Below are 44,251 nucleotides of genomic sequence, written 5' to 3' on the forward strand. Positions count from 1 at the left end.
GAGACCGCCAAGCGTCACTACGCCCACGTTGACTGCCCGGGTCACGCCGACTACGTCAAGAACATGATCACTGGTGCTGCCCAGATGGACGGCGCCATTCTCGTCGTGTCCTCCGCCGACGGTCCCATGCCCCAGACCCGCGAGCACATCCTCCTGGCCCGTCAGGTTGGCGTGCCCTACATCATNGTCTACATGAACAAGGCCGACATGGTCGACGACGCCGAACTGCTCGAGCTCGTCGAAATGGAAATCCGTGAACTCCTGTCCAAGTACGACTTCCCCGGCGACGACACCCCCATCATCATCGGTTCCGCCCTGAAAGCCCTCGAAGGCGACCAGAGCGACATCGGCGAGCCCAGCATCATGAAGCTGGCCGACGCCCTCGACAACTACATCCCCGAGCCCGAGCGCGCCATTGACAAGCCCTTCCTGATGCCGGTTGAAGACGTCTTCTCCATCTCTGGTCGCGGCACCGTCGTCACCGGTCGTGTCGAGCGCGGCGTCATCAAGGTTGGCGAAGAAATCGAAATCGTCGGCATCGTCCCCACCGCCAAGACCACCTGCACCGGTGTTGAGATGTTCCGCAAGCTGCTTGACCAGGGTCAGGCGGGCGACAACGTCGGCGTCCTGCTGCGCGGCACCAAGCGTGAAGAAGTCCAGCGCGGCCAGGTCCTGGCCAAGCCCGGCTCCATCAAGCCGCACACCAAGTTCTCTGCCGAGATCTACGTGCTGTCGAAAGACGAAGGGGGTCGTCACACCCCGTTCTTCAACGGCTACCGTCCGCAGTTTTATTTCCGCACCACCGACGTCACGGGCAGCATTGAACTGCCGGCAGGCACCGAGATGGTGATGCCTGGCGACAACGTCAGCATCAAAGTCTCGTTGATTCAGCCGATCGCCATGGACGAAGGTCTGCGTTTCGCCATCCGCGAAGGCGGTCGTACCGTCGGTGCGGGTGTCGTGGCTAAGATCGAAGAGTAAGGCTCAATAATGCAAAACCAGAAAATCCGCATCCGCCTGAAGGCGTTTGACTACAAACTGATCGACCAGTCCGCGCTCGAAATCGTGGAGACGGCCAAGCGTACCGGCGCCGTGGTCAAGGGCCCGGTCCCGTTGCCGACATCGATCGAGCGTTTTGATGTGTTGCGTTCCCCGCACGTCAACAAGACGTCGCGCGACCAGTTCGAGATCCGCACCCATCGCCGTCTGATGGACATCATGGATCCGACCGACAAGACGGTCGATGCCCTGATGAAACTGGATCTGCCGGCTGGCGTCGACGTCGAAATCAAGTTGTAAAAAGCGGGCGGCTTGGGTATACTGCCGCCCCTTCAGTTGTACCAATAGTCGCCGGTCAATTGTAATCGGCACCTAAAACCCTTGTCCGTGGCTTCGGCTGCCGGCTTGAGATAGGAAATACAAAGATGAGTATCGGGCTCGTTGGCCGCAAGGTCGGCATGACCCGCATTTTTACCGAGAACGGTGCGTCCGTTCCGGTGACGGTGCTGGAAATGTCAAACAATCGTGTGACGCAAGTGCGCACGCCAGAAAACGACGGTTATTCTGCTGTGCAGGTTGCCTATGGCAGCCGCCGCAATAGCCGTGTCAATAAATCGGAAGCCGGACATTACGCCAAGGCGGGCGTGGACGCGGGCGAGTTGCTGCGCGAGTTTCGCGTGCCTGCAGATGTTGCAGCCCAGTACCAGGCTGGCGCTGCGGTTTCTGTGGCGGTGCTGCAGGCGGGGCAGAAGGTGGATGTTACCGGTGTGACGCAGGGCAAGGGCTTTGCGGGCACCATCAAGCGCCATAACTTCAAGTCGCAGCGGGCTACGCACGGCAACTCGCGTTCGCACAATGTGCCGGGCTCCATCGGTATGGCGCAGGATCCGGGTCGCGTGTTCCCGGGCAAACGCATGTCCGGCCATATGGGTGCAGTGACCTGCACCAAGCAGAACCTTGAGGTTGTGCGCGTCGATGCGGAGCGTGGGCTGGTGCTGTTGAAGGGCGCCGTTCCGGGTTCCAAGGGTGGACATGTCGTGGTGCGCCCGGCAGTGAAAGGGGGTGCCTAATGGATTTGACCGTCATTAATGACCAGGGTCAGCAGGTGACCAGTGTCACCGCTTCCGACGAAACCTTTGGTCGCGACTACAACGAGGCGCTGGTGCATCAGGTGGTGACCGCATTCCAGGCCAATGCGCGCAGCGGAAACCGCGCGCAGCAGACGCGTGCCGAAGTGACGGCCTCCACGCACAAGCCGTGGCGTCAAAAGGGTACCGGTCGTGCGCGTTCCGGCCGTACCTCGAGCCCAATCTGGCGCGGCGGCGGTGTGACTTTCCCGAACAAGCCGAACGAGAACTTCTCCCACAAGGTGAACCGCAAGATGTACCGTGCAGGCCTTGCGACCATCCTGTCGCAGCTTGCGCGCGATGGCAAGCTCAAGGTCGTCGAGAGCTTGGGGATCGATTCGCCCAAGACCAAGTTGCTTGCCAACAAGCTCAAGTCGATGGGCTATGGCAAGGTCATGATCATTGCGGACAGCGTGGACGACAATCTGTGGTTGTCTTCGCGCAATCTGCCGAACGTCTACGTGGTCGAGCCGCATCAGGCTGACCCGTGGAGTCTGGTCAAATTTGGCAACGTGCTGATCACCAAGGCGGCGGTCAAGCAGTTTGAGGAGATGGTGTGATGAATGCGATCAGTCAGGAGCGCTTGCTCAAAGTCATTCTCGCGCCAGTGATCTCCGAAAAGAGCACGCGCGTGGCCGACAAGCTGAACCAGGTTGTTTTTCGTGTGTTGCCCGACGCGACCAAGCAGGAAATTGGCGCAGCGGTTGCCAGTCTGTTCAAGGTTGAAGTGACGGGTGTGCAGGTACTGAACGTCAAGGGCAAGGTCAAACGCTCCGGTCGTGTCACGGGTCGCCGTGACAACTGGAAGAAAGCGTATGTCACCCTGAAGCCGGGTCAGGACATCGACTTCGCGTCCGGCCAGTAAGGGAGAAAAACATGGCACTGATTAAAGTCAAACCCACCTCTGCCGGCCGCCGCGCGGTCGTCAAGGTCGTTACGCCCGGCCTACACAAAGGCAAGCCGGTCGCAGCCCTGCTCGAGCCGAAAAAGCGCGGATCGGGCCGCAACAATAACGGCCATATTACGGTTCGTCACAAGGGTGGCGGTCACAAGCAGCATTACCGCGTGGTCGATTTTCGTCGCAACAAGGACGGTATTCCCGCGAAGGTCGAGCGTCTGGAATATGACCCCAACCGTTCCGCCCATCTGGCCCTGTTGTGTTATGCCGATGGCGAGCGCCGTTACATCATCGCGCCCCGCGGCATTGCGGTGGGCGCACAGCTGTTGAACGGCGCTGAAGCACCGATCAAGGCCGGCAATTGTCTGCCGCTGCGCAGCATTCCAGTTGGTAGCACGGTTCACTGCGTCGAGATGATGCCGGGCAAGGGCGCGCAGATTGCGCGCTCGGCCGGTACCTCGGTCCAGCTGCTGGCACGGGAAGGCAGTTATGCCCAGTTGCGTCTGCGTTCGGGTGAAATCCGCAAGGTGCACGTTGATTGCCGTGCCACGCTGGGCGAGGCGGGCAACGAAGAGCACAGCCTGCGTTCGATCGGCAAAGCCGGTGCGATGCGTTGGCGCGGCGTGCGTCCGACGGTTCGCGGCGTCGTGATGAACCCGGTCGATCACCCGCACGGTGGTGGTGAAGGTCGTACTGCGGCGGGTCGGCATCCGGTCAGTCCGTGGGGTACCCCGACCAAGGGTTATCGCACCCGCAGCAACAAGCGCACCTCCAACATGATCGTCCGCCGCCGTCACGCGCGCTGATTGAGGTAGAAAGATATGGCACGTTCAATTAAAAAAGGCCCGTTCGTTGACGGGCACCTGCTGAAAAAGATCGAAACCGTGCGCGGCTCGAACGACAAGCGCCCGATCAAAACCTGGTCGCGTCGTTCCACCGTGCTGCCCGATTTCATCGGGCTGACGATTGCTGTGCATAACGGCCGTCAGCATGTGCCGGTGTTTGTGACCGAAAACATGGTCGGCCACAAGCTGGGCGAGTTCTCCCTGACGCGTACCTTCAAGGGCCACGTTGCGGACAAGAAGGCGAAGAAATAAGGAGCGCATGATGGAAGTTTCTGCAGTTTTGCGTGGTACCCGCCTGTCCGCACAGAAAGGCCGTCTGGTTGCTGACCAGATCCGCGGCCTCCGCGTGGAGAAGGCGTTGAACATTCTGGCCTTCAGCCCGAAAAAAGGCGCCGGCATCATCAAGAAAGTGCTCGAGTCGGCGATCGCCAATGCCGAGCACAACGAAGGTGCCGACATCGACACCCTGAAAGTCAAGACGATCTATGTCGACCAGGGTTCTGTGCTGAAGCGCTTTACTGCCCGCGCCAAAGGCCGTGGCAACCGTATTAGCAAACCGACCTGTCACATCACTGTGACGGTTGGCGATTAAGGAAGCGCCATGGGACAAAAAATACATCCGATCGGGTTCCGCCTTGGTGTTCAGCGTATCTGGACGGCCAAGTGGTACGGCTCCAACCGCAATTTCTCCAGCACGCTGCTGGAGGACATCAAGGTTCGTGACTATCTGAAAAAGAAGCTTGCCCATGCGTCGGTCTCCAAGGTGCTGATCGAGCGTCCAGCGAAGAACGCACGCATCACGATTTTCAGCGGCCGCCCCGGTGTGGTGATCGGCAAGAAAGGTGAAGACATCGAAGTGCTGCGCGGCGAACTGGCGCGCCTGATGTCAGTGCCGGTGCATGTCAATATCGAAGAAGTGCGCAAGCCGGAAACCGATGCGCAGATCATCGCCGACGGCATTGCCCAGCAGCTTGAAAAGCGCGTGATGTTCCGCCGCGCCATGAAGCGCGCCATGCAGAACGCCATGCGTCTGGGTGCCCAGGGCATCAAGATCATGAGCTCGGGCCGCCTGAACGGTGCCGAGATCGCGCGTACCGAGTGGTATCGCGAAGGCCGCGTACCGCTGCATACCTTGCGCGCCGAAATCGATTATGGTTTTGCCGAAGCGAAAACGACCTACGGCATCATCGGTATCAAAGTGTGGGTCTACAAGGGCGATGCGCTGAATCGCGGCGAACAGCCTGTGGCCGCAGAACAGGAAAAGCGCGGCAAGAAATCAGGAGTGAAACATGCTGCAGCCAGCTAGAAGAAAATACCGCAAGGAACAGAAGGGCCGTAACACTGGCCTCGCAACGCGCGGTGCCGATGTGAGTTTTGGTGATTTCGGTCTGAAAGCAGTCGGCCGCGGTCGTTTGACTGCGCGTCAGATCGAAGCTGCGCGTCGTGCGATGACCCGTCACATCAAGCGTGGCGGCCGTATCTGGATCCGTATTTTCCCGGACAAGCCGATTTCGCGTAAACCTGCCGAAGTGCGGATGGGTAATGGTAAGGGTGCGCCGGAATACTACGTCGCCGAAATCCAACCGGGCAAAGTGTTGTACGAGATGGATGGTGTGAACGAGACGTTGGCACGCGAGGCGTTCCGCCTGGCAGCGGCCAAGCTGCCGATCGCGACCACCTTCGTAACCCGCATGATCGGGAGCTGAGTGATGAATACGAAAGAAATGCGCGGCAAGAATGCCGCGGAGTTGAAGCAGGAACTGGAATCGCTGTTGCGTGCCCACTTTGCATTGCGTATGCAGGTGGCGACCCAGCAGTCGAGCAAGACTGCTGATCTGGGCAAGCTGCGCCGCGATATTGCCCGGGTCAAGACCATTATGCGCGAGAAGGCGGGTCAAGCATGACTGAAGTCAAGAAGATGGTGCGCACGCTGACTGGGCGTGTGGTGAGCGACAAGATGAACAAGACGGTCACGGTTCTGGTTGAGCGTCGGGTCAAGCATCCGGTCATCGGCAAGGTGATCCGTTTGTCGAAAAAGTATCACGCCCACGATGAAAACAACGAGTTTCACGAGGGCGACATGGTGCAGATCGAAGAATCGCGTAAATTGTCGCGTACCAAGGCCTGGACCGTCAGCAAGTTGATCGAGCGCGCCCGCGTTTAAGGCTTGCGTGAGGCAATCAAACCCGGTATAGTGTCGGGTTTTCCGGTTGGTGAGCCGGTTTTGAATCCGGTTCGCTGACTCAAGCAATCCCGCCATGGGCGGGAGTTCTCCCGAACGGGTTCCAAAACTGGCCACCGCTGTGGTGGATAAAGTTGGAGGCAATTAAATGATTCAGATGCAGTCCGTATTGGACGTGGCAGACAACACCGGTGCACGCTCGGTTATGTGTATCAAGGTGCTGGGCGGCAGCCACCGTCGTTATGCAGGTGTGGGCGACATCATCAAGGTCAGCATCAAGGATGCTGCGCCGCGTGGCCGCGTGAAAAAGGGCGACATCTACAATGCTGTGGTGGTTCGTACCGCCAAGGGCGTGCGTCGCCCGGATGGCTCGCTGGTGCGCTTTGACGGCAACGCTGCGGTGTTGTTGAACAATAAATTAGAGCCGATCGGCACCCGTATCTTCGGGCCGGTTACCCGTGAGTTGCGTACCGAGAAGTTCATGAAGATCGTCTCGCTTGCGCCCGAGGTTCTGTGAGAGGGAATCATGGCACGTATTCGTAAAAGCGATCAGGTGGTCGTCCTGGCCGGAAAAGACAAGGGCAAGCGCGGCGTCGTCCTGCGTGTGCTGGATGACGGTCATGTGGTGGTTGAGGGTGTGAATCGGGTGAAGAAACATCAGAAGCCCAATCCCATGCGCAACATCCAGGGCGGGATCGTCGAGAAAGAGATGCCGATTCAGGCTTCGAATGTCGCATTGTTCAATGCTGGCACGCAGAAGGCGGATCGCGTGGGTTACAAGATGCTGGAGGACGGCCGCAAGGTGCGGGTATACAAGTCCAATGGCGAAATGGTTGACGCTCAGGGGTGATCATGGCGCGTTTTCAAGAATTGTATCGTGAGACGGTGGTGCCCAAGCTGGTCGAGCAGTTTGGTTATAAATCCATCATGGAAGTGCCGCGTATCCAGAAGATCACCCTGAACATGGGGGTTGGCGAGGCGGTGGCTGACAAGAAGGTGATGGACCACGCAGTGGCTGACATGCAGAAGATCGCGGGTCAGAAGCCGGTTGTCACTAAGTCCAAGAAGTCGATTGCCGGCTTCAAGATCCGTGAGAACTATCCGGTCGGCTGCATGGTGACCCTGCGCCGCGCCCAGATGTACGAATTTCTGGACCGTCTGGTCACGGTGGCCATGCCGCGTATCCGCGACTTTCGTGGCATTTCGGGCAAGTCCTTCGATGGCCGTGGCAACTACAACATGGGTGTCAAGGAACAGATCATTTTTCCCGAGATCGAGTACGACAAGATCGATGCGTTGCGTGGCATGAACATCACGATCACCACCACCGCCAAGACTGATGATGAAGCGCGAGCCCTGCTTGCCGCCTTCAGTTTCCCGTTCAAGAATTGAGGTAGGCATGGCCAAGTTATCCTTGATTAATCGCGAAGAAAAGCGCGCGCGCATGGTGAAGAAATATGCTGCCAAGCGTGCCGAGCTCAAAGCCGTCATCGCCAATGTGGCGACCAGCGACGAAGATCGCATGGCGGCATACAAGACGTTGCAGGAACTGCCGCGTAATTCCAGCCCTGTGAGACAGCGTAACCGCTGCCAATTGACGGGCCGTCCGCGTGGTGTGTTCAGCAAGTTTGGCCTGGCACGCGGGAAGCTGCGTGAGTATGCGATGCGGGGCGAGATCCCGGGCATCGTCAAGGCTAGCTGGTAAGGGGTAGACGATATGAGTATGAGTGATCCCATCGCGGACATGCTGACCCGCATCCGTAATGCGCAGGCGGTTGAAAAAGCGGCTGTCACGATGCCCTCCTCCAAGGTCAAAGTGGCGATAGCCAAGGTGCTGAAGGACGAAGGCTATATCGAGGATTTCGCTGTGCGTGGCGAGGCCGGTAAGCCTGAACTCGAGTTGCAACTGAAATATTACGCGGGCCGTCCGGTCATCGAACGCATCGAGCGCGTCAGCAAGCCCGGTTTGCGCATCTATAAAGGCGCCGAAGACCTGCCGCGCGTCATGAACGGCTTGGGCGTGGCAATTGTCTCGACCTCAAGCGGTGTGATGACCGACCGCCATGCGCGCGCCAAAGGCGTGGGTGGCGAAGTTCTGTGCGTGGTTGCGTAAAGGGGAGCGGATATGTCACGTGTAGCCAATAATCCTATTACGTTGCCGAAGGGTGTCGAAGTCACCTTGGGTGGCGCCATCTCCGTCAAGGGCCCGCTGGGCAGCATGAGTCGTGCAATGTCGTCCGATGTGACGGTTGCGCTCAATGAGGGTGTGCTGACCTTTGCACCTATCGGTGCAAGCATTCAGGCGAACGCCATGGCGGGGACCCTGCGTGCGCTGGTCAACAACATGGTGCAAGGTGTTTCCAAGGGGTTCGAGAAGAAGCTGACGCTGGTTGGGGTCGGTTATCGTGCTCAGGCTCAGGGTGATGCGCTCAATTTGACGCTTGGTTTCTCGCATCCGGTCGTGCACAAGATGCCGGCTGGCATCAAGGTTGAGACCCCGACGCAGACCGAGATCGTGATCAAGGGCATTGATCGCCAGGCTGTTGGGCAGGTGGCCGCCGACGTGCGCGCATACCGTCCGCCGGAGCCCTACAAGGGCAAGGGCGTTCGCTATAGCGACGAAGTGGTCATCAAGAAAGAGACCAAGAAGAAGTAAGGCTTAAGGACAGATAATGAACACCAAGCAATCACGGATTCGCAGAGCGCGCAAAACCCGCGCCAAAATCGCGGCCGTCAAGGCGATTCGCCTGGCAATTCACCGCACCAACAGTCACATCTACGCCCAGATCATTTCGGCGGATGGCGGAACGGTCATGACCAGCGTGTCCTCGAACGACAAGGAACTGCGCGGCCAGCTGGCCAATGGCGGGAATGTGGCCGCGGCTGCGGCTGTGGGCAAGCGTCTGGCCGAAAAAGCCAAGGGCTTGGGCATTGAAAAAGTGGCTTTCGACCGAGCCGGCTTCAAGTTTCATGGGCGTGTGAAAGCCCTGGCTGAAGCGGCCCGCGAAGGCGGTTTGGCATTTTAACGAGGCAGAATCAAGATGGCCCGTACAGCACCTACGAGTAACGAAGAGCGCGGCGACGGCTTGCGCGAAAAGATGATTTCGGTCAACCGCGTCACCAAAGTGGTGAAGGGCGGCCGGATCATGGGTTTTGCCGCATTGACCGTGGTTGGCGATGGCGATGGCGGCATCGGCATGGGCAAGGGCAAGTCCCGCGAAGTGCCCGTGGCCGTGCAGAAGGCCATGGAAGAAGCGCGTCGCAAGCTGGTCAAGATCAGCCTGAAGAACGGAACTTTCCATCACACCGTGGTGGGCCAGCATGGCGCGTCGCGCGTGCTGATCCAGCCGGCATCCGAAGGTACGGGCATCATCGCCGGGGGTGCGATGCGTGCAGTGTTCGAAGTCATGGGCGTGCAGAACGTGCTGGCCAAGTGCCTCGGTTCGACCAATCCCTATAACGTCGTGCGTGCCACGATCGACGGCCTGATGAAGATGTCCACGCCGTCCGAGATCGCAGCCAAGCGCGGCAAGTCTGTCGAAGACATTGCGGGGTAAGTCATGAGCGAGCAGAAGAAAATCAAGGTGACGCTGATCAAGAGCCTGATTGGCACCAAGGCGCCGCACCGCGCCTGTGTGCGAGGTCTGGGCCTGCGTCGGATGAACCATACCGTTGAAGTGCTGGATACGCCGGAAAACCGTGGGATGATTACCAAGGTTGCCTATCTGGTGAAGTGCGAGGCTTAAATGGAACTGAATAACATTAAACCGGCAGACGGTGCCAAGAAAGACAAGCGCCGCGTGGGTCGTGGCATTGGATCGGGCTTGGGCAAGACCGCGGGTCGTGGCCATAAAGGACAGAAATCCCGTGCAGGCGGTTTCCACAAGGTTGGCTTTGAAGGCGGTCAGATGCCGATGCATCGCCGTTTGCCGAAGCGCGGCTTCGTCTCGCTGACCAAGGCGGATACGGCTCGCGTACGCTTGTATGAACTGGCTGCAGTGGGCGTGGATGAGATTGATTTGCTGGTACTGAAGCAGGCGGGTATCGTCAGCGCCAGCGCCAAATCCGCCCGGATTTATCTGGCCGGCGAAATTGGCAAGGCGATCAAGCTGAACGGTATCGCGGTGACCAAAGGTGCGCGTGCTGCGATCGAAGCAGCCGGCGGCAGCGTCGCCGAATAAGTCAGCGAGGACTCCGCTTTGGCCACGCCCAAAACCGGCTTGAACAAATACGGCGACCTCAAGCGTCGCTTGCTGTTTCTGCTTGGCGCCCTGATCGTTTACCGGATAGGCACCTTTATCCCGGTGCCGGGCATCGATCCGCTCGTGCTCGACCAGGTGTTCAAGTCGCAACAGGGCGGCATCCTGGGCATGTTCAACATGTTCTCGGGCGGTGCCTTGTCGCGTTTCAGCGTATTCGCGCTAGGGATCATGCCGTATATTTCGGCGTCGATTATCGTGCAAATGATGACCAGCGTGTCGCCTCAACTGGAGGCCCTGAAAAAAGAGGGTGAGGCCGGCCGTCGCAAGATTACCCAGTACACCCGCTACGGAACCTTGTTCCTGGCAGTGTTTCAGGCCTTGGGGATTGCCATTGCGCTGGAATCGCAAGCAGGCCTCGTGCTGGATCCGGGCTTGGCATTTCGCGCGATCACCGTAGTCACGCTGACCGCTGGCACGATGTTCCTGATGTGGCTGGGCGAACAGGTGACCGAACGAGGCCTGGGCAACGGCATCTCGATCATCATTTTTGCAGGGATCGCCGCGGGTTTGCCGCACGCGATCGGCGGTACGCTGGAGCTGACGCGCACGGGTGCGTATTCGATCCCGCTCGTGCTGATGCTGTTTGTTGCCGTATTGCTGGTGACCGCGCTGGTTGTCTTTGTCGAGCGTGGCCAACGCAAGATTCTGGTCAACTATGCCAAACGCCAGGTTGGAAAAATGGTGGTGGGTGGCCAGAGCTCGCACTTGCCGCTGAAGCTGAATATGGCCGGAGTGATCCCGCCGATTTTTGCCTCCAGCATCATTCTGTTCCCGGCCACGCTGGCGGGATGGTTCGGGAGCGGTGAGAGCATGAGTTGGCTGAAGGACATCGGGGCAACCCTGTCGCCCGGCCAGCCGGTATACGTGCTGTTGTATGCAATCGCGATCATATTCTTCTGTTTTTTCTACACGGCCCTTGTGTTCAATTCCAAGGAAACCGCAGATAACCTGAAGAAGAGTGGCGCGTTTGTGCCGGGTATCCGCCCGGGTGAGCAGACAGCACGTTATATCGACAAGATACTGACCCGGCTGACGCTGGTGGGTGCGATTTACATCACCTTGGTGTGTTTGCTGCCCGAGTTTCTGATTTTGAAATGGAATGTTCCGTTCCACTTTGGCGGAACGTCCCTGCTGATTATTGTGGTGGTGACCATGGATTTCATGGCGCAGGTTCAGGCATATGTGATGTCGCACCAGTATGAAGGCTTACTTAAGAAGGCCAATTTCAAGAACAGCTTGGCGGGGCGCTGATGTCTAAGGAAGATGTCATTCAGATGCAGGGTGAAGTGATCGAGAACCTGCCGAACGCCACCTTTCGAGTCAAGCTGGAAAACGGTCATGTGTTGTTGGGTCATATCTCCGGGAAAATGCGCATGCATTACATCCGCATTCTTCCGGGCGACAAGGTGACGGTGGAATTGACGCCGTACGATTTGACCAAGGGCCGGATTGTTTTCCGGGCCAAATGATTTTTAGCCGGCAGTCTCTGCCGGTGGATGAATGGAGAAAACCATGAGAGTGCAGGCTTCAGTCAAGAAAATGTGCCGTAAATGCAAGGTTGTGCGCCGCAAAGGCGTTGTGCGCGTGATCTGTGACGATCCGCGCCACAAGCAGCGCCAGGGCTAAACTGGCGAGTTTGTATTCGAGTCAACCCAAAGATTGGTTGACGTGTTATAATTTTTTGTTTTGCGTTCGGAGCTCTGCGAATGGCTCGTATTGCTGGGGTTAATATCCCGAATCATCAACACGCGGTTATTGCGTTGACCGCCATTTACGGCATCGGTCGGACCACGTCCGGCAAGATTTGCGACGCGACGGGTGTTGCCCGTACGTCCAAAATCAAGGACCTGTCCGAAGCCGAAATGGAGCGCTTGCGTGAGGGCGTGGCCAAGTTCACGGTCGAGGGCGATCTGCGCCGTGAAATTACCATGAACATCAAGCGATTGATGGATCTTGGCTGCTACCGCGGCTTCCGTCATCGCAAGGGCCTGCCGGTTCGCGGTCAGCGCACCCGTACCAATGCACGTACCCGCAAGGGCCCGCGCAAGGCCATCAAAAAGTAAAGGTTAATCATGGCTACTAAAACAGCAGCGCGTGTACGCAAAAAGGTCAAGAAGAATGTCGCGGAAGGTATTGCGCATATTCACGCCTCGTTCAACAACACCATCGTGACCATCACCGACCGCCAGGGCAATGCCTTGTCGTGGGCGACGGCTGGCGGTGCGGGCTTCAAGGGGTCGCGCAAATCGACACCGTTCGCGGCGCAGGTTGCGGCCGAGAATGCCGGCAAGATGGCACAGGAATATGGCGTCAAGAACCTGGAAGTGCGGATCAAGGGCCCCGGCCCTGGTCGCGAGTCCACCGTGCGTGCGTTGAATGCGCTGGGTTTCAAGATCGTCGCGATCTCGGACGTGACCCCGATTCCGCATAACGGTTGCCGTCCCTCCAAAAAGCGTCGTATCTAATTTCCAGGGAAAATCATGGCTCGTAATCTTGATCCCAAATGCCGTCAGTGCCGTCGTGAGGGCGAAAAGCTCTTTCTGAAAGGCGAGAAGTGCTTTACCGACAAATGTGCGATTGAACGCCGCGCCTATGCACCTGGCCAGCATGGCCAGAAAAGCGGTGCGCGTCTGTCCGGTTATGGCGTGCAGCTGCGTGAAAAGCAAAAAATCCGCCGTATCTACGGCGTTCTCGAAGGTCAATTCCGCCTGACGTACAAACGGGCTGACAGCCGCAAGGGCGTCACCGGCGAAAACCTGCTGTCCATGCTCGAGTCGCGCCTGGATTCCGTGTGTTACCGCATGGGCTTCGGCGCGTCGCGTACCGAAGCACGTCAGGTGGTTCGTCACAACGGCATCACCGTGAACGGGCGCCGGGTCAACATCCCGTCGTACCAGGTTCGCGCCGGCGATGTGGTCGAGGTGGTGGACAAGGCGAAAGCCCAGCTGCGCATCAAGGCAGCCGCAGAAGCAAGTGCCGCGCGCGGTTATCCTGAATGGGTCGAGGTTGACGCCAAGGCGCTCAAGGGCACCTACAAGGCGGCGCCGCAACGTTCGGAACTGCCATCGACCATCAACGAATCGCTGGTTGTCGAGTTGTACTCCAAATAAGCTGAGACGGTCTTAAGGAAACGCACTTTATGCAAAGCGCTACGGAATTTCTCAAGCCGCGTATTGTGGAGGTGGATCGCGCCTCCCCGCTGCACGCCAAGGTCATCATGGAACCCTTCGAGCGCGGTTACGGCCACACGCTCGGCAACGCGCTGCGTCGTATCCTGTTGTCTTCCATGGTCGGTTATGCGCCCACTGAAGTGGCGATCAGCGGTGTCGTTCACGAATATTCGACCATTGATGGTGTACAGGAGGATGTCGTCGACATTCTGCTGAACCTCAAGGGTATCGCGTTCAAGATGCATGGCAAGGCCGAGGCTATCCTGAAGGTGTCCAAGTCTGGCGAAGGCGTTGTCACGGCGGGTGACATTGAGATTGGCCACGATATCGAGGTACTGAACCCCGATCACGTAATTGCCCACCTGACCAAGGGCGGCAAACTCGACATGGAAATCAAGATCGAGGCGGGCCGTGGCTATCAGCCGGCGACCGCGCGCAAGGTTTCGGAAGAAACCCGCGCCGTCGGCTCGATCCTGGTCGATGCCTCGTTCAGCCCGGTGCGCCGTGTGGCCTACTCGGTCGAAAGCGCCCGCGTCGAGCAACGTACCGACCTCGACCGTCTGGTGATCGACATCGAGACCAATGGTGTCGTCGAACCGGAAGAGGCTGTCCGTACTGCCGCGCGCATCCTGGTGAACCAGCTGTCCGTTTTTGCCGATCTGGAAGGCACGCCGGCCGAATCCGAGTCGCCGCGCTCGCCGCAGGTCGATCCGTTGCTGCTGCGTCCGGTTGATGATCTTGAGCTGACTGTGCGTTCGGCCAACTGTCTGAAAGCCGAAAACATCTATTTCATCGGCGATCTGATCCAGCGTTCCGAGACCGAACTGCTGCGCACCCCTAACCTGGGCCGCAAGTCGCTGAACGAGATCAAGGATGTGTTGGCTTCCAAGGGTTTGTCCTTGGGCATGAAGCTTGAAAACTGGCCGCCCGCTGGGCTTGAACGCCCCTGATTTACTGAATCGAAATCAAAATAAAGTGCGGGTCGCCGTGGCGGGTGGCCTAGCCCAAGAATACTGTCTGAAAGGAATAAGCCATGCGTCATCGTCAATCCAACCGTAAACTGAACCGTACTACCAGCCATCGCTTGGCCATGTTCCGCAACATGAGCGTGTCGCTGCTGAAGCACGAAGTCATCAAGACCACGCTGCCGAAAGCCAAGGAACTGCGCCGCTTTGTCGAGCCGCTGATCACGCTGGGCAAAGAGCCCAGCCTGTCGAATCACCGCCTGGCGTTCGATCGCCTGCGCGACCGCGACATGGTCGTCAAGTTGTTCGGCGAACTGGGCCCGCGTTACAAGACGCGTCCTGGCGGTTATCTGCGCATTCTTAAATATGGCTTCCGAAATGGCGATAACGCGCCGATGGCACTGGTCGAACTGGTCGATCGCCCCGACACCGATACGGTGGCGGTTGACGTCGAGTAAGGCGTCGTCGATATCTCGATATAAAAAGCCGGGACAGCCCGGCTTTTTTCATGCCTGGAGCGCCTGCAATAGATTGGAGGCGGGATCTTCCGAGTAGGCTTGCCGCCAGTTCGGTTCGTCAAGCATAGTCTTCCCCTTCCTATCGAATTGGAAAGCACATGATCGTTCTCTTCACCGATTTTGGAACCCGGGATCCGTACGTGGGGCAGGTCAAGGCGCGTCTGGCCGAACATGCGGCCACCCAGCAGGTGGTGGATCTGCTGCATGAAGCGCCTGACTTCAATCCCCATGCGGGCGCTCATCTGCTTGCCGCGTTCGCGAGTGTTTTTCCGCCGGGATGCACGTTCCTCGCGGTGGTGGATCCGGGGGTGGGCACGCCGCGCCATGCCGTGGTGGTACTGGCGGGCGGGCGCTGGTTTGTCGGACCTGACAATGGACTGTTGTCCGTCATCGCTGCACGTCACGCCGATGCCCGGTTGTGGCGCATTATCTGGAAACCCGAGGGTGTGTCCCCGACCTTTCATGGGCGCGACCTGTTTGCGCCGATCGCTGCCGACATTGCGCGCGGCGACTTCCCGGCCGATAGACTGGCACTGATCGATGCGCTCGACGTTGAATTCGACGCAGGGGATCTGGCGCGTGTCATCTACATCGATCATTACGGCAACGCCTGGACCGGCGTGCGCGGGGTGCCGCAGAACGCGCATGTCAGCGTAGCAGGTGAACGGTTCCAGCACGGCGAGAGTTTCGGGCTGGTCGGTAAAGGCGAAGGATTCTGGTTCATCAATAGCGTGGGGTTGCTCGAACTGGCAGTCAATCGCGGAAGTGCCGCCACGACGTATGGTTTGGCGGTCGGCGACCCGATCCAGGTGCAACGCCTGAACTGAATCGTGTTTTACATGCCGTCAATCCAGACCAATCACGAGCGCACGGTAATCGTTGACATTGGTGCGGGTGGGGCCGGTGACGACAAGATCGCCCAAGGCGGAAAAGAAACCGTGACTGTCGTGCGCGGCGAGTCGTCCCGCAGCATCGAGTTCCTGCGCGCGTGCGCGTGCCAGGGTGTCCGGCGTGAGCAGGGCGCCCGCATTGTCTTCGCTGCCATCGATTCCGTCCGTATCGCAGGCGATCGCCCAGGCAGGTGTCTCGCTCAGAGCGAGCGCCAGGGCCAGCAGATATTCGCTATTGCGGCCGCCCCGACCGTGCCAGGGCTGCAGGGCAACGGTGGTTTCACCGCCAGAGATGAGGGCGAGCGCCTGTCGGCGTGTCAGCGCATGCACCAGCGCGGCGTGTTGACGTGCCACGCTTTGTGCGTCGCCCCCGACCTTGTCCGAAAGCAGTAAAGCGGGGACCCCGTGCTGTTCGAAATATCGGACTGCCGCCATCAGGCTGTCGTGCGCGCTTGCGATCACACGGTTTTCCATTCTGGCGAAGCAGGGAGCCCCCGGTTTGGGCGTATCCGGTAAGTGGCCTGCGGCACAGGCTTCAAGATGGTGCAGGACGCCTTCCGGCGGGGTGATCCGCAACCGCTGCAATTGTTCGAGGGCATCGACGCAGGAGCTGGCGTCGGGTGCGCAGGGGCCGGAAGCGATGGAACCTGGGTCGTCGCCAACGACATCGGAAATGATCAGGGCCAGTCCGTGGGCAGCCTGGGCTGCTTGCGCCAACTGGCCGCCCGACAGGCGGGTGAGATGCTTGCGCACGGTGTTGATGTCGTGGATGCTTGCGCCGGCATGTAGAAGGGCCTTGGTCACCTGGCGCAATTCCTTCAGGGTCACGCCTTCGACTGGCGCGGCGAGCAGACTGGAACCCCCGCCGGAAATCAGGGCCAGCAGGAGGTCGTCCGGCCCCAGTTGACGACTCAAGTCCAGCATGCGCAGGGCGGTCGCTTCGCCGCGTCCGTCGGGCAGCGGATGACTGGCTTCGACGACCTCGATGCGGCGGGTAGGCAGACCGTGCAGATAACGTGTGACGACCAGTCCGGACAGCGGCGCGTCAGCGGGCCAGTGGGCCTCGACGGCAGCCGCCATGCTGGCAGCGGCTTTGCCGCCACCGACCACCAGCGTCCGGCCGCGCGGTGGCAAAGGCAGATGCGATGGCAGGATGTGTCCGGGGTCGGCTGCGGCGACCGCGGCCTGAAACGAGCCCAGCAGCAGCGAGCGAGGATCCATGTGGTGAAATCGAAAAGACGAGACTGAATTGTAGGGGCTGCATTTTGAGATGAGGCCCGCCGGATTTCAAAGTAAAAACGGCAAGGATGTCCTGACCGTTGAATACCAGGGCGCCTGGATTATTCCTTGGCTGCGTCCTTGGCCTTATCGGCCATTTCCTGTGCCTTGTCCGCGCCTGCAGATGCAGTATCGGCAGCACTCTGGGCGGCTGTGGCGGCTGCGTCTTTGGCTGACCCAGTCGCTGACGAGGCTGCCTCACCTGCGGCATCGGCCGCGGACTTGACCGCTTCCGTAGCCGAATCTGCTGCGGCGCCTGCAGCTTCCTTGGCCTGATCCATGGCCGGGGCGGCAGCTTCTTGCGCTTTTTGGCAGGCAGTTAGGGTAAGTGCGGCGAGAAGCGCGACGAGAAAGGTGGATCGCATGAGAAGTCTCCCTGGAGTGCGTGGAAAAATGCAGAATTTATTTTCTGCAAATCTGTTTCTAGTGCAAATAGGCTGACGAAACAAGCTTGGGTGCCGGTATGTGGTCTGCTTTACGATTTCCCCTTCAGAACGACTCGTCGTCGCGCAGGTAGCGCCATTGTCCAGGCGGAAGCTCCCCCAGCCGTATCCGGCCAATGCGCACCCGCTTGAGCCCGACGACTTTCAAGCCGACCAGTTCGCACATGCGGCGAATCTGGCGTTTGCGGCCCTCCTTCAGGATAAAGCGCAACTGGTCGGCATTCTGCCAACTGACTTTGGCCGGGCGTAATTGACGGCCGTCGAGCGACAGACCGTGGTTCAGTTGCGCGAGCCCCATGTCATCCAGATGCCCTGACACCCGAACGAGGTACTCCTTCTCGATCCCGGAATCCTCGCCGATCAGCTGTCTGGCGATGCGTCCATCCTGCGTGAGCACCAGCAGGCCGGTGGAATCGATATCGAGCCGACCGGCAGGCGCCAGGCCTTTCAGGTGTGTCGGGTGGAATGCCTGTGAGGCGCGCCCGTCTTGCCACTGCGTGTCCGGTCGGATCAGGGTTACGGCAGGCTGGTAGCCTGGCTCGGGCTGGCCCGACACGTAGCCGACGGGCTTGTGCAACAGAATAGTGACGCGTTGCTGCTGTTGCGCTTGGGCGGCATTGTCGAGTCGTATCGCGCAATCCGGGTCGACCTTGGTACCGAGTTCGCTGACCCGCTTGCCGTCGACGAACACCAAACCGCGCTCGATGTAGCTGTCGGCTTCGCGGCGCGAACACAGCCCGCGCTCGGACATCAGTTTGGACAGGCGGACTGGTTCGGCCATCTCAGTGTTTGGACAACACAGGCTGCAGGTATTGGCCGGTGTGGCTGGCCGGGTTGTCGGCCACGGCCTCCGGCGTGCCCTCGGCGATGATCAGACCGCCCCCGGCGCCGCCTTCCGGGCCGAGGTCGATCAGCCAGTCGGCGGTCTTGATGACATCGAGGTTGTGCTCGATGACGACCACGCTGTTGCCGGCGTCGGAGAGGCGCTGCAACACCTTCAGCAACAGGTCGATATCGGCAAAATGCAGACCCGTGGTGGGCTCGTCGAGGATGTAGAGCGTACGGCCGGTGTCGCGCTTGGACAGTTCGAGTGCGAGCTTGACGCGCTGCGCTTCGCCGCCCGACAGCGTGGTGGCCGATTGTCCGAGACGGATGTAGCCGAGGCCGACGTCGAGCAGGGTCTGGAGTTTTCGTTTGACCACGGGAACCGCGGCGAAGAATTCGTGCGCCTGTTCGATGGTCATTTCGAGTACGTCGCGGATGGTCCTGCTCTTGTACTGCACTTCCAGTGTCTCGCGGTTGTAGCGCGCGCCATGACAGACGTCGCAGGGCACGTAGATGTCGGGCAGGAAGTGCATCTCGACCTTGATCACGCCGTCGCCCTGACAGGCTTCGCAGCGCCCGCCCTTGACGTTGAAACTGAAACGGCCTGGTCCATAGCCGCGCGCGCGCGCCTCGGGCACGCCGGCGAACAGTTCGCGGATCGGCGTGAACAGCCCTGTGTAGGTGGCGGGGTTGGAACGCGGGGTGCGGCCGATCGGCGACTGGTCGACGTTGATCACCTTGTCGAAGAATTCCAGGCCGCGGGTCTCGCCGTGCGGCGCGGGCTCGGCACTGGAGCCGTACAAGTGGCGCGCGACCGCAGTGTAGAGCGTGTCGTTGATCAGTGTCGACTTGCCCGAGCCCGACACGCCGGTGACGCAGACGAACAGGCCGACCGGCAGATTCAGCGTGACATTTTTCAGGTTGTTGCCGCTGGCGTTCGTCACCACCAGTTGCCGTTCGGGGTCGGGCTGGCGGCGTTTCTTCGGGATGGCGATGCGCCGGCGCCCGGACAGATACTGGCCTGTGAGCGAAGATTCGCTCAGGCGGATTTCCTCAGGCGAGCCTTCGGCGACGACTTCGCCGCCGTGCACGCCAGCGCCGGGCCCCATGTCGACCACATAATCGGCGGCACGGATCGCATCCTCGTCGTGTTCGACCACCAGTACCGAGTTGCCGATGTCGCGCAGATGCTTGAGCGTGGCGAGCAGGCGGTCGTTGTCGCGCTGGTGCAGGCCGATCGACGGTTCGTCCAGTACGTACATCACGCCGGTGAGACCGGAGCCGATCTGCGACGCCAGACGGATGCGCTGCGACTCGCCGCCCGACAGCGTGTCGGCGGAGCGGTCGAGCGACAGGTAGTCGAGTCCGACGTTGTTCAGGAAGCCGACGCGGGCGATGATTTCCTTGACGATCTTGTCGGCAATCTGCGCACGGTGGCCTTCGAGTGTCAGGTTCTCGAAAAACGCCAGCACCTGTTTGAGCGGCATTGCACTGACCTGATAGATCGGCACGCTGCCGACCATCACGTGGCGCGCTTCCTCGCGCAGTCGTGTGCCCTGGCAGGACGGGCAGGGCTTGTTGTTTTGATACTTGGCGAGCTCTTCGCGTACTGCCATCGAATCGGATTCGTGATAGCGCCGTTCCATGTTGGCGAGCACGCCTTCGAACGGATAGCTTTTCGTCGCGTAGCCGCCGCGCGGTGCCAGCGTCTGGAAAGCGATCGCTTCCTTGCCGCTGCCGTTGAGGATGACGTCCTGGATGCGTGCCGGAAGCGATTCCCATGGCGTGTCGAGATCGAAGCCGTAATGCATCGCCAGGCTTTGCAGCATCATGTAGAAGAATTGGTTGCGCTTGTCCCAACCCTTGATCGCGCCGGATGCCAGCGACAGGTGCGGGAAGGCGACCACGCGCGCGGGATCGAAGAAGGTGATCTGGCCGAGTCCGTCGCAGGTGTTGCAGGCGCCCATCGGGTTGTTGAACGAGAACAGGCGCGGCTCCAGTTCGGGCAGCGCGTAGCTGCAGATCGGGCAGGCGAACTTGGCGGAGAACAGGTGTTCCTTGGCGGAATCCATCTCCACTGCCAGCGCGCGGCCGTCGGCATGGCGCAGCGCGGTCTCGAAGCTCTCGGCCAGGCGCTGCTTCGCATCCACACGTACCTTCAGGCGGTCCACGACAACCTCGATGGTGTGTTTCTTATTCTTGTCGAGCTTGGGCACCGCGTCGATCTCGTGCACCTTGCCGTCGACCCGCACCCGCACGAAACCCTGCGCGCGCAGTTCGGCGAAGAGTTCGAGATTCTCGCCCTTGCGTCCCACCACCAGTGGCGCCAGGATCATCAGCTTGGTGTCCTCTGGCAGCGCGAGCACTGCGTCGACCATCTGCGATACCGTCTGAGCCGCCAGCGTGATGCCGTGCTCGGGACATTGCGGATCGCCGACGCGGGCGTAGAGCAGGCGCAGGTAGTCGTGGATCTCAGTCACCGTGCCGACGGTCGAGCGCGGGTTGTGGCTGGTCGCCTTCTGCTCGATCGAGATTGCTGGCGACAGGCCCTCGATGAGGTCGACGTCCGGCTTTTCCATCAATTGCAGGAACTGCCGCGCATAGGCCGACAGCGATTCGACATAGCGCCGTTGCCCCTCGGCGTACAGCGTGTCGAAGGCGAGCGAGGACTTGCCCGAGCCCGACAGCCCCGTGATCACTACCAGCTTGTTGCGCGGCAGATCGAGGTTGACGTTCTTCAGATTGTGGGTGCGGGCACCACGGATGCGGATGAATTCCATGAGTCAGGGTGCGTGAGGCGTAATTCGCAACCTGCTAATATAACGGACTTCACGAATTAGCCGAATCCCGACGTGGCTCAAATCGACCTTTCTGAAAGCATGACCCGCGCCGAAAAGCGTGCGACATCGGGTCTGGCAGCGATTTTCGGTCTGCGCATGCTGGGCATGTTCCTCATCCTGCCGGTGTTTGCGCTCTATGCCGAGCACTTGCCCGGCGGCGACAACCACACCCTGGTCGGGCTGACGCTCGGCATGTACGGCCTGACCCAGGCGCTGCTGATGATTCCTTTCGGCATGGCGTCCGACCGCATCGGCCGCAAGAAGGTGATCATTTTCGGCCTGATCCTGTTTGCGATCGGCAGCTTTGTCGCCGCGTCGGCGTCCGATATCTACTGGACGATTTTCGGCCGCGCCATCCAGGGGGCCGGCGCGATTTCAGCCGCCATCACTGCCATGCTCGCCGACCTCACCCGCGAGGAACACCGTACCAAGGCGATGGCGCTGATCGGCTCTACCATCGGCCTCACCTTTGCCGCGTCGATGGTGGCGGGGCCAGCACTCAACCACCTCATCGGCGTGCCGGGGATCTTTGCGCTGACCGGCGTGCTGGCGCTGGCCGCCATCTGGGTGGTGAAGGTCTGGGTGCCCGATCCCCTGATCAGCCATTTTCATGCCGACGCCCAGGCCAACCCGGCACGATTGAAAGACGTGTTGCATGACGCCCAGTTGCTGCGCCTCGACTTCGGTATTTTTGCTTTGCATGCGGCGCAGATGGCGATGTTCGTGGTGGTGCCGGTGGCCCTCAAGAACAGCGGCTTGCCTCCGGCTCACCACTGGATGGTCTACCTGCCGGTGCTGCTGGGCTCGTTCCTGCTGATCGTGCCAGCCATCATCTATGGAGAAAAGCACGGCAAACTGAAACCGGTGTTCATCGGCGCGGTGACGCTGATGCTGCTGGCCCAGTTGGGGCTCGCGTTCGGCATCGGACATTTCTGGGGCATCGTGGGGGCGCTGTTCTTTTATTTCGCCGCCTTCAACCTGCTCGAGGCCAGCCTGCCGTCGCTGATTTCCAAGCTTGCCCCCGTATCGGCCAAAGGCACCGCGATGGGCGTGTACAACACCGCGCAGGCGCTGGGGCTGTTCTTCGGAGGCGTTTTCGGTGGCTGGCTGGCGCAGCATGTCGGCTTTTATGCCGTGTTCCTGTTCTGCGTGGTCCTGATGGCGGTCTGGCTCGCGCTGAGCCTGTCGATGACCGCGCCGCCCGCGATCAAGACCCGCATGTTCCGCGTCGGGGCGATGCCCGCGGACCAGGCCGCGCTGCTGAAAACGAAACTGGCGGCAGTGGCCGGCGTGGTGGAAGCCGTGGTGCTGGCCGAGGAGGGCGTGGCCATGCTCAAGGTCAGCTTGCAGGGCTGGGATGAAGCCGCCGCCCGCATCCTGCTGGAAGCCACGGGCGCCTGACAGGCGGGCCTGATAGAATCCGCAACACGACAACGCTTACATCCAGGGGAAAACATGGCATCCGTCAACAAAGTGATTCTGGTCGGCAACCTCGGGCGCGATCCCGAAATGCGCTACCTGCCGAGCGGAGAGGCTGTCGCCAACCTTGCCATCGCCACCACCGACAAATACAAGGACAAAACCGGTCAGATGGTCGAGCAGACCGAATGGCACCGGGTCAGCTTCTTTGGGCGTACCGCCGAAGTATGCGGGCAATATCTGAAGAAGGGCAGCCAGGTCTACGTCGAAGGCTCGATCCGCACGCGCAAGTACACCGACAAGGAAGGCATCGAAAAATACGCGACCGAAATCCGCGGCGACCGCATGCAGATGCTGGGCGGGCGTAGCGGCGGCGGCATGGCCGACCTGGACGACGGTTCCTTCAACCAGGCAGCACCCGCAAGCGCTCCGCGCAGCCAGCCGCGCAGCAGTGCGCCGGCCGCCGCGCAGCGTCCGGCCAGCAGCGGCTTTGACGACATGGACGACGATATTCCGTTCTGATTTAGGCATGTAGGATGGCCAGCCGTTAGCCCTGGAATACATAAATAAACAGGGTGGATAGGGAGATGGTGCGCGAACGCACCGGTATGCGGTGATCAGCAGACCACACACGATATTCAGGGGATGGGCGGGCGCATTGTTGATGAGCGCCGTTTTGGCGGGCGCCCAGCAGGCGGGGGCGGCAGTGACCGAGTCCGACTTTCTTGACGATTTGCCGGTAGTGCTGTCGGCGTCGCGCTTGTCCCAGCCGGTGAGTGAGGCGCCCGTTGCCGTGACCGTCATCGATCAGGAGATGATTCACGCATCGGGGTTTCGCGATATCCCCGATCTGCTGCGTCTCGTTCCGGGCTTCTCGGTCGCTTATACGCGCGACAACACATGGGCCGCCGGATATCACGGCCTGGGCGACGCGTTCTCGCGGCGTTTCCAGGTACTGGTCGATGGGCGTTCGATATACAGTCCTCATTATGGTGCGGTGAACTGGACCGATCTTCCGCTTTCCATCGACGATATCGAACGCATTGAAGTGGTACGCGGGCCGGATGCCGCGATCTATGGCGCCAATGCTTTCGCGGCGGTCATCAACATCATCACCAAGACGGCGGCGCAGGTGCCGGGTGAATTCGTTTCCTTGCAGGTTGGCGAACAGGGCATGCGCGGCGCGACGGTTCGTCATGGCGGGGGCGACGGCGCATTGCGCTATCGCCTGACCGCCTCGACCCAGCAACGCGATCGCTTCGAGCGTGACATCACCAACAAGGTAGCTGACGGGGCGGGTGACAACGGGCAGTACTATGAGTCCAGCAAGACCTCTTTCCTCAACGGGCGCATGGACTGGCAACTATCCGCGAATTCCGATGCGATGGCGCAGTTCGGCCTGTCCCAGGGCGACTGGAACGCCGGCCGGAGCGTCGTCAGTCCGACCGCCATCCTGGAGCCCCAGCAGCAGGACGCACGGGCGATGTATCTGCAACTGGCCTATCACAAAGTGGAATCCGCGCGCCGCGAGTGGCGGTTGCAGGTCTACTATGCCCAGAACCGTTTCGATGCCAACGCGCAGGCGGATTTGACCGCTCTGGGTATCGGCGTGGTGAATGTCGACCAGTATCTGTTGCAGACGCGCAGCAATATCGAGCTGCAGGTGAACGAGCAATGGCGCCCCAATCTGCGCGGGGTATGGGGTGGTGAAGTACGCCAGGAAACCGTCACCAGTCCGCAGAATTACAATTCCGGCAGGCAATGGAGTGGCGAGCTTGCGCGCGTGTTCGGCAATCTGGAGTGGCGCCCGCATGAGCGGGTACTGCTGCAAGGCGGAGCCATGCTGGAACACCATTACTTTACGGGCATCGATATTTCTCCGCGCGTCGCAGCCAATTTCACCCTGACGCCCGGGCACGTCATCCGCCTGGGGATTTCGCGTGCCTATCGTTCGCCCACGTTCTTCGAGGAGAAGGGCAACCAGGTTTATGTGTTGCAATCCGGTACCGTGGCCGATGTGGTGACGGTGCCGTCTGACGGCCTTGCGCCCGAACGTGTCCTGTCGCGCGAGATTGCCTACGTGGGATTTTGGCGTCCGGCCCGGCTCGAAATGGATGTGCGGCTGTTCCAGGACAAGATCGACGACTTCATCGGCCAGGACAAGCACGACTTCGACCCCTCGGATGATGGCGGAATCCGGCCCAACGAATTCAAGTATGCCAATATCGGCAGCGCCAGATCCCACGGCGGCGAACTCCAGCTGCGTTGGCGGCCCGTGTATGCGCTCGATCTGAGCGCGCACTATTCACGCGTGTTCCTGGAGGCGCATTTTGGGGGAACTGGCATCTACAACGTCATCAATTTCAACAAGGACGTCCCCGTTTCCGCGCCGCGCAACACCTGGGGCCTGCTTGCCAGCTATCGTCTGGATCATGGCTGGGAAGCGAGTATGGGCGTGTGGCGCAGCGATGCCATGAAATGGCTGTCCGAAGGCGACCTCACCGCCGCCTACAATCGCATGGACCTGCGTGTGGCGCGGCGCTGGAAATGGCAGGGACGCGACATCGAGGCTTCAGTGGTCGGGCAGAGCCTGTTCGGCAATTACCAGGAGTTTCGCGATACCAATATTTTCAGCCGCCGCGTCTACGGCAGCCTCAGTCTCGGCTGGTGACAGGCTGTTCCGGGGCCTGGCCCGGATGAGCCTGATGGGGGATTTGCGGCTCCCTGTTTGGGGACTTGTGCCCATCTAGGTATAATTCTGCAACTTCTTGATTGTCGGAGAATTTTTATGCCGATTTATGCCTACCAATGCACCTCCTGCGGTTTCGCCCAGGATGAAATGCAGAAAGTGTCCGATGTGCCGCTGACGGTGTGCCCCTCCTGCGGCCAAGCCGCATATGCCAAGCAGGTGACGGCGGCCGGTTTCGCACTGAAGGGGACCGGCTGGTACGCCACCGATTTCAAAGGCGGCGGCAGCAAGCCTGCGGAAACGAAATCCGAGGCGCCTTCGCCTGCCTGCGGCACAGGCGCGTGTCCGGCGTGTAACTGACGAGGCTGGAAACCGGGAAGCGGACGGTGCGAGCCGTCCGCTTCTTCGTTTTTGATTGAATTGCACGTATGAAGCGTTATTTCATTACCGGCCTGCTGATCTGGGTGCCGCTGGGAATCACCCTGTGGGTGCTCAATCTGTTGATCGGCACCATGGATCAGAGCCTGTTGGTATTGCCGGCCACATGGCAGCCCGAGGCCTGGCTGGGGATGCGGATTCCTGGCCTGGGCGTGATCCTGACGTTGCTGATCATTATGCTGACCGGCGTGTTCGGCGCCAATTTCTTCGGCCAGAAGATCATCGATTTCTGGGAGCGGCAATTGACTCGCATCCCGGTAGTGAAAACCATCTACGGCAGCGTCAAACAGGTGTCCGACACGCTTTTGTCAGGCAGCGGGCACGCCTTCCGCAAGGTGTTGCTGGTGCGTTACCCGCATCCGCAGGCGTGGTCGCTGGCGTTCCAGACCAATCTGCCGGACGAAGTGGCGCGCATGCTGCCGGAGGAACACGTCGCGGTGTTCATCCCCACCACGCCGAGCCCGGTCAACGGATTCTATTTTTATGTGAAAAAGAGCGAGGTCATCGAACTGGATGTGCCGGTCGACCGCGCGTTGAAATACATCGTCTCGATGGGCGTCGCCTCCGGCGAGTCGGGACGGGGCAGCCACTAGGAAAAGCAACCATGCGTACTCATTACTGCGGCGCCGTCACGGCCGCCGACATCGGCAACACCGTCACTCTGTGCGGCTGGGCGCACCGCCGCCGCGACCACGGCGGCGTCATCTTCATCGACCTGCGCGACCGCGAAGGCATGATGCAGGTGGTGATCGATCCCGATACCCCGGAGGCCTTCAGGCTGGCCGAAGACGTGCGTTCCGAGTTCGTGCTGAAGATCGAGGGCCTGGTGCGGCCGCGCCCTGCCGGCACTGAAAACCCCAACATGACGACCGGCATGGTCGAGATGCTGACCAAGAAGCTGGAAGTGCTGAACCCCTCGCTGACGCCGCCGTTCCAGATCGACGACGACACCATCAACGAGAACATCCGCCTGCAGTACCGCTACCTCGACTTGCGCCGCGAGCCGATGCAGAAGAACCTCAAGCTGCGTTATCGCGTGTCCAAGATCATGCGCGACTACCTCGACGCGCACGGCTTCATGGAAGTCGAAACGCCGATGCTGACGCGGTCCACCCCGGAAGGCGCGCGCGACTACCTGGTGCCGAGCCGCGTGCACGACGGCATGTTCTACGCGCTGCCGCAATCGCCGCAGCTTTTCAAGCAGCTCTTGATGGTGGCCGGCGTCGACCGCTACTTCCAGATCACCAAGTGCTTCCGCGACGAGGATTTGCGCGCCGACCGCCAGCCTGAGTTCACCCAGGTCGACCTGGAGACCTCGTTCATGGGCGAAGAGGAGATCATGAACCTCGTCGAGGGCATGATCCGCGACATGATGAAGAAGGCGCAGGACATCGACCTGCCCGCCGCCTTCCCGCGCATGACCTATGCCGAGGCGATGCATCGCTACGGATCCGACAAGCCCGACATGCGGGTGATGCTGGAGATCGTCGACGTCGGCGACGCGATGAAGGACGTCGCCTTCAAGGTGTTCTCCGGCCCGGCCAACGATCCGAAAGGCCGCGTCGCCGCGCTGCGCATTCCCGGCGGCGCTGCGCTCACCCGCAGCGAGATCGACGGTTACACCGAATTCGTCAAGATTTACGGCGCCAAGGGCCTCGCCTACATCAAGGTCAACGACGTCAGCCAGCTCAACGAAGCCGGCCTGCAGTCGCCCATCGTCAAGAACCTCTCCGAAGCCGCGCTACGCACGGTGATGGAGCGCACCGGTGCGCAAAATGGCGACCTGATCTTCTTCGGCGCCGACCGCGCCAAGGTGGTCAGCGACGCGCTCGGCGCACTGCGCCTCAAGATCGGCCACGAGAAGGGCCACGTCGACGGCCGCGCCTGGGCACCGCTGTGGGTGGTCGATTTCCCGATGTTCGAATACAACGAGGACGAGAACCGCTGGGACGCGCTGCACCACCCCTTCACTGCGCCCAAGGACGGCCATGAGGAGTGGCTGGCCACCGATCCCGGCAAGTGCCTGTCCAAGGCCTACGACATGGTGCTGAACGGCTGGGAGGTCGGCGGTGGCTCGGTGCGTATCCACCAGCAGAATGTGCAGGAAAAGGTGTTCGCCGCGCTGAACATCGGCGAGGAAGAACGCCGCGAGAAGTTCGGCTTCCTGCTCGACGCCCTGCAGTACGGCGCCCCGCCGCACGGTGGTTTGGCGTTCGGGCTGGATCGCCTGGTCACGTTGATGACTGGCGCCGAGTCGATCCGCGACGTCATCGCCTTCCCCAAGACCCAGCGCGCCTCCTGCCTGATGACCAACGCGCCCAACGTAGTCGACGAGAAGCAGTTGCGCGAGCTGCACATCCGGCTGCGCAACACCGCGCCCACGGAGAAGGCGGTGGGATGAAATTCGCCGACACCCTGAAAATCCTGCCTGAGTTCTCGGGCGAGAAACTGGTATTGAGCGATTCTGCCGGCGCCGAGGTCGCGACGATCGCCAATGCGCCCGGCACCGCCGGGTCGTTCCGGGTATATGCCTACCTTCTGCAGCAATACGGCATGATCAATGCCGAGGCCGCAGCAGAAGGCCTGGCGATTTTCGCCGAACATACCGAGGACGCCAGCCGCCATCCCGGCAAGCACCCCAATATCGACCGCTTGATCGCCATCCTGGCGACGGGTATTCCGCTCAATGCCCGCATCGTTTGATCGTGCATAAAGTCCCCGTCTCGGTACTGGTCGTCATCTACACGCAGGATGGCCAGGTACTGTTGATGGAACGTGCCGATGCACCGGGCCTCTGGCAGTCGGTGACGGGCTCGCAGGACGAAGGCGAAACGCTGATTGAGACCGCGATCCGCGAAGTGCGCGAAGAAACCGGGCTCGATGCCAGCCAGTTCGAATTGACCCCCTGGGATATCGAAACCCGCTACGAGATTTACGAGCGCTGGCGCCACCGCTATGCGCCAGGCGTGACCCATAATACCGAGCATGTATTCGGCCTGCGTCTGCCCAGGCCATTGCCAGTCGTGCTGGCGCCACGCGAGCATCTGCGCTACGTGTGGTTGCCATGGGGCGCGGCGGCTGAACGCTGTTTCTCATCCAGCAATGCAGCAGCGATTCGCCTGTTGCCCACGCGCCTATAATGAACTTATGGTTTCTCCACTGCATATCGCCAGCTACAACATCCATAAGGGCTTGTCGCAATTCAACCGGCGCCTGACGGTGCATGAACTGCGTGACCGTCTCGGCACGCTGGGAACCGACATCGTGTTTTTGCAGGAAGTGCAGGGCAGTCATGGATTGCGCGCCAGCCGTTTCCAGCACTGGCCCAACCGACCCCAGCATGAGTTCCTGGCCGGCCAGGTCTATACCGATTTCGCCTATGGCAAGAACTGTATCTACGACACCGGCCACCATGGCAATGCCATCCTGTCGCGCTACAAGATTCTCACATGGGAGAACGAGGACATCTCCGCCCATGCGTTCGAGAGCCGCGGCATGCTGCATTGCGAGGTCGAGGTGCCGGGCATTGACGTGCCGGTGCACTGTATCAACGTGCACCTCGGTCTGACCGAACGCGGGCGCAAACGGCAGCTGGCGATGATCGTCGCGCGCGTGCGGGCGATGGTGCCGGACAATGCGCCTTTGATCCTGGCGGGCGATTTCAACGACTGGCTGGTGCGTACGGGACGGTTCTTCGAGGACGAACTGGGTTTGGTCGAGGTATTCGAGGCCCACCACGGCAAGTCGGCGCGCAGTTATCCTTCCATCTTGCCCATGTTCCAGCTTGACCGCATCTATGTGCGGCGCTTCAGCATCCAGGCGGCGCAGGTTCACACCGGCAACGCCTGGCATCGTATTTCCGACCACGCCGCCCTGACCGCCTCGCTCAGCCCGGCCTGATGACCGCGCACAGCCGCTTAAACCCATCCTTCTTTCGTGGCGTCGAGCCGGTTTCCGGTAACCGGCTGCGCCTGCTGCAAAGCGGCGCCGAATTCTTTCCGGCATTGATCGCCGCGATCGATGCCGCACGTGACGAGATCCACCTCGAAACCTATATTTTCAATGCGGATTCCAGCGCCGCTGCCGTGCGCGATGCCCTGATCGACGCGGCGCGGCGCGGGGTACAAGTCTGTGTGCTGATCGACGGTGTGGGCTCGCGCGACCTGCCGACCGACTGGCTCGACGCACTGAAAACAGCAGGCGCCAGTGTGCGGGCCTATCGTCCCCTGGTAGGCAACGGCTGGCGCTCCAATCCCAGGAGTCTGCGGCGGCTGCATCGCAAGCTGGCGGTGATCGATGCGCGCATCGCCTTCATCGGCGGCATGAATCTCATCGACGATTTCGAACCGATACCTCTCGCTGCGCCGCGGCTCGACTACAGTGTGGAAGTGCGCGGGCCGTTGCTCGTCCCCGTTCACCGAAGCGTCCGCCATCTGTGGCGGCTGGTGGCCTTCACGCAATTGCAGGGGCGCGGGCGCACGGTCGCCATCGAACCTTCCTGGCCGACCGATGGCCACGTACGTGCCGCTTTCGTGGTGCGCGACAATTTCGCCCACCGCCGCGACATCGAGCGTGTCTATCTTGCGGCGCTAGCCCTGGCGCGCGATGAAATCGTCATTGCCAATGCCTACTTCCTGCCGGGACACCGGTTCAGGAAGCTGCTTAAAAAGGCTGCCGCGCGCGGCGTGCCGGTTCACCTGCTGGTGCAGGGACATACCGACCACCTCTTTTTTCAGGCTGCGGCGCGTGCGCTTTACCGCGACCTGCTTGCCGCCGGCGTGAATATTTACGAATTCAAGGCGAGCGAATTGCATGCCAAGGTGGCCGTGGTCGACGGCCATTGGGCGACCGTGGGCTCCAGCAATATCGATCCGTTTAGCCTGCTGCTGGCGCGCGAGGCGAACCTCGTCGTCGACGATGCGGGGTTTGCGCGCGACCTGCGGCAGCGCCTGCAGCAGGCGCTCGACCAGTCCGTCGCGCTCGATCCGGCCGACTGGCAGCGCCGTTCCTGGCCGCGACGCATGCTGTCCTGGCTGGCATACGGCGGCGTGCGGCTGATGGTGGGGCTGGCGGGGGCAGGGCGACTCATTTAACGCGCCGCTGTGCCAGAAAACGGTCGAGCTGTCGGGCAAACGCCTGCCGATCCGCCTGCGACAGCGCAGCCGGCCCGCCAATGTCCGCCCCGGCGCCGCGCAGACCTTCCATGAAATCGCGCAGGCCCAGCCGTTCGCGGATGTTTTCGGTGCTATGGCACTCGCCCCGCGGCGACATAACGAACGCCCCTTTCTCGATCAGTACGGCCGCCAACGGAATGTCCGCAGTGATCACCAGATCGCCTTCCGCGACCTCTTCCACGATGTGGCGGTCGGCCACATCAAACCCCATCGGGACCTGCCGCGCGCGTATATAAGGTGAAGGCGGTACGCGCAGCAGACGGTTGGCGACCAGCGTCAGCGGCACATGCATCCGTTCCGCTGCGCGGAACAGGATGTCCTTGATCACGGCCGGACAGGCGTCGGCATCCACCCAGATGTGCATGGCTGTTCGGCCTACAGCCGGGCTGCCTGGAAGGTGTCGCACTGCCCGGGGTCGCCGCCCTGCATGCCGCGGTTGAACCAGCGCATCCGCTGGGCCGACGAACCGTGGGTGAAGGATTCCGGCACCACGTAACCGCGCGCCTGCTGTTGCAAGCGGTCGTCGCCTACCCCGGCTGCAGCGGCGAGCGCCTCCTCGGTGTCGCCCGGTTCCAGAACATGCCGCGCCTGGTTGGCGTGGTAGGCCCACACGCCGGCAAAGCAGTCGGCCTGCAGTTCCATCCGCACCTGTAGCGCGTTGCCGGCGGCTTCGCTTGCGCGGTGTCGCGCTGCGTTGACCTTGTCCGAGATGCCCAGCAAGGTCTGTACGTGGTGACCGACTTCATGCGCCACCACATAGGCCTGCGCGAAATCGCCGGGCGCATCGTGGCGTTTGGCCAGGTCATTGAAGAAACGCATGTCCAGGTACAGCTTGTGGTCGCCCGGGCAATAGAACGGCCCCATCGCCGCTTCGGCGAACCCGCACGCCGACTGCACCGCGCCGGAATACAACACCAATGTGGGCGGTTGGTAGGACTTGCCTGACTCCTTGAACAGCGTGCCCCACACGTCTTCCGTGTCGGCCAGGACCACCGACACGAAATCCTTCAGCTTGTCCTCCTCCGGGCTGGACGGGGCAGGCTGATGCGTTTCCTGTGGCGGCGCCAGACTGCCCGTCTGATTCAGGACGACCGACGGATCCACGCCGAAATACATCGCCACCAGCGCCAGAATGATTGCCCCGATGCCGCCGCCGGCCAGTCCGCGGCCATTCACGCGCATGCTGCGCCGGTCTTCGATGTTGTCGCTACGGCGGCCGTTTTCCCAGCGCATGGATTACTCCTGTGAGGTGGCGGTTGGCTTATTGTAGCCATGGGTGTTCGCCGGACTGCGCCAATACACACAGGCCTTGCGTCACGCCATCTGTTGTGCTGATGCAACAAAACAACACTTTGACGTATGCGTGATGGAAAAAACAACAACTTTTCTTGCTGGCCGGAAGGGAGTCTGGATAATCGACTGCGTCCACCAAGCACACGTCCGTGCAGGACAGCTCTGCAGAGCTTTCAAAAATTCTGTAATAAGGAGATTTGCAATGCAAAAGAAACTGATCGCGCTGGCACTGGCTTCCGCCTTTGCCGCTCCCGCCTTCGCTGCGACGTCCAACGTCGACATCAGCGGCCAGATGAACCTGTCGGTTGATTATCTGGATTCCGACAACGCAGCCAACGGCGGCAACGTCGGCGTTTCCAGCAACGCGTCGAACATCATCTTCAAGGGTAGCGAAGATCTGGGCGGCGGCCTGAATGCCATCTGGCAGATCCAGACCTACTTCAGCGCAGGTGGTACCGGCAATAGCGATACCTTCAACGGTAGCGCACAGGATGGCGTTGGCTCCGGCAACACCTTCGTGGGCTTGAATGGCGGTTTCGGTACCGTGATCGTCGGCAAGAACGAATCCCCGGTCAAGATGCTGAGCCGCAAGACGGACTTCTTCGGCAACCAGATCGGCGACTCGCGTAACCTCACCTCTGTGGGTACTGCAGGCCTGGGCTTCGACACCCGTCCCAACAACCAGGTTGCCTACACCACGCCGAGCATGAGCGGTTTGTCCGGCACGGTGGCCTATTTCAGCGCCATGAGTGGTGTGGATGCAACGGATGCTGCTGTCGACGGCTGGGCAGCTGCCGGTAACTACGAGAATGGCCCCCTGATGCTGGGTCTGGGTTATGAGAAGCACAACCTCAGCAACGCGAACGCTCTGCTGAACGACGAGAAAGTCTGGCGCTTGGCGGCTGGTTATGCCATCGGCAACTTCAAGTTCACCGGTTTGTATCAGAAAGCCAACGACATTGCTGGCGTGAACAGCGCCGATCGCAAGGTCTGGGGTCTGGGTGCCGGCTACAACATGGGCAACATCCTCCTCAAGGCACAGTACTATGACGCGGGCGACCTGAACAGCGTCAGCAACACCGGCGCTCAAATGTACGCAGTGGGTGTGGACTACAGCCTGTCCAAGCGCACCAAGCTGCAGTTTGCCTATGCTGCTACCGACAACGACAGCGGTGCTGCTTTCTCCGCCTTCGGCGGTGGCCATGGCGACAACCCGGGTACGTCTGCTGGCGGCAACCCCACCGGCTTCTCGATGGGTGTGGTCCACAGCTTCTAATCTGGCTCAAGCCAATTAGTTGTATTGAACGGGCGCCTTCGGGCGCCCGTTTTGTTGCATGTGGCGAGCGGTCCTCCGCTTATATAATGGCCCCCGCCGCCTTGACTGCTTTCCACCCTGCCCCGTATACCTCCCACTTGTATGGAATCTTTCTTATGAGCCCGTTCGAGGCGGACTCCAATCGCTTGCAGGCACTGTTTCAGGCAGGCCATTATGTCGAGTTGGAGGCACTGGCCCAGACTGTTCTTGCACGTCAGCCGCAGGCCGGCGGGATATGGTATCTCTTGGGCCAGACCTATCTGGCACAAGGGCGGTTGCAGGCGGCACGGCAAGCTCTGGAACGGGCGAGCATGCTGTTGTCGGACCAGGCGCCCGTCTGGTCGGTTCTGGCAGCCTGTCAGAATGCACTGGGCGAGCGTCAGGAGGCTGCCCGCTGCTTTGAGCGTAGCCTTGCGCTGGATTCCAGCCACGCGGAAATCTGGGCCCATGCAGGACGCAACGCCCTGGAGTTGGGGCGGCACAAGGAGGCTGAGCGCTATTGCGGCCGCGCGTTGGCGTTACAGCCGGGTATGGCCGAGGCGCAATACAACCTCGCCCATGCATTCAAGGCACAAGGGCGTATCGACGAGTCGCTGGGCGCTTTTCGCCGGGTACGGGAACTCGCGCCTGCTGTCGCCGAGGCACATAATGCCGTCGCCCTGGGGTTGCTGGAACTGGGGCAGGCTGAGGAAGCGCTGGCTGCCTGCCGGTGTGCACTTGAGCTTAAACCTGGCTTGATCGATGCCATGGTCAATCTCGGCAGCGCATTGAGTGCACTGAGATGTTATGAAGAAGCTGCCATGGCGTATCAGGATGCGCTGGCGCAGAATCCGGATCTGGCCGAGGCGCACAGCAATCTTGGCAATGTACTCTGGGAGCTTGGCCGTCCTGAGGCGGCGATCGCTGCCTACCGCCGGGCGCTACAACTGAAGCCCGATTTCGCCGAAGCATCTTTGAATCTGGGCAATGCCCTGAGCGATCTGGACGATCTGAACGAAGCGCTTGCAGCCTATCAGCAGGCGCTGGAGTTGCGTCCCGGTTTTGTCGAAGCGCGCTATGGGCTGGGTCGGGTTCTCGAACGCATGAAACGCTTCGATGAGGCGATCGCAGTTTTCCGGGCCAATGCGGAGCAGGCGTCTGCATCGGCCGAGGCATATCTGAGGCTGGGCGGCGTACTGCAGGCTGCCGAACGCCACGATGAAGCTATCGCGGCCTATGCGCATGCGATCGAGTCGAACCCGAGATTCATCGAGGCCTATCGCAAGCTTGGCGGCTGTTTCACGCGACTGGGACGACTCGATGAAGCAGTCGCTGTGTATCGCAACGGGTTGCAGCTGGGCGGTGAGGATCCCGGCCTGCACAGCGATCTGCTATTTGTCCTGAATTATTCGGAGGCCGGCTCCCTCGAAGCGATGCTGGCTGAAGCGCGCACCTACGGTGAGAGGGTTGCTATCAAGGCTGCACCCGCGCCCGCACATGGCAATGCGCCTGAACCTTCTCGGCGGCTGCGCATTGGACTCGTCTCCGGTGACTTCGGTGATCATCCAGTGGGGTATTTCATCGAGCATGTGGTGGCAAATATCGATTCGAAAAACCTCGAATTGTTCGCCTATGAAACCTACAAGCGCAAAGGCGCGCTGAACGAACGTTTGCACCGCTTAATTCCACGCTGGCGCGACGCTGCGCCGGGAAGGCTGCCGGATGCCACACTCGCCCAGCTGATCCGCGAGGATGGCATCGACATCCTCATCGATCTGGCGGGCCATACCGCGCACAACCGGTTGCCGGTATTTGCCTGGAAACCGGCTCCCGTCCAGGTGACCTGGTTGGGTTATTTTGCCACCACCGGGCTCGTGGCCATGGATTACATTCTGGCTGACCGCTGGGTGTTGCCCTCGAAGGAGGAGAAGCGTTTCATAGAGAGGCCCTGGCATCTGCCGGACAGCTACTATTGTTTCACCCCGCCCAACGTGCGGGTTGATGTGGGTACATTGCCGACGCTTAAAAACGGCCACATCACGTTTGGGTGTTTCAACAATCTTGCCAAGGTGAATGATCGGGTGATTGCATGCTGGGCACGGGTACTCGAGTCCACACCAGGTAGTCGACTATTTCTCAAGACCAAGGCGTTGGGTGATGTTTCGGTCGCGGCCGGTTACCGAGAACGCTTTGCGCGCCACGGCATTGAGCCCGAGCGTCTGCACCTGGAGGGAGCATCGCCTCGGGACGAGTATCTGGCGGCCTACAATGCCGTGGACATTGCTCTTGACCCTTTCCCTTTCCCCGGCGGGACCACGAGTGTGGAGGGATTATGGATGGGCGTGCCGGTACTCACCCTTGAAGGCAATTGCTTCATCGGCCATCAGGGCGAGACAATTTTGCACAGTGTGGGGCTGCAACACTGGATTGCTGCCGACGAGGATGAATATGTCGCCAAGGCCATGGAGTTCAGCCGAGATCACTTCTCGTTGACAGCGCTGCGCGCAGGGTTGCGTGGGCGTCTACTTGCCTCGCCGCTTTGCGATGCGCCGCGGTTTGCGCGTAATCTTGAAAATGCCTTGCGAGGCATGTGGCAGAAATGGTGCGAACAGCAGGCATCAGCGAAGGCGGTCGATTGATCGGCCTGTAACCCGTCTCGGGCGCTAGCAGGAACGCTGGGTATTAAGTATTAAGCGTCCACCACCTCGAAATCATGCGTGATCTCGGCCACCTTGCCGAGCATGATCGAGGCCGAGCAGTATTTTTCAGCTGAGAGTTTCACGGCCTGTTCGACGCGCTTGGGATCGAGCGCCTTGCCCGTGACGGTGAAATGGACGTGGATTTTGGTGAATACCTTGGGGTCGGTGTCGGCCCTTTCGGCGGACAGGTCGGCGACGCAGTCGGTGACCTGCTGTCGGCTTTTGCGCAGGATGTGGACGACGTCGAACGCGGAGCATCCTCCCAGCCCGAGCAGCAGCATTTCCATTGGTCGCACGCCGAGGTTCTTGCCGCCCGCATCGGGCGGGCCGTCCATGACGACGCTGTGGCCGGATTCGCTTTGGCCGACGAAACTGACGCCTTCGATGAGTTTGACGCGGGCTTTCATGGGGGTCCTTCAGACAAAATTCGAGCGGAGTTTGTACCACAATATACCGAGCCATTCGTGCAATGCGAAGGTGCTGTCACGCAGGCCGGCAGGCGTGGGCAGGACATCGAGAACGGAGTCGAGACGCGTGCTGGAAAACTGGATGCCGGCAGGAGTGACATTGAGCCCCTGGGCTTCGAACAACGGGACGGCACGCCGCAGATGCCAGGCATGGGTGACCAGAACGATACGTCGAACGCCGGCACTGCGCAGCAGCTTGGCTGACAGGCGGGCGTTGTCCCAGGTTGTGAGCGCGGCGTCTTCGACCCATTGAGGTGAGGTGCCGTACTCGTTTTGCAGGATGTGCTGCATGATGCGGCCCTCGGATAAAGCGCCGCCGCCGGGTTTGCCGCCGGTGACCAGGATGGGCAGGCCACTGCCGCGGTGGAGAAAGGCGGCGTAGCGCAGACGTTCCAGGCCGAGCCCGTTGAGGGTGTCGCTGCCATACTCGGCTGCGTCGAGCCGCCGTCCGCCGCCGAGGACGACAATGGCCTCGGCGGCCTGCAGTTGGCTCGGGATGATCGGGGTGCTGATTTCCAGGCTTTTTTGCAACAGGCCACCCACCCAAGGGGTGGACAGGGCATAGAGTGCAGTGGTGGACAGCAGGATCAGAGACATGGCCAGGCGGGGGCGACGACGATGGACAATAAGCCCGACGACCAGCAGGATCACCAGCGACAATGGGGGCAGCAAGGCCAGGGCGATCAGGTTGGTGGCAAGCCAGGCGGTCATGGCGGGGATTGTATGCCAGTCCGGCGGGCTGTTTGCAGACAGTGTTTGACTTTGTTCGGGATGGGCAGTTAAAATGCCCGGCTTTCCGAGATTGTCCTCTGTGCAGAGGTTGGGTCATGAAAACCTTTTCCGCTAAAACGCATGAAGTCAAACGCGACTGGTTCGTGGTTGACGCCGATAACAAAGTGCTGGGTCGCCTGGCTTCCGAGATTGCTCGCCGTCTGCGCGGCAAGCACAAGCCCGAGTTCACGCCTCACGTCGACACCGGCGACTACATCGTGGTCGTCAACGCCAGCAAGATGGTCGTGACCGGCAACAAGGGCCTCGACAAGAAGTACTATCGCCACTCCGGTTACCCCGGCGGCATCTACGAAACGAACTTCGACAAGATGCAGGAGCGTTTCCCGGGCCGTGCGCTGGAAAAAGCGGTCAAGGGCATGCTGCCCAAGGGCCCGCTTGGCTACGCCATGATCAAGAAAATGAAAATCTACGCGGGCGCGGACCATCCGCACGAGGCTCAACAGCCCCAGCCCCTCGACCTCAACGTTAAGGCCGCATCATGATCGGTAACTACAACTACGGTACGGGACGTCGTAAATCGTCGGTTGCCCGTGTGTTCATCAAGGCCGGTAGCGGCAAGATCGTCGTCAACGACAAGCCGGTGGACGAGTATTTCTCGCGCGAAACTGGCCGTATGATCGTGCGCCAGCCTTTGGCGCTGACCGACAACCTGAGCCGCTTCGACATCATGGTCAACGTCTCGGGTGGGGGCGAATCGGGCCAGGCCGGTGCGGTGCGTCACGGCATTACCCGTGCACTGATCGATCTGGATGCCGAAATGAAGCCTACGCTGAAGGCCGCCGGTCTGGTGACCCGCGATGCACGCGAAGTCGAGCGTAAGAAGGTCGGTTTCCACAAGGCGCGTCGTCGCAAGCAGTTCTCCAAGCGCTAAGCGCGGGTCCGCACAAGAAAGCCGTCCTTTTCAGGGCGGCTTTTTTTATATCCGCACCTTGCGTGTCTTACAATAAAGCGGTTCTTCGCCACATTCATCAAGCTCATTCTTCGTAGGGATTCACATCATGATCAAAGTCGGTATTGTCGGCGGCACAGGCTACACCGGGGTCGAGCTGCTGCGTTTGCTGGCACGCCATCCACGGGTGGAACTGAAGGCCATCACCTCGCGCAAGGAGGCCGGCATGCCTGTGGCGGACATGTTTCCCAACCTGCGCGGACGCGTGAAGCTGGCGTTTTCCACGCCGGAAGAAGCCGGCCTAGAAAACTGCGACGTGGTGTTCTTCGCCACTCCCAACGGGGTGGCGATGCAGCAGACGCGCGCGCTGCTCGACGCCGGCGTCAAGGTGATCGACCTGGCGGCCGACTTCCGTATCAAGGACATCGCGGTGTGGGAGAAGTGGTACAAGATGGAGCACGCCTGTCCCGACCTGGTCGCCGAGGCGGTGTATGGCCTGCCCGAGATCAATCGCGACAAGATCAGGGGCGCGCGGCTGATCGCCAACCCGGGCTGCTATCCGACGGCGGTGCAGCTGGGTTTTCTGCCGCTGCTGGAGGCCGGCGCGGTCGACACCGGCTTCCTGGTGGCGGACGCCAAGTCGGGTGTGTCGGGCGCCGGGCGCAAGCCGGAAACCCATGTCCTGTTTGCCGAGGCGGCCGACAACTTCAAGGCCTACGCGGTCGGGGGCCATCGCCACTGGCCGGAAATCAAGCAGGGGCTGGACAGCTTTGCCGGCAAGCCGGTGGACTTCACCTTCGTGCCGCACCTGACGCCGCTGATCCGCGGCATCCATGCCACGTTGTACGCAAAGGTGAGCGCCGACATCGACTTGCAGGCACTGTTCGAGAAGCGCTATGCCGGCGAGGCCTTTGTCGACGTGATGCCGGCCGGCGCACATCCGGAAACCCGCTCGGTGCGCGGTGCCAACGTCTGTCGCATTGCGGTGCACCGGCCGCAGGGCGGCGACACCGTGGTGGTGCTGTCGGTGATCGACAATCTGGTCAAAGGCGCAGCGGGACAGGCGGTGCAGAACATGAACATCCTGTTCGATTTGCCTGAAGATACGGCGCTGGGCGATGTGGGTATGCTGCCCTAGCCGGCGGAACTCCGCGGCCCCAGCAGGGTCTTTGCTTGACGCAAGCCGGGTGATGCGGATAATCACCTCACACGTTTTCAAGGAGCATCATCATGAATGCAGCAACCGAAATGGAAGTCCCGCTGATCTTCACCGATAGCGCGGCCAGCAAAGTCAAAAACCTGATCGACGAGGAAGGCAACCCCGATCTGAAACTGCGTGTGTTCGTGTCGGGTGGCGGCTGTTCCGGCTTCCAGTACGGCTTCACCTTCGACGAAGCGCAGAATGCCGACGACACCGTCATGGTGAAAAACGGCGTCACCCTGCTGGTTGATTCGATGAGCTTCCAGTATCTGGTGGGCGCTGAAATCGATTATTCCGAAGGCCTGGAAGGCGCACAGTTCGTGATCAAGAACCCGAACGCCACCACCACCTGCGGCTGCGGCTCGTCGTTCTCGGCCTAAGTTCTGCCAAAGCAACAAAAAAAAAGCGGCCTCGGCCGCTTTTTTCATTAGGACATCGCGGCCTCGGCCGCTTTTTTGTTTTCCGGTACGGGGTTCAGGCCGGATAAATCGCTCCCAGGACGCGCTCCCCGCGCGCGCCGGTGACCGCTGGCAGGTTGCCCGGCGCATGATGCAGCATCTGCCTTGCCAGCCAGGCAAAAGCGAGCGCCTCAACCCAGTCTGGGTCGATGCCCAGCGTGGCGGTGGTTGCCACCCGGAGACTCGGCAGGAGGGCGCTGAGGCGCTGCATCAGCGTCCTGTTATACGCCCCGCCGCCGCAGACATAGAGTTCCTGTGCGCCTGTGCATTCGCGGTTGACTGCGTCAGCGAGGCTCATGGTGGTGAATTCGACCAGGGTAGCCTGCACGTCGGGTGGCGCGAGCGCTTCATCCAGACTACCTAGGCGGGTGTCCAGCCAGTCCAGATTGAATTGTTCGCGTCCTGCACTCTTGGGTGGGGGGAGCTGCAGGTAGGCGTGCCTCATCAATGCCGCCAGCAGGCCGGGGTGGACGCTTCCGCTGGCGGCCCAGGCTCCATCGCGGTCGTAATGGACGCCGCTGTGACGCTTGATCCACGCATCCAGCAGCATGTTGCCGGGGCCGGTGTCCCAGCCACGCACGGAACCGCTCGTCGGCAAGTCGGTGATGTTGGCGATGCCGCCGATATTCGCGATCACCCGGTGAACATCCGGATGTCTCAGGACCTGGGCGTGAAAGGCAGGAACCAGCGGCGCCCCCTGTCCACCCGCCGCAATGTCGCGGCTGCGGAAGTCGGCAACCACCGCGATCCCGGTGAGCTCGGCCAGGAGGGCCGCGTTGCCAATCTGCAGCGTGTAGCCATCCGCTGGGCGGTGACGCAGGGTCTGGCCGTGGCAGCCGATTGCCCGCACCCTGCCTGCGGTGAAGCCATCAAGGAGCGACTTGACCGTGTCCGCGTACAGGCGCGCCAACTCATTGGCGGCGATGGCGGCGAGGTGGATCTCGTCGGGTTGCGGCGTATGCAGTCCCAATAGCCGCGTGCGCAGAGCATCCGGGTAAGGCAGGTAATGGGAGTGAAGAAGCCGGACCTGGCCGGCGGACCCTATTTCGGCGAGTGCTGCATCGACACCATCCAGACTGGTGCCGGACATGAGGCCGACATAGTGTTCGGCCTCATACGTATGCCCTGAGTTCAATCGAGTGCGGCAAGATTGGTGCCGCGCAGAAGCCCGAGTTTGTCAGACCAGTTTGCGGTCTGTTGCAGGAAACGTGCTCTCTGTGCAGCAGCCAGCGGGGGGGACCCCGGCAGTTTGACGGACAAGGGATTGTAAGGCCTGCCGGCAATCCGGACTTCGTAATGCAGGTGCGGACCGGTTGCGACGCCAGTGGCGCCGACATAGGCGATGACGTCGCCCTGGCTGACGGCGCGACCGGGGCGAATCCCGGGCGCGAAGGCACTCAGGTGGCCATAGTAAGTTTCATAACCGTTCTGGTGCCGCAGGATGACAAGGTTACCGTAGCCACCTTTGCGTCCGGCAAACTCCACGGTGGCGTCGCTTGTGGCCTTGACGCGGGTTCCGGTCGGCGCGCCGAAGTCGACGCCGGTATGGGCGCGGGCGTAACCCAGCACGGGGTGCATGCGGGAACTGCTGAAGTTGGAGGTGACGCGGGAGAATTCGAGCGGCGAACGTAGGAAGCCTTTCTTCAAGGACTCGCCCTCGGGCGTGTAATAGCTTTCGTGTCCGGAGGCGTCGCTGAACAGCACGGCGCGGTGGACTTTGCCGGCATTGACGAATTCGGCCGCCAGCAGCTTGCCGGTGGAAACGGGTTCGCCGTTGCGGTAATTGACCGTGTAAATGACCGAGAACGTGTCGCCGCGACGTAGATCTTCGCGGAAGTCCAGGCTGGTCGAGAAGGTTTCGGCCATTTTGTCGGCGATCTTGTCTGGAATGCCTGCGCCGTCAGTCGCGCCGTAGAGCGACGACACGATATGGCCGGAGCGCATGACCACACGGGTTTCGATCTGGTCGCTGCTGTCCTGCGCGATATAGCTGTCACCCTGATGGAGGACGGTCAAGGCGGGGCCGTCGCGACGTTCAAACCGGATGCTCAGCAACTGGCCGTCCGGTGTGGTGGTTGCCTGAATATGCTTGCCGGCCCGTATGTTGGTCGCCAGTTGGCGGACTGCATCGGTAGCCAGCAGGCGCTGGATTTCCAGGTCGTCGATTTTTAACCGACCCAGCGCGCTGGCGATCGTATCGCCCGACTGGATCACGGTTTCCCGTTCAAATGTACCGCTGTTGGCGGCGCCAGCCAAAGCGGGAAGGGTGATCGCTTCGGTGATTGTTTCGGGAGTGATATTCGTGGTGGCGGTGTCGGGTGCCAAGCCAAAGGCGGCAACAACGCCAAAAAGCGGCAAGCTGGAGAGAGCAACCAAGGTCCGCAGGCTGAAGCGGCGTTCCGCTCCCGTCATGCGATAGGTTAAGATTCTCAGTTTGGTGAGCGGCATGGACCGTTTCCCTTCCGTAATCGATCCGGGAGTCTACCACAAATGACCCCGATGGGTTTTGTTCAATTCAAACAGTGGCTTGCGTGCGCAGCGCACCGCGTTGAACGCAATGGTATTCGTGTTTTACGGTCAGGTCCGGGCAAACTTGACCTGTACTGGAAAGGTATTTGATGCAGGATGCGTTGCAGGAAATCAAGCGTGGGGCCGACGAACTGCTGGTCGAGGCCGAGCTGGTCGAAAAGCTGAAAACGGGCCGGCCGTTGCGGATCAAGGCGGGGTTCGACCCCACGGCACCGGATTTGCATCTGGGGCATACGGTGTTGCTGAACAAGCTGCGCCAGTTTCAGATGCTGGGGCACAAAATCATTTTCCTGATAGGGGATTTCACCGGCATGATTGGCGACCCTACGGGCAAAAACGCCACGCGCCCGCCTCTGACTCGCGAAGCGGTCGCCGAAAACGCCAAGACCTACCAGGAGCAGGTGTTCAAGATCCTCGACCCGGCCTTGACCGAGGTGCGTTTCAATTCGGAGTGGATGGAAAAGCTGGGCTCGGTCGGCATGATCCGGCTGGCCGCAACCCATACCGTGGCACGCATGTTAGAGCGGGATGACTTCCATAAGCGTTACACCAGCCAGCAACCGATCGCAATCCACGAGTTTTTGTATCCCCTGATCCAGGGCTACGACTCGGTGGAGCTCAAGGCAGACGTGGAATTGGGCGGCACCGACCAGAAATTCAATCTGCTGATGGGACGCGAGTTGCAAAAGCATCATGGACAAGCCCCGCAGTGCATTCTGACCATGCCGCTGCTGGAAGGCACGGATGGCATCAACAAGATGTCGAAGTCGCTCGGTAATTACATTGGGATCAACGAGCCACCGCAGGAGATCTTCGGCAAGCTGATGTCGATTTCCGATGATTTGATGTGGCGCTATATCCAGTTGCTGTCGTTCGAACCGCTTGCGGTGATCGAGACCTGGAAACGGCAGGTGGCCGATGGCGCCAACCCGCGTGACATCAAGGTGCGGTTTGCGCAGGAAATCGTGGCGCGCTTTCACAATCAGGCGGCGGCGATTCAGGCGCTGGCCGAATTCGAGGCGCGTTTCCAAAAGGGTGTGCTGCCTGACGAGATGCCTGAAATCAGTCTGCCTGGGGTCGATGGCGTTCTGCTGGTGCCGCAACTGCTGAAGCAGGCCGGACTGGTGTCGAGTACTTCAGACGCCATCCGTCAGATTACAGGCGGCGGCGTGCGGCTGGACGGCGAACGCGTGGCAGATAAAGGCGCGGCGGTGCCGGTGGGGGCGACGGTTGTGGCGCAGGTCGGTAAGCGAAAATTCGCCCGCGTCACAATTATTTAAAATTAATTTGCTGAAACTGTTGACGGATGGTTTTAGCTCTGTAGAATGCGCACCTTCTCGAAACGCAGCGAGAAACGCGAAAAGCGAGACCTGCTGCTAATCGATTGATCTTTAACAATTTACAGCCGATAGGTGTGGGTGTTGTTGCGGTAGTTGGGCTGACTTTGGTTGGTCTGACAACTAGCATAAATGCTCACACTTGAATGAAGCGTCGTTATTAATTTAGCGTCGCGAGTTTGAGTTGAGCGACTGAAGTATTAGTAGTAATTGCAGAGATTGAACTGAAGAGTTTGATCCTGGCTCAGATTGAACGCTGGCGGAATGCTTTACACATGCAAGTCGAACGGCAGCACGGGAGCTTGCTCCTGGTGGCGAGTGGCGAACGGG

58 protein-coding genes and 1 rRNA gene are annotated in these 44,251 nt (G+C 60.6%); 49 read left to right on the forward strand and 10 right to left on the reverse strand.

Translation table 11 applies throughout. The features are described 5' to 3' along the window. The 31 genes from tuf to B058_RS0107470 all read left to right on the forward strand — a co-directional run. The coding region (tuf, locus tag B058_RS0107320; RefSeq protein WP_018507832.1) for an elongation factor Tu at positions 1-981 on the forward strand (981 nt) is incomplete at its 5' end. Between the two features lie 9 nt (positions 982-990). Beyond that, a complete protein-coding gene (gene rpsJ / locus B058_RS0107325) occupies positions 991-1,299 on the forward strand; it encodes a 30S ribosomal protein S10 (RefSeq protein WP_018079500.1) in 309 nt (102 codons plus the stop codon). 125 nt (positions 1,300-1,424) lie between these two features. Next, positions 1,425-2,069: a 50S ribosomal protein L3 gene (gene rplC / locus B058_RS0107330; protein ID WP_018507833.1), complete on the forward strand. Its 645-nt coding sequence runs from the start codon at positions 1,425-1,427 to the stop codon at positions 2,067-2,069. Further along, positions 2,069-2,686 (forward strand): 50S ribosomal protein L4, encoded by a 618-nt coding sequence (gene rplD / locus B058_RS0107335; RefSeq protein WP_018507834.1) that lies wholly within the window; start codon positions 2,069-2,071, stop codon positions 2,684-2,686. The genes rplC and rplD overlap by 1 nt, the downstream gene beginning before the upstream one ends. Then, complete coding sequence (rplW, locus tag B058_RS0107340) at positions 2,686-2,991, forward strand: 50S ribosomal protein L23 (protein ID WP_018507835.1); 306 nt, start codon at positions 2,686-2,688, stop codon at positions 2,989-2,991. Before rplD ends, rplW begins: the two co-directional genes overlap by 1 nt. A gap of 11 nt (positions 2,992-3,002) precedes the next feature. Further along, positions 3,003-3,830, forward strand: a complete 828-nt coding sequence (gene rplB / locus B058_RS0107345; RefSeq protein ID WP_018507836.1) for a 50S ribosomal protein L2 — start codon at positions 3,003-3,005, stop codon at positions 3,828-3,830. A gap of 15 nt (positions 3,831-3,845) precedes the next feature. Beyond that, positions 3,846-4,121, forward strand: a complete 276-nt coding sequence (gene rpsS, locus B058_RS0107350) for a 30S ribosomal protein S19 (RefSeq protein ID WP_018507837.1) — start codon at positions 3,846-3,848, stop codon at positions 4,119-4,121. 10 nt (positions 4,122-4,131) lie between these two features. Then, positions 4,132-4,461: a 50S ribosomal protein L22 gene (gene rplV, locus B058_RS0107355; RefSeq protein ID WP_018507838.1), complete on the forward strand. Its 330-nt coding sequence runs from the start codon at positions 4,132-4,134 to the stop codon at positions 4,459-4,461. Positions 4,462-4,470: 9 nt separating this feature from the next. Further along, on the forward strand, positions 4,471-5,175 hold the full coding sequence (rpsC, locus tag B058_RS0107360) for a 30S ribosomal protein S3 (protein ID WP_018507839.1): 705 nt from the start codon (positions 4,471-4,473) through the stop codon (positions 5,173-5,175). Then, positions 5,159-5,575, forward strand: coding sequence for a 50S ribosomal protein L16 (rplP, locus tag B058_RS0107365; protein ID WP_018507840.1), 417 nt, complete (start codon positions 5,159-5,161; stop codon positions 5,573-5,575). Before rpsC ends, rplP begins: the two co-directional genes overlap by 17 nt. A 3-nt stretch (positions 5,576-5,578) precedes the next feature. Next, the gene (gene rpmC, locus B058_RS0107370; RefSeq protein ID WP_018507841.1) at positions 5,579-5,773 is read left to right on the forward strand and encodes a 50S ribosomal protein L29; all 195 of its coding nucleotides are present in this window, start codon (positions 5,579-5,581) and stop codon (positions 5,771-5,773) included. After that, positions 5,770-6,033: a 30S ribosomal protein S17 gene (rpsQ, locus tag B058_RS0107375; protein ID WP_018507842.1), complete on the forward strand. Its 264-nt coding sequence runs from the start codon at positions 5,770-5,772 to the stop codon at positions 6,031-6,033. Before rpmC ends, rpsQ begins: the two co-directional genes overlap by 4 nt. Before the next feature lie 166 nt (positions 6,034-6,199). Beyond that, complete coding sequence (rplN, locus tag B058_RS0107380; RefSeq protein WP_018507843.1) at positions 6,200-6,568, forward strand: 50S ribosomal protein L14; 369 nt, start codon at positions 6,200-6,202, stop codon at positions 6,566-6,568. A 9-nt stretch (positions 6,569-6,577) separates the two neighbouring features. Beyond that, positions 6,578-6,901 carry a 50S ribosomal protein L24 gene (gene rplX, locus B058_RS0107385; protein WP_018507844.1) on the forward strand — a complete coding sequence of 108 codons (324 nt, stop codon included), beginning with the start codon at positions 6,578-6,580 and terminating at the stop codon, positions 6,899-6,901. Positions 6,902-6,903: 2 nt separating this feature from the next. Beyond that, a complete protein-coding gene (gene rplE / locus B058_RS0107390; RefSeq protein ID WP_026240734.1) occupies positions 6,904-7,443 on the forward strand; it encodes a 50S ribosomal protein L5 in 540 nt (179 codons plus the stop codon). Positions 7,444-7,450: 7 nt separating this feature from the next. Then, on the forward strand, positions 7,451-7,756 hold the full coding sequence (gene rpsN, locus B058_RS0107395) for a 30S ribosomal protein S14 (RefSeq protein WP_018507846.1): 306 nt from the start codon (positions 7,451-7,453) through the stop codon (positions 7,754-7,756). A gap of 12 nt (positions 7,757-7,768) precedes the next feature. Continuing rightward, a complete protein-coding gene (gene rpsH / locus B058_RS0107400) occupies positions 7,769-8,164 on the forward strand; it encodes a 30S ribosomal protein S8 (protein WP_018507847.1) in 396 nt (131 codons plus the stop codon). A 12-nt stretch (positions 8,165-8,176) separates the two neighbouring features. Then, positions 8,177-8,707 (forward strand): 50S ribosomal protein L6, encoded by a 531-nt coding sequence (rplF, locus tag B058_RS0107405; RefSeq protein ID WP_018507848.1) that lies wholly within the window; start codon positions 8,177-8,179, stop codon positions 8,705-8,707. A 16-nt stretch (positions 8,708-8,723) separates the two neighbouring features. Beyond that, the gene (gene rplR, locus B058_RS0107410) at positions 8,724-9,077 is read left to right on the forward strand and encodes a 50S ribosomal protein L18 (RefSeq protein ID WP_018507849.1); all 354 of its coding nucleotides are present in this window, start codon (positions 8,724-8,726) and stop codon (positions 9,075-9,077) included. A gap of 15 nt (positions 9,078-9,092) precedes the next feature. Then, positions 9,093-9,608, forward strand: a complete 516-nt coding sequence (rpsE, locus tag B058_RS0107415; RefSeq protein ID WP_018507850.1) for a 30S ribosomal protein S5 — start codon at positions 9,093-9,095, stop codon at positions 9,606-9,608. Between the two features lie 3 nt (positions 9,609-9,611). Continuing rightward, positions 9,612-9,797, forward strand: a complete 186-nt coding sequence (rpmD, locus tag B058_RS0107420) for a 50S ribosomal protein L30 (protein ID WP_018507851.1) — start codon at positions 9,612-9,614, stop codon at positions 9,795-9,797. Then, the gene (gene rplO / locus B058_RS0107425; RefSeq protein ID WP_018507852.1) at positions 9,798-10,232 is read left to right on the forward strand and encodes a 50S ribosomal protein L15; all 435 of its coding nucleotides are present in this window, start codon (positions 9,798-9,800) and stop codon (positions 10,230-10,232) included. Between the two features lie 18 nt (positions 10,233-10,250). Next, a complete protein-coding gene (gene secY, locus B058_RS0107430) occupies positions 10,251-11,564 on the forward strand; it encodes a preprotein translocase subunit SecY (RefSeq protein ID WP_018507853.1) in 1,314 nt (437 codons plus the stop codon). Continuing rightward, a complete protein-coding gene (infA, locus tag B058_RS0107435) occupies positions 11,564-11,782 on the forward strand; it encodes a translation initiation factor IF-1 (protein ID WP_011310938.1) in 219 nt (72 codons plus the stop codon). Before secY ends, infA begins: the two co-directional genes overlap by 1 nt. A gap of 43 nt (positions 11,783-11,825) precedes the next feature. Beyond that, positions 11,826-11,939 carry a 50S ribosomal protein L36 gene (gene rpmJ / locus B058_RS0107440; protein WP_026240735.1) on the forward strand — a complete coding sequence of 38 codons (114 nt, stop codon included), beginning with the start codon at positions 11,826-11,828 and terminating at the stop codon, positions 11,937-11,939. 80 nt (positions 11,940-12,019) lie between these two features. Further along, entirely contained in the window at positions 12,020-12,376 is a 357-nt protein-coding gene (gene rpsM, locus B058_RS0107445) for a 30S ribosomal protein S13 (RefSeq protein ID WP_018507856.1), read from the forward strand. A 9-nt stretch (positions 12,377-12,385) separates the two neighbouring features. Further along, positions 12,386-12,778, forward strand: a complete 393-nt coding sequence (gene rpsK, locus B058_RS0107450) for a 30S ribosomal protein S11 (RefSeq protein WP_011310940.1) — start codon at positions 12,386-12,388, stop codon at positions 12,776-12,778. A 15-nt stretch (positions 12,779-12,793) separates the two neighbouring features. Then, positions 12,794-13,423, forward strand: a complete 630-nt coding sequence (rpsD, locus tag B058_RS0107455) for a 30S ribosomal protein S4 (RefSeq protein WP_018507857.1) — start codon at positions 12,794-12,796, stop codon at positions 13,421-13,423. A 29-nt stretch (positions 13,424-13,452) separates the two neighbouring features. Further along, entirely contained in the window at positions 13,453-14,433 is a 981-nt protein-coding gene (locus B058_RS0107460; RefSeq protein ID WP_018507858.1) for a DNA-directed RNA polymerase subunit alpha, read from the forward strand. Positions 14,434-14,516: 83 nt separating this feature from the next. Continuing rightward, on the forward strand, positions 14,517-14,906 hold the full coding sequence (gene rplQ, locus B058_RS0107465; RefSeq protein WP_018507859.1) for a 50S ribosomal protein L17: 390 nt from the start codon (positions 14,517-14,519) through the stop codon (positions 14,904-14,906). Positions 14,907-15,064: 158 nt separating this feature from the next. Next, positions 15,065-15,793, forward strand: a complete 729-nt coding sequence (locus B058_RS0107470) for an SAM hydrolase/SAM-dependent halogenase family protein (protein ID WP_018507860.1) — start codon at positions 15,065-15,067, stop codon at positions 15,791-15,793. A gap of 18 nt (positions 15,794-15,811) precedes the next feature. On the opposite strand, the gene B058_RS0107475 is transcribed toward B058_RS0107470, so the two are convergent. From B058_RS0107475 to uvrA, 4 genes are all read right to left on the reverse strand, one after another. Beyond that, positions 15,812-17,077: a glycerate kinase type-2 family protein gene (locus B058_RS0107475; protein WP_018507861.1), complete on the reverse strand. Its 1,266-nt coding sequence runs from the start codon at positions 17,075-17,077 to the stop codon at positions 15,812-15,814. Positions 17,078-17,196: 119 nt separating this feature from the next. Then, positions 17,197-17,499 carry a hypothetical protein gene (locus B058_RS0107480; protein WP_018507862.1) on the reverse strand — a complete coding sequence of 101 codons (303 nt, stop codon included), beginning with the start codon at positions 17,497-17,499 and terminating at the stop codon, positions 17,197-17,199. Positions 17,500-17,623: 124 nt separating this feature from the next. Continuing rightward, on the reverse strand, positions 17,624-18,358 hold the full coding sequence (locus B058_RS0107485) for a pseudouridine synthase (protein WP_018507863.1): 735 nt from the start codon (positions 18,356-18,358) through the stop codon (positions 17,624-17,626). Between the two features lies 1 nt (position 18,359). Next, the gene (gene uvrA, locus B058_RS0107490) at positions 18,360-21,182 is read right to left on the reverse strand and encodes an excinuclease ABC subunit UvrA (RefSeq protein ID WP_018507864.1); all 2,823 of its coding nucleotides are present in this window, start codon (positions 21,180-21,182) and stop codon (positions 18,360-18,362) included. Positions 21,183-21,281: 99 nt separating this feature from the next. Here uvrA and B058_RS0107495 point away from each other — a divergent pair, with 99 nt between their 5' ends. The 10 genes from B058_RS0107495 (at position 21,282) to clsB (ending at position 30,881) form a co-directional block, all read left to right on the forward strand. Next, complete coding sequence (locus tag B058_RS0107495) at positions 21,282-22,643, forward strand: MFS transporter (protein ID WP_018507865.1); 1,362 nt, start codon at positions 21,282-21,284, stop codon at positions 22,641-22,643. Between the two features lie 54 nt (positions 22,644-22,697). Then, entirely contained in the window at positions 22,698-23,183 is a 486-nt protein-coding gene (gene ssb, locus B058_RS0107500; protein WP_018507866.1) for a single-stranded DNA-binding protein, read from the forward strand. A gap of 142 nt (positions 23,184-23,325) precedes the next feature. Then, positions 23,326-25,332 (forward strand): TonB-dependent receptor plug domain-containing protein, encoded by a 2,007-nt coding sequence (locus tag B058_RS0107505; protein ID WP_018507867.1) that lies wholly within the window; start codon positions 23,326-23,328, stop codon positions 25,330-25,332. Between the two features lie 117 nt (positions 25,333-25,449). After that, positions 25,450-25,710 (forward strand): FmdB family zinc ribbon protein, encoded by a 261-nt coding sequence (locus B058_RS0107510; protein ID WP_018507868.1) that lies wholly within the window; start codon positions 25,450-25,452, stop codon positions 25,708-25,710. A 68-nt stretch (positions 25,711-25,778) separates the two neighbouring features. Then, on the forward strand, positions 25,779-26,381 hold the full coding sequence (locus tag B058_RS0107515) for a DUF502 domain-containing protein (RefSeq protein ID WP_018507869.1): 603 nt from the start codon (positions 25,779-25,781) through the stop codon (positions 26,379-26,381). 11 nt (positions 26,382-26,392) lie between these two features. After that, complete coding sequence (gene aspS, locus B058_RS0107520; RefSeq protein ID WP_018507870.1) at positions 26,393-28,189, forward strand: aspartate--tRNA ligase; 1,797 nt, start codon at positions 26,393-26,395, stop codon at positions 28,187-28,189. After that, positions 28,186-28,491, forward strand: coding sequence for a DUF2322 family protein (locus B058_RS0107525; RefSeq protein WP_018507871.1), 306 nt, complete (start codon positions 28,186-28,188; stop codon positions 28,489-28,491). The genes aspS and B058_RS0107525 overlap by 4 nt, the downstream gene beginning before the upstream one ends. Beyond that, positions 28,488-28,928, forward strand: coding sequence for a dihydroneopterin triphosphate diphosphatase (gene nudB / locus B058_RS0107530; protein WP_018507872.1), 441 nt, complete (start codon positions 28,488-28,490; stop codon positions 28,926-28,928). The genes B058_RS0107525 and nudB overlap by 4 nt, the downstream gene beginning before the upstream one ends. 7 nt (positions 28,929-28,935) lie before the next feature. Continuing rightward, positions 28,936-29,688, forward strand: coding sequence for an endonuclease/exonuclease/phosphatase family protein (locus tag B058_RS0107535; RefSeq protein WP_018507873.1), 753 nt, complete (start codon positions 28,936-28,938; stop codon positions 29,686-29,688). Further along, entirely contained in the window at positions 29,688-30,881 is a 1,194-nt protein-coding gene (clsB, locus tag B058_RS0107540; RefSeq protein WP_018507874.1) for a cardiolipin synthase ClsB, read from the forward strand. The genes B058_RS0107535 and clsB overlap by 1 nt, the downstream gene beginning before the upstream one ends. Here clsB and B058_RS0107545 read toward each other — a convergent pair. Both B058_RS0107545 and ypfJ read right to left on the reverse strand, forming a co-directional pair. Beyond that, positions 30,874-31,326 (reverse strand): YaiI/YqxD family protein, encoded by a 453-nt coding sequence (locus B058_RS0107545; protein ID WP_018507875.1) that lies wholly within the window; start codon positions 31,324-31,326, stop codon positions 30,874-30,876. The genes clsB and B058_RS0107545 overlap by 8 nt on opposite strands. Before the next feature lie 11 nt (positions 31,327-31,337). Further along, on the reverse strand, positions 31,338-32,195 hold the full coding sequence (gene ypfJ / locus B058_RS0107550) for a KPN_02809 family neutral zinc metallopeptidase (protein ID WP_018507876.1): 858 nt from the start codon (positions 32,193-32,195) through the stop codon (positions 31,338-31,340). A gap of 262 nt (positions 32,196-32,457) precedes the next feature. Here ypfJ and B058_RS0107555 point away from each other — a divergent pair, with 262 nt between their 5' ends. Then, positions 32,458-33,531: a porin gene (locus B058_RS0107555; RefSeq protein WP_018507877.1), complete on the forward strand. Its 1,074-nt coding sequence runs from the start codon at positions 32,458-32,460 to the stop codon at positions 33,529-33,531. Between the two features lie 155 nt (positions 33,532-33,686). Next, entirely contained in the window at positions 33,687-36,188 is a 2,502-nt protein-coding gene (locus B058_RS16590; RefSeq protein ID WP_018507878.1) for a tetratricopeptide repeat protein, read from the forward strand. A 50-nt stretch (positions 36,189-36,238) separates the two neighbouring features. Here B058_RS16590 and B058_RS0107565 read toward each other — a convergent pair whose 3' ends face one another. Together B058_RS0107565 and B058_RS0107570 are read right to left on the reverse strand one after the other, a co-directional pair. Beyond that, entirely contained in the window at positions 36,239-36,655 is a 417-nt protein-coding gene (locus tag B058_RS0107565; RefSeq protein WP_018507879.1) for an OsmC family protein, read from the reverse strand. A gap of 9 nt (positions 36,656-36,664) precedes the next feature. Beyond that, a complete protein-coding gene (locus B058_RS0107570) occupies positions 36,665-37,426 on the reverse strand; it encodes a YdcF family protein (protein WP_018507880.1) in 762 nt (253 codons plus the stop codon). 116 nt (positions 37,427-37,542) lie between these two features. Here B058_RS0107570 and rplM point away from each other — a divergent pair, with 116 nt between their 5' ends. From rplM to erpA, 4 genes are all read left to right on the forward strand, one after another. Then, on the forward strand, positions 37,543-37,989 hold the full coding sequence (gene rplM / locus B058_RS0107575) for a 50S ribosomal protein L13 (protein ID WP_018507881.1): 447 nt from the start codon (positions 37,543-37,545) through the stop codon (positions 37,987-37,989). Then, positions 37,986-38,378: a 30S ribosomal protein S9 gene (gene rpsI / locus B058_RS0107580; protein ID WP_018079615.1), complete on the forward strand. Its 393-nt coding sequence runs from the start codon at positions 37,986-37,988 to the stop codon at positions 38,376-38,378. The genes rplM and rpsI overlap by 4 nt, the downstream gene beginning before the upstream one ends. A 127-nt stretch (positions 38,379-38,505) precedes the next feature. After that, the gene (gene argC / locus B058_RS0107585; RefSeq protein ID WP_018507882.1) at positions 38,506-39,534 is read left to right on the forward strand and encodes an N-acetyl-gamma-glutamyl-phosphate reductase; all 1,029 of its coding nucleotides are present in this window, start codon (positions 38,506-38,508) and stop codon (positions 39,532-39,534) included. Between the two features lie 92 nt (positions 39,535-39,626). Then, on the forward strand, positions 39,627-39,977 hold the full coding sequence (gene erpA / locus B058_RS0107590; RefSeq protein WP_018507883.1) for an iron-sulfur cluster insertion protein ErpA: 351 nt from the start codon (positions 39,627-39,629) through the stop codon (positions 39,975-39,977). A gap of 94 nt (positions 39,978-40,071) precedes the next feature. Here the strand turns inward: erpA and B058_RS0107595 are convergent, their stop codons facing one another. After that, entirely contained in the window at positions 40,072-41,190 is a 1,119-nt protein-coding gene (locus tag B058_RS0107595; protein ID WP_026240736.1) for an anhydro-N-acetylmuramic acid kinase, read from the reverse strand. Then, on the reverse strand, positions 41,187-42,503 hold the full coding sequence (locus B058_RS0107600; protein WP_018507886.1) for a M23 family metallopeptidase: 1,317 nt from the start codon (positions 42,501-42,503) through the stop codon (positions 41,187-41,189). Before B058_RS0107600 ends, B058_RS0107595 begins: the two co-directional genes overlap by 4 nt. Positions 42,504-42,673: 170 nt before the next feature. Here B058_RS0107600 and tyrS point away from each other — a divergent pair, with 170 nt between their 5' ends. Together tyrS and B058_RS0107610 are read left to right on the forward strand one after the other, a co-directional pair. Continuing rightward, positions 42,674-43,864, forward strand: coding sequence for a tyrosine--tRNA ligase (gene tyrS, locus B058_RS0107605; protein ID WP_018507887.1), 1,191 nt, complete (start codon positions 42,674-42,676; stop codon positions 43,862-43,864). Between the two features lie 278 nt (positions 43,865-44,142). Further along, positions 44,143-44,251: ribosomal RNA gene (locus B058_RS0107610) — 16S ribosomal RNA — on the forward strand; the annotation flags it as partial.

This window comes from Thiobacillus thioparus DSM 505 (assembly GCF_000373385.1).
In the GTDB taxonomy this organism is placed as follows: Bacteria; Pseudomonadota; Gammaproteobacteria; order Burkholderiales; family Thiobacillaceae; genus Thiobacillus; species Thiobacillus thioparus.

Excerpts from the sequence above, each read along its gene's own strand:
- rpsJ (WP_018079500.1), top strand. The coding sequence starts at position 991 with ATGCAAAACCAGAAAATCCGCATCCGCCTGAAGGCGTTTGACTACAAA.
- rplC (WP_018507833.1), top strand. The coding sequence starts at position 1,425 with ATGAGTATCGGGCTCGTTGGCCGCAAGGTCGGCATGACCCGCATTTTT.
- rplD (WP_018507834.1), top strand. The coding sequence starts at position 2,069 with ATGGATTTGACCGTCATTAATGACCAGGGTCAGCAGGTGACCAGTGTC.
- rplW (WP_018507835.1), top strand. The coding sequence starts at position 2,686 with ATGAATGCGATCAGTCAGGAGCGCTTGCTCAAAGTCATTCTCGCGCCA.
- rplB (WP_018507836.1), top strand. The coding sequence starts at position 3,003 with ATGGCACTGATTAAAGTCAAACCCACCTCTGCCGGCCGCCGCGCGGTC.
- rpsS (WP_018507837.1), top strand. The coding sequence starts at position 3,846 with ATGGCACGTTCAATTAAAAAAGGCCCGTTCGTTGACGGGCACCTGCTG.
- rplV (WP_018507838.1), top strand. The coding sequence starts at position 4,132 with ATGGAAGTTTCTGCAGTTTTGCGTGGTACCCGCCTGTCCGCACAGAAA.
- rpsC (WP_018507839.1), top strand. The coding sequence starts at position 4,471 with ATGGGACAAAAAATACATCCGATCGGGTTCCGCCTTGGTGTTCAGCGT.
- rplP (WP_018507840.1), top strand. The coding sequence starts at position 5,159 with ATGCTGCAGCCAGCTAGAAGAAAATACCGCAAGGAACAGAAGGGCCGT.
- rpmC (WP_018507841.1), top strand. The coding sequence starts at position 5,579 with ATGAATACGAAAGAAATGCGCGGCAAGAATGCCGCGGAGTTGAAGCAG.
- rpsQ (WP_018507842.1), top strand. The coding sequence starts at position 5,770 with ATGACTGAAGTCAAGAAGATGGTGCGCACGCTGACTGGGCGTGTGGTG.
- rplN (WP_018507843.1), top strand. The coding sequence starts at position 6,200 with ATGATTCAGATGCAGTCCGTATTGGACGTGGCAGACAACACCGGTGCA.
- rplX (WP_018507844.1), top strand. The coding sequence starts at position 6,578 with ATGGCACGTATTCGTAAAAGCGATCAGGTGGTCGTCCTGGCCGGAAAA.
- rplE (WP_026240734.1), top strand. The coding sequence starts at position 6,904 with ATGGCGCGTTTTCAAGAATTGTATCGTGAGACGGTGGTGCCCAAGCTG.
- rpsN (WP_018507846.1), top strand. The coding sequence starts at position 7,451 with ATGGCCAAGTTATCCTTGATTAATCGCGAAGAAAAGCGCGCGCGCATG.
- rpsH (WP_018507847.1), top strand. The coding sequence starts at position 7,769 with ATGAGTATGAGTGATCCCATCGCGGACATGCTGACCCGCATCCGTAAT.
- rplF (WP_018507848.1), top strand. The coding sequence starts at position 8,177 with ATGTCACGTGTAGCCAATAATCCTATTACGTTGCCGAAGGGTGTCGAA.
- rplR (WP_018507849.1), top strand. The coding sequence starts at position 8,724 with ATGAACACCAAGCAATCACGGATTCGCAGAGCGCGCAAAACCCGCGCC.
- rpsE (WP_018507850.1), top strand. The coding sequence starts at position 9,093 with ATGGCCCGTACAGCACCTACGAGTAACGAAGAGCGCGGCGACGGCTTG.
- rpmD (WP_018507851.1), top strand. The coding sequence starts at position 9,612 with ATGAGCGAGCAGAAGAAAATCAAGGTGACGCTGATCAAGAGCCTGATT.
- rplO (WP_018507852.1), top strand. The coding sequence starts at position 9,798 with ATGGAACTGAATAACATTAAACCGGCAGACGGTGCCAAGAAAGACAAG.
- infA (WP_011310938.1), top strand. The coding sequence starts at position 11,564 with ATGTCTAAGGAAGATGTCATTCAGATGCAGGGTGAAGTGATCGAGAAC.
- rpmJ (WP_026240735.1), top strand. The coding sequence starts at position 11,826 with ATGAGAGTGCAGGCTTCAGTCAAGAAAATGTGCCGTAAATGCAAGGTT.
- rpsM (WP_018507856.1), top strand. The coding sequence starts at position 12,020 with ATGGCTCGTATTGCTGGGGTTAATATCCCGAATCATCAACACGCGGTT.
- rpsK (WP_011310940.1), top strand. The coding sequence starts at position 12,386 with ATGGCTACTAAAACAGCAGCGCGTGTACGCAAAAAGGTCAAGAAGAAT.
- rpsD (WP_018507857.1), top strand. The coding sequence starts at position 12,794 with ATGGCTCGTAATCTTGATCCCAAATGCCGTCAGTGCCGTCGTGAGGGC.
- B058_RS0107460 (WP_018507858.1), top strand. The coding sequence starts at position 13,453 with ATGCAAAGCGCTACGGAATTTCTCAAGCCGCGTATTGTGGAGGTGGAT.
- rplQ (WP_018507859.1), top strand. The coding sequence starts at position 14,517 with ATGCGTCATCGTCAATCCAACCGTAAACTGAACCGTACTACCAGCCAT.
- B058_RS0107470 (WP_018507860.1), top strand. The coding sequence starts at position 15,065 with ATGATCGTTCTCTTCACCGATTTTGGAACCCGGGATCCGTACGTGGGG.
- B058_RS0107475 (WP_018507861.1), bottom strand. The coding sequence starts at position 17,077 with ATGGATCCTCGCTCGCTGCTGCTGGGCTCGTTTCAGGCCGCGGTCGCC.
- B058_RS0107480 (WP_018507862.1), bottom strand. The coding sequence starts at position 17,499 with ATGCGATCCACCTTTCTCGTCGCGCTTCTCGCCGCACTTACCCTAACT.
- B058_RS0107485 (WP_018507863.1), bottom strand. The coding sequence starts at position 18,358 with ATGGCCGAACCAGTCCGCCTGTCCAAACTGATGTCCGAGCGCGGGCTG.
- uvrA (WP_018507864.1), bottom strand. The coding sequence starts at position 21,182 with ATGGAATTCATCCGCATCCGTGGTGCCCGCACCCACAATCTGAAGAAC.
- B058_RS0107495 (WP_018507865.1), top strand. The coding sequence starts at position 21,282 with ATGACCCGCGCCGAAAAGCGTGCGACATCGGGTCTGGCAGCGATTTTC.
- ssb (WP_018507866.1), top strand. The coding sequence starts at position 22,698 with ATGGCATCCGTCAACAAAGTGATTCTGGTCGGCAACCTCGGGCGCGAT.
- B058_RS0107505 (WP_018507867.1), top strand. The coding sequence starts at position 23,326 with ATGAGCGCCGTTTTGGCGGGCGCCCAGCAGGCGGGGGCGGCAGTGACC.
- B058_RS0107510 (WP_018507868.1), top strand. The coding sequence starts at position 25,450 with ATGCCGATTTATGCCTACCAATGCACCTCCTGCGGTTTCGCCCAGGAT.
- B058_RS0107515 (WP_018507869.1), top strand. The coding sequence starts at position 25,779 with ATGAAGCGTTATTTCATTACCGGCCTGCTGATCTGGGTGCCGCTGGGA.
- aspS (WP_018507870.1), top strand. The coding sequence starts at position 26,393 with ATGCGTACTCATTACTGCGGCGCCGTCACGGCCGCCGACATCGGCAAC.
- B058_RS0107525 (WP_018507871.1), top strand. The coding sequence starts at position 28,186 with ATGAAATTCGCCGACACCCTGAAAATCCTGCCTGAGTTCTCGGGCGAG.
- B058_RS0107535 (WP_018507873.1), top strand. The coding sequence starts at position 28,936 with ATGGTTTCTCCACTGCATATCGCCAGCTACAACATCCATAAGGGCTTG.
- clsB (WP_018507874.1), top strand. The coding sequence starts at position 29,688 with ATGACCGCGCACAGCCGCTTAAACCCATCCTTCTTTCGTGGCGTCGAG.
- B058_RS0107545 (WP_018507875.1), bottom strand. The coding sequence starts at position 31,326 with ATGCACATCTGGGTGGATGCCGACGCCTGTCCGGCCGTGATCAAGGAC.
- ypfJ (WP_018507876.1), bottom strand. The coding sequence starts at position 32,195 with ATGCGCTGGGAAAACGGCCGCCGTAGCGACAACATCGAAGACCGGCGC.
- B058_RS0107555 (WP_018507877.1), top strand. The coding sequence starts at position 32,458 with ATGCAAAAGAAACTGATCGCGCTGGCACTGGCTTCCGCCTTTGCCGCT.
- B058_RS16590 (WP_018507878.1), top strand. The coding sequence starts at position 33,687 with ATGAGCCCGTTCGAGGCGGACTCCAATCGCTTGCAGGCACTGTTTCAG.
- B058_RS0107565 (WP_018507879.1), bottom strand. The coding sequence starts at position 36,655 with ATGAAAGCCCGCGTCAAACTCATCGAAGGCGTCAGTTTCGTCGGCCAA.
- B058_RS0107570 (WP_018507880.1), bottom strand. The coding sequence starts at position 37,426 with ATGACCGCCTGGCTTGCCACCAACCTGATCGCCCTGGCCTTGCTGCCC.
- rplM (WP_018507881.1), top strand. The coding sequence starts at position 37,543 with ATGAAAACCTTTTCCGCTAAAACGCATGAAGTCAAACGCGACTGGTTC.
- rpsI (WP_018079615.1), top strand. The coding sequence starts at position 37,986 with ATGATCGGTAACTACAACTACGGTACGGGACGTCGTAAATCGTCGGTT.
- argC (WP_018507882.1), top strand. The coding sequence starts at position 38,506 with ATGATCAAAGTCGGTATTGTCGGCGGCACAGGCTACACCGGGGTCGAG.
- erpA (WP_018507883.1), top strand. The coding sequence starts at position 39,627 with ATGAATGCAGCAACCGAAATGGAAGTCCCGCTGATCTTCACCGATAGC.
- B058_RS0107600 (WP_018507886.1), bottom strand. The coding sequence starts at position 42,503 with ATGCCGCTCACCAAACTGAGAATCTTAACCTATCGCATGACGGGAGCG.
- tyrS (WP_018507887.1), top strand. The coding sequence starts at position 42,674 with ATGCAGGATGCGTTGCAGGAAATCAAGCGTGGGGCCGACGAACTGCTG.